58 protein-coding genes and 3 pseudogenes (2 of these 61 cut by a window edge) are annotated in these 57671 nt (G+C 40.9%); 50 read left to right on the top strand and 11 right to left on the bottom strand.

All coding sequences use genetic code 11. The features are described from left to right. The 4 genes from B7709_RS09910 to B7709_RS10360 all read left to right on the top strand — a co-directional run. Positions 1 to 453: the 3' portion of an endonuclease/exonuclease/phosphatase family protein gene (locus B7709_RS09910; protein WP_084972618.1), read on the top strand. 363 nt of this gene lie to the left of the window's left edge; only the last 453 of its 816 coding nucleotides appear in the window; the start codon falls outside the window, past its left edge; the stop codon is at positions 451 to 453. Between the two features lie 126 nt (positions 454 to 579). Further along, entirely contained in the window at positions 580 to 900 is a 321-nt protein-coding gene (locus B7709_RS09905; RefSeq protein ID WP_084972617.1) for a helix-turn-helix domain-containing protein, read from the top strand. Further along, the gene (locus tag B7709_RS09900) at positions 897 to 1670 is read left to right on the top strand and encodes an IS3 family transposase (RefSeq protein WP_463606916.1); all 774 of its coding nucleotides are present in this window, start codon (positions 897 to 899) and stop codon (positions 1668 to 1670) included. Before B7709_RS09905 ends, B7709_RS09900 begins: the two co-directional genes overlap by 4 nt. Then, positions 1627 to 1743 (top strand): IS3 family transposase, encoded by a 117-nt coding sequence (locus B7709_RS10360; RefSeq protein WP_345769902.1) that lies wholly within the window; start codon positions 1627 to 1629, stop codon positions 1741 to 1743. The genes B7709_RS09900 and B7709_RS10360 overlap by 44 nt, the downstream gene beginning before the upstream one ends. Before the next feature lie 175 nt (positions 1744 to 1918). Here B7709_RS10360 and B7709_RS09895 read toward each other — a convergent pair whose 3' ends face one another. The 4 genes from B7709_RS09895 to B7709_RS09880 form a co-directional block, all read right to left on the bottom strand. Then, entirely contained in the window at positions 1919 to 2218 is a 300-nt protein-coding gene (locus tag B7709_RS09895) for a DUF1827 family protein (RefSeq protein WP_084972616.1), read from the bottom strand. 58 nt (positions 2219 to 2276) lie between these two features. Beyond that, positions 2277 to 2729 (bottom strand): NUDIX hydrolase, encoded by a 453-nt coding sequence (locus tag B7709_RS09890; RefSeq protein WP_084972615.1) that lies wholly within the window; start codon positions 2727 to 2729, stop codon positions 2277 to 2279. 130 nt (positions 2730 to 2859) lie between these two features. Further along, positions 2860 to 5118, bottom strand: a complete 2259-nt coding sequence (locus B7709_RS09885; protein WP_084972614.1) for an ATP-dependent Clp protease ATP-binding subunit — start codon at positions 5116 to 5118, stop codon at positions 2860 to 2862. A gap of 237 nt (positions 5119 to 5355) precedes the next feature. Next, positions 5356 to 5586, bottom strand: coding sequence for a DUF1797 family protein (locus tag B7709_RS09880; RefSeq protein WP_000443577.1), 231 nt, complete (start codon positions 5584 to 5586; stop codon positions 5356 to 5358). A gap of 191 nt (positions 5587 to 5777) precedes the next feature. Here B7709_RS09880 and B7709_RS09875 point away from each other — a divergent pair, with 191 nt between their 5' ends. From B7709_RS09875 to B7709_RS09785, 18 genes are all read left to right on the top strand, one after another. Further along, entirely contained in the window at positions 5778 to 6461 is a 684-nt protein-coding gene (locus tag B7709_RS09875; protein ID WP_001011622.1) for an amino acid ABC transporter permease, read from the top strand. Then, complete coding sequence (locus tag B7709_RS09870) at positions 6461 to 7195, top strand: amino acid ABC transporter ATP-binding protein (RefSeq protein ID WP_000140925.1); 735 nt, start codon at positions 6461 to 6463, stop codon at positions 7193 to 7195. Before B7709_RS09875 ends, B7709_RS09870 begins: the two co-directional genes overlap by 1 nt. 33 nt (positions 7196 to 7228) lie before the next feature. Further along, a complete protein-coding gene (locus tag B7709_RS09865; protein ID WP_084972613.1) occupies positions 7229 to 7549 on the top strand; it encodes a TfoX/Sxy family protein in 321 nt (106 codons plus the stop codon). Positions 7550 to 7697: 148 nt separating this feature from the next. Continuing rightward, positions 7698 to 8555, top strand: coding sequence for a bifunctional methylenetetrahydrofolate dehydrogenase/methenyltetrahydrofolate cyclohydrolase (locus B7709_RS09860; protein ID WP_000057225.1), 858 nt, complete (start codon positions 7698 to 7700; stop codon positions 8553 to 8555). A 4-nt stretch (positions 8556 to 8559) separates the two neighbouring features. Next, on the top strand, positions 8560 to 9333 hold the full coding sequence (locus B7709_RS09855) for an HAD hydrolase family protein (protein ID WP_084972612.1): 774 nt from the start codon (positions 8560 to 8562) through the stop codon (positions 9331 to 9333). A gap of 56 nt (positions 9334 to 9389) precedes the next feature. After that, positions 9390 to 10241, top strand: a complete 852-nt coding sequence (locus B7709_RS09850) for an NAD(P)H-hydrate dehydratase (RefSeq protein ID WP_002875132.1) — start codon at positions 9390 to 9392, stop codon at positions 10239 to 10241. Between the two features lie 199 nt (positions 10242 to 10440). Then, a complete protein-coding gene (locus B7709_RS09845) occupies positions 10441 to 12930 on the top strand; it encodes a bifunctional DnaQ family exonuclease/ATP-dependent helicase (RefSeq protein WP_002875130.1) in 2490 nt (829 codons plus the stop codon). Between the two features lie 5 nt (positions 12931 to 12935). Beyond that, positions 12936 to 14159 (top strand): FtsW/RodA/SpoVE family cell cycle protein, encoded by a 1224-nt coding sequence (locus tag B7709_RS09840; protein ID WP_084972611.1) that lies wholly within the window; start codon positions 12936 to 12938, stop codon positions 14157 to 14159. 10 nt (positions 14160 to 14169) lie between these two features. Then, a complete protein-coding gene (locus tag B7709_RS09835; RefSeq protein WP_084972610.1) occupies positions 14170 to 14718 on the top strand; it encodes a DJ-1 family glyoxalase III in 549 nt (182 codons plus the stop codon). A gap of 90 nt (positions 14719 to 14808) precedes the next feature. Then, complete coding sequence (locus B7709_RS09830) at positions 14809 to 15372, top strand: HAD-IA family hydrolase (protein ID WP_345769901.1); 564 nt, start codon at positions 14809 to 14811, stop codon at positions 15370 to 15372. 14 nt (positions 15373 to 15386) lie between these two features. After that, positions 15387 to 17333, top strand: a complete 1947-nt coding sequence (gene gyrB / locus B7709_RS09825) for a DNA topoisomerase (ATP-hydrolyzing) subunit B (RefSeq protein WP_000134070.1) — start codon at positions 15387 to 15389, stop codon at positions 17331 to 17333. A gap of 79 nt (positions 17334 to 17412) precedes the next feature. Continuing rightward, positions 17413 to 19140 carry a septation ring formation regulator EzrA gene (ezrA, locus tag B7709_RS09820; RefSeq protein WP_084972608.1) on the top strand — a complete coding sequence of 576 codons (1728 nt, stop codon included), beginning with the start codon at positions 17413 to 17415 and terminating at the stop codon, positions 19138 to 19140. Positions 19141 to 19245: 105 nt separating this feature from the next. Further along, a complete protein-coding gene (gene pgdA / locus B7709_RS09815) occupies positions 19246 to 20637 on the top strand; it encodes a peptidoglycan-N-acetylglucosamine deacetylase PgdA (RefSeq protein ID WP_084972607.1) in 1392 nt (463 codons plus the stop codon). A gap of 79 nt (positions 20638 to 20716) precedes the next feature. Beyond that, positions 20717 to 21559 (top strand): aldo/keto reductase, encoded by an 843-nt coding sequence (locus B7709_RS09810; protein ID WP_084972606.1) that lies wholly within the window; start codon positions 20717 to 20719, stop codon positions 21557 to 21559. A gap of 268 nt (positions 21560 to 21827) precedes the next feature. After that, on the top strand, positions 21828 to 22199 hold the full coding sequence (locus B7709_RS09805) for a GFA family protein (RefSeq protein WP_084972605.1): 372 nt from the start codon (positions 21828 to 21830) through the stop codon (positions 22197 to 22199). Between the two features lie 210 nt (positions 22200 to 22409). After that, positions 22410 to 23327, top strand: coding sequence for a glycine--tRNA ligase subunit alpha (gene glyQ / locus B7709_RS09800; protein WP_000038733.1), 918 nt, complete (start codon positions 22410 to 22412; stop codon positions 23325 to 23327). 211 nt (positions 23328 to 23538) lie between these two features. After that, positions 23539 to 25575 (top strand): glycine--tRNA ligase subunit beta, encoded by a 2037-nt coding sequence (gene glyS / locus B7709_RS09790; RefSeq protein ID WP_084972603.1) that lies wholly within the window; start codon positions 23539 to 23541, stop codon positions 25573 to 25575. Positions 25576 to 25616: 41 nt separating this feature from the next. Continuing rightward, on the top strand, positions 25617 to 25874 hold the full coding sequence (locus B7709_RS09785) for a DUF896 family protein (protein WP_000371291.1): 258 nt from the start codon (positions 25617 to 25619) through the stop codon (positions 25872 to 25874). A gap of 86 nt (positions 25875 to 25960) precedes the next feature. On the opposite strand, the gene B7709_RS09780 is transcribed toward B7709_RS09785, so the two are convergent. From B7709_RS09780 to B7709_RS09770, 3 genes are read right to left on the bottom strand one after another with little or no spacing between them, the layout of a single operon-like run. Then, positions 25961 to 27205: an NAD(P)H-dependent oxidoreductase gene (locus tag B7709_RS09780; protein WP_000673665.1), complete on the bottom strand. Its 1245-nt coding sequence runs from the start codon at positions 27203 to 27205 to the stop codon at positions 25961 to 25963. A gap of 17 nt (positions 27206 to 27222) precedes the next feature. Further along, positions 27223 to 27828, bottom strand: a complete 606-nt coding sequence (locus tag B7709_RS09775) for an NADPH-dependent FMN reductase (RefSeq protein WP_000915933.1) — start codon at positions 27826 to 27828, stop codon at positions 27223 to 27225. A gap of 18 nt (positions 27829 to 27846) precedes the next feature. Further along, the gene (locus tag B7709_RS09770; RefSeq protein ID WP_084972602.1) at positions 27847 to 28776 is read right to left on the bottom strand and encodes an FAD:protein FMN transferase; all 930 of its coding nucleotides are present in this window, start codon (positions 28774 to 28776) and stop codon (positions 27847 to 27849) included. Between the two features lie 310 nt (positions 28777 to 29086). On the opposite strand from B7709_RS09770, the gene nox reads away from it, so the two are divergent. The 5 genes and pseudogenes from nox (at position 29087) to B7709_RS09740 (ending at position 34569) form a co-directional block, all read left to right on the top strand. Beyond that, positions 29087 to 30466 (top strand): H2O-forming NADH oxidase, encoded by a 1380-nt coding sequence (gene nox, locus B7709_RS09765; RefSeq protein WP_061453802.1) that lies wholly within the window; start codon positions 29087 to 29089, stop codon positions 30464 to 30466. Positions 30467 to 30615: 149 nt separating this feature from the next. Then, the gene (gene pdxS / locus B7709_RS09760; RefSeq protein ID WP_000138514.1) at positions 30616 to 31491 is read left to right on the top strand and encodes a pyridoxal 5'-phosphate synthase lyase subunit PdxS; all 876 of its coding nucleotides are present in this window, start codon (positions 30616 to 30618) and stop codon (positions 31489 to 31491) included. Next, positions 31492 to 32076: a pyridoxal 5'-phosphate synthase glutaminase subunit PdxT gene (gene pdxT, locus B7709_RS09755; RefSeq protein ID WP_084972601.1), complete on the top strand. Its 585-nt coding sequence runs from the start codon at positions 31492 to 31494 to the stop codon at positions 32074 to 32076. 428 nt (positions 32077 to 32504) lie between these two features. After that, positions 32505 to 33235: pseudogene (locus B7709_RS10290) on the top strand (ABC transporter ATP-binding protein). Between the two features lie 17 nt (positions 33236 to 33252). Continuing rightward, on the top strand, positions 33253 to 34569 hold the full coding sequence (locus B7709_RS09740; protein ID WP_084972598.1) for a beta-carotene 15,15'-monooxygenase: 1317 nt from the start codon (positions 33253 to 33255) through the stop codon (positions 34567 to 34569). A 98-nt stretch (positions 34570 to 34667) separates the two neighbouring features. Here the strand turns inward: B7709_RS09740 and trhA are convergent, their stop codons facing one another. Continuing rightward, positions 34668 to 35315, bottom strand: a complete 648-nt coding sequence (trhA, locus tag B7709_RS09735) for a PAQR family membrane homeostasis protein TrhA (RefSeq protein WP_001097972.1) — start codon at positions 35313 to 35315, stop codon at positions 34668 to 34670. Beyond that, positions 35312 to 35758: a DUF1836 domain-containing protein gene (locus B7709_RS09730; protein ID WP_084972597.1), complete on the bottom strand. Its 447-nt coding sequence runs from the start codon at positions 35756 to 35758 to the stop codon at positions 35312 to 35314. The genes trhA and B7709_RS09730 overlap by 4 nt, the downstream gene beginning before the upstream one ends. A 134-nt stretch (positions 35759 to 35892) precedes the next feature. On the opposite strand from B7709_RS09730, the gene B7709_RS09725 reads away from it, so the two are divergent. The 7 genes from B7709_RS09725 (at position 35893) to trxB (ending at position 40247) form a co-directional block, all read left to right on the top strand. Further along, on the top strand, positions 35893 to 36387 hold the full coding sequence (locus B7709_RS09725; protein ID WP_084972596.1) for a GNAT family N-acetyltransferase: 495 nt from the start codon (positions 35893 to 35895) through the stop codon (positions 36385 to 36387). Beyond that, positions 36384 to 36899, top strand: coding sequence for a methylated-DNA--[protein]-cysteine S-methyltransferase (locus B7709_RS09720; protein ID WP_084972595.1), 516 nt, complete (start codon positions 36384 to 36386; stop codon positions 36897 to 36899). Before B7709_RS09725 ends, B7709_RS09720 begins: the two co-directional genes overlap by 4 nt. A gap of 12 nt (positions 36900 to 36911) precedes the next feature. Then, the gene (locus tag B7709_RS09715) at positions 36912 to 37268 is read left to right on the top strand and encodes an arsenate reductase family protein (RefSeq protein WP_084972594.1); all 357 of its coding nucleotides are present in this window, start codon (positions 36912 to 36914) and stop codon (positions 37266 to 37268) included. 156 nt (positions 37269 to 37424) lie between these two features. Further along, positions 37425 to 38225, top strand: coding sequence for an amino acid ABC transporter permease (locus B7709_RS09710; RefSeq protein ID WP_084972593.1), 801 nt, complete (start codon positions 37425 to 37427; stop codon positions 38223 to 38225). Continuing rightward, on the top strand, positions 38225 to 38968 hold the full coding sequence (locus B7709_RS09705) for an amino acid ABC transporter ATP-binding protein (protein ID WP_084972592.1): 744 nt from the start codon (positions 38225 to 38227) through the stop codon (positions 38966 to 38968). Before B7709_RS09710 ends, B7709_RS09705 begins: the two co-directional genes overlap by 1 nt. Positions 38969 to 39045: 77 nt before the next feature. After that, a complete protein-coding gene (locus tag B7709_RS09700; RefSeq protein ID WP_000926603.1) occupies positions 39046 to 39270 on the top strand; it encodes a DUF4059 family protein in 225 nt (74 codons plus the stop codon). A gap of 65 nt (positions 39271 to 39335) precedes the next feature. Then, positions 39336 to 40247, top strand: coding sequence for a thioredoxin-disulfide reductase (gene trxB / locus B7709_RS09695; protein WP_084972591.1), 912 nt, complete (start codon positions 39336 to 39338; stop codon positions 40245 to 40247). 38 nt (positions 40248 to 40285) lie between these two features. Here trxB and rlmB read toward each other — a convergent pair whose 3' ends face one another. Beyond that, positions 40286 to 41014, bottom strand: coding sequence for a 23S rRNA (guanosine(2251)-2'-O)-methyltransferase RlmB (gene rlmB / locus B7709_RS09690; RefSeq protein WP_084972590.1), 729 nt, complete (start codon positions 41012 to 41014; stop codon positions 40286 to 40288). 162 nt (positions 41015 to 41176) lie between these two features. Here rlmB and tnpA point away from each other — a divergent pair. Together tnpA and B7709_RS10400 are read left to right on the top strand one after the other, a co-directional pair. Then, a pseudogene (gene tnpA, locus B7709_RS09685) lies at positions 41177 to 41425 on the top strand (IS200/IS605 family transposase); the annotation flags it as partial. A gap of 214 nt (positions 41426 to 41639) precedes the next feature. After that, positions 41640 to 41795: pseudogene (locus tag B7709_RS10400) on the top strand (IS30 family transposase); the annotation flags it as partial. 51 nt (positions 41796 to 41846) lie between these two features. Here B7709_RS10400 and B7709_RS09675 read toward each other — a convergent pair. Next, the gene (locus tag B7709_RS09675) at positions 41847 to 43301 is read right to left on the bottom strand and encodes an alpha-amylase (RefSeq protein WP_084972589.1); all 1455 of its coding nucleotides are present in this window, start codon (positions 43299 to 43301) and stop codon (positions 41847 to 41849) included. Positions 43302 to 43572: 271 nt separating this feature from the next. Here B7709_RS09675 and B7709_RS09670 point away from each other — a divergent pair, with 271 nt between their 5' ends. From B7709_RS09670 to B7709_RS09605, 14 genes are all read left to right on the top strand, one after another. Further along, positions 43573 to 44736: a class I SAM-dependent rRNA methyltransferase gene (locus B7709_RS09670; protein WP_162279179.1), complete on the top strand. Its 1164-nt coding sequence runs from the start codon at positions 43573 to 43575 to the stop codon at positions 44734 to 44736. Then, positions 44733 to 45410 carry a type I 3-dehydroquinate dehydratase gene (gene aroD, locus B7709_RS09665; protein ID WP_084972588.1) on the top strand — a complete coding sequence of 226 codons (678 nt, stop codon included), beginning with the start codon at positions 44733 to 44735 and terminating at the stop codon, positions 45408 to 45410. Before B7709_RS09670 ends, aroD begins: the two co-directional genes overlap by 4 nt. After that, complete coding sequence (locus B7709_RS09660) at positions 45400 to 46254, top strand: shikimate dehydrogenase (RefSeq protein WP_084972587.1); 855 nt, start codon at positions 45400 to 45402, stop codon at positions 46252 to 46254. The genes aroD and B7709_RS09660 overlap by 11 nt, the downstream gene beginning before the upstream one ends. A gap of 18 nt (positions 46255 to 46272) precedes the next feature. Further along, positions 46273 to 47340 (top strand): 3-dehydroquinate synthase, encoded by a 1068-nt coding sequence (aroB, locus tag B7709_RS09655; protein ID WP_084972586.1) that lies wholly within the window; start codon positions 46273 to 46275, stop codon positions 47338 to 47340. A 9-nt stretch (positions 47341 to 47349) separates the two neighbouring features. Further along, positions 47350 to 48516, top strand: a complete 1167-nt coding sequence (gene aroC / locus B7709_RS09650; RefSeq protein ID WP_084972585.1) for a chorismate synthase — start codon at positions 47350 to 47352, stop codon at positions 48514 to 48516. A 9-nt stretch (positions 48517 to 48525) separates the two neighbouring features. Next, on the top strand, positions 48526 to 49629 hold the full coding sequence (locus B7709_RS09645; RefSeq protein WP_084972584.1) for a prephenate dehydrogenase: 1104 nt from the start codon (positions 48526 to 48528) through the stop codon (positions 49627 to 49629). 10 nt (positions 49630 to 49639) lie between these two features. Continuing rightward, positions 49640 to 49978, top strand: coding sequence for a YlbF/YmcA family competence regulator (locus tag B7709_RS09640; protein WP_084972583.1), 339 nt, complete (start codon positions 49640 to 49642; stop codon positions 49976 to 49978). An 89-nt stretch (positions 49979 to 50067) separates the two neighbouring features. After that, complete coding sequence (gene aroA, locus B7709_RS09635) at positions 50068 to 51351, top strand: 3-phosphoshikimate 1-carboxyvinyltransferase (protein WP_084972582.1); 1284 nt, start codon at positions 50068 to 50070, stop codon at positions 51349 to 51351. Continuing rightward, positions 51344 to 51820, top strand: a complete 477-nt coding sequence (locus B7709_RS09630; protein WP_084972581.1) for a shikimate kinase — start codon at positions 51344 to 51346, stop codon at positions 51818 to 51820. Before aroA ends, B7709_RS09630 begins: the two co-directional genes overlap by 8 nt. Then, positions 51817 to 52665 carry a prephenate dehydratase gene (gene pheA / locus B7709_RS09625; RefSeq protein WP_084972580.1) on the top strand — a complete coding sequence of 283 codons (849 nt, stop codon included), beginning with the start codon at positions 51817 to 51819 and terminating at the stop codon, positions 52663 to 52665. Before B7709_RS09630 ends, pheA begins: the two co-directional genes overlap by 4 nt. Beyond that, positions 52662 to 53936: an LCP family protein gene (locus B7709_RS09620; RefSeq protein ID WP_084972579.1), complete on the top strand. Its 1275-nt coding sequence runs from the start codon at positions 52662 to 52664 to the stop codon at positions 53934 to 53936. The genes pheA and B7709_RS09620 overlap by 4 nt, the downstream gene beginning before the upstream one ends. Positions 53937 to 54083: 147 nt before the next feature. After that, complete coding sequence (locus B7709_RS09615; protein ID WP_084972578.1) at positions 54084 to 54920, top strand: LicD family protein; 837 nt, start codon at positions 54084 to 54086, stop codon at positions 54918 to 54920. Continuing rightward, positions 54917 to 55888: a glycosyltransferase family 2 protein gene (locus tag B7709_RS09610; RefSeq protein WP_084972577.1), complete on the top strand. Its 972-nt coding sequence runs from the start codon at positions 54917 to 54919 to the stop codon at positions 55886 to 55888. Before B7709_RS09615 ends, B7709_RS09610 begins: the two co-directional genes overlap by 4 nt. A gap of 21 nt (positions 55889 to 55909) precedes the next feature. Beyond that, a protein-coding gene (locus tag B7709_RS09605; protein WP_084972576.1) for a LicD family protein crosses the window boundary here: on the top strand, positions 55910 to 57671 show its 5' portion. 398 nt of this gene lie beyond the right edge of the window; the window shows 1762 of its 2160 coding nt (coding positions 1-1762); it begins with the start codon at positions 55910 to 55912; its stop codon lies off the right edge, out of view.

Below are 57671 nucleotides of genomic sequence, written 5' to 3'. Positions count from 1 at the left end.
GATCCAACAGACTACCATACTCGCCGTGTTGCCTTGGCTGAGACAGAGGTTGAAGGAAAGGAGCTTGCTCTTGCAAGCGTCCATCTCTCTTGGTGGGATAAAGGTTTTCAGGAAGAATGGGCACGATTTGAGGCTGTACTGAAAGATTTGAACAAACCTTTGATTTTAGCTGGTGATTTCAATAACCCAGCTGGTCAGGAAGGTTATCAAGCAATCTTAGCTAGCCCATTGGGATTACAAGACGCATTTGAAGTTGCGAAAGAAAGAAGTGGCAGCTATACCGTTCCACCAGAAATTGATGGTTGGAAAGGCAATACCGAGCCACTACGAATCGACTACATCTTTACGACCAAAGAGTTAGAAGTAGAAAGCTTGCATGTGGTTTTTGATGGGCAGAATAGTCCACAAGTCAGCGATCACTATGGTTTGAATACGATTTTAAACTGGAAGTAAATATTTAAATAATCTAAGACAAAGCTTCCGATCTTTTGAAAAAGGATAGGAAATATGAACAGAACCGCTTATAATGGACAGTATAAAAAGTACACTATACTGTTCTTATAAGGAGGTTCTTTTCTTATGGTCAAAAAAGGAAGTCAATTCACTACATACCATCCAGATTTTAAACTCCAAGTAGTAGAAGATTACTTAAGTGGAAAAAGTGGCAGTCTGACATTAATTGCACGAAAATATGGCTTAAAATCCAAAAGCCAGATAGAGATCTGGGTTAAAAAGTATCGCAATAATCCCGATCTTCTGAAACAAGATTTACGAGGGAAATCATCTACCCGTCGTCCAAAGTCTGTCAAACTAGAAGATATGACACTAGAGGAACAAAATGAATATATTCGGATGGAGAATGATATTTTAAAAACTTTAAGGGCACTCCTCCAGAAGTGAGGAGTGCCCAGTATCGAGTGGTTCACCAATTAAAAGATCGTTATTCAGTAGAGGCCCTGTGTGCTTATTTTGAATTTCCTCGTTCATCCTATTATCTATGGCTAAAAAATGGCAAGCCAGATTATAAAGCGTTTGATTGGAATTTAGCTGAACACATTACAGAATCTTTCAAAGAGCAGCCTGAGGGTTATCGCTATCATTGGCGTCAACTCCAACGCCGAAAAAATATCTATTATAATATGAAAATCATTCATCGCTATATGAGAATCTTAGGGCTCAAATCCCCCATTCGCAAGAAAAAATATGACTCTTGTACACAAGGCGAGATAAACGAAAAGGCAAGACATGTCTACTACAACGTGCTTGCCCGCAGGTTTGAAGCATCTCGTCCCAATCAAAAACTCGTGACAGACGCTAGTTATGTCTATTACAAAAATGGACGGATGTTTCTAAGTGTCATAAAAGACCTATATTACAACTCTATTCTAGCTTATCAGCTTTCCGATTTCAATGATAATCGTCTTGTTTTTGATCATTTAAATTTGGTCTTTAATGAAACATGGGATACGATCCAATCTTGTATCCTCCATTCAGATCAAGGCTTCCAATATACAAACGTCCAATACTTAAGAAAATTAGATGCCTATGACGTAACAATCTCTCACTCAGAAAAGGGGAACTATTATGACAATGCTTGCTGTGAGAATTTCTTCTCCCATCTAAAGAGTGAGTCACTTAGCCTTCATAAACCAGAAACTAGAGTGGTATAATTTCGATAGACCACAAGAAAAATTAAAAGGTATGACCCTTGTGGAATTCAGGGAGTCATACCTCCATCAATAATGTACTTTTTTACTGTCCAGTTTGACTGGGGTTTGACAATACACTCCTTTTTCTAAGATTATTAACCATGAAAGGGTTTTTGGCTGAATTGAACAATACATTTTACCAAGGTGAAGATCCATGCAAAAAGCAACAACTAATTTTTTTAGCTGTTGCTTTTTTGAGTTTTTGGATTTTATTTTGTAGGAATAGAAATTTCAATCAATTTATCTGAATAAAGCGTCTTGATATTAGCTTCATCGATAGTATCTTTATCGATTTTGCGTTTCATGAAGAAATCTTGGATGGTTTCGATTTCTGGTTCACGAATAGCGCGGTGTTTGTTGGAAATGAGGATTTCATAGTGAAGCGGAGCTTGTGTGAAAACCACATCTGTATTTCCGGCCGAATAGACCTCGACAAGAGTTGCGTCAGTACTTTCTAATTGGCTTTTAACAAGTTGCGAGTGTGAATTAGTCGTGTTGATAAGCTTCATAACAGTTCCTCCGATTTTCTAACTCTATTATAGCACTTTTTGGATAAAATCGTGTATTTTAGTCAATTCCATGCTGGATTTTCCAAGCTTCAATCCCCCATTTGTGGCTACCGCGTTTGAGTTTTTCTATTGCCTCGTCAATAGGAAACCAAGCAATATGATTAAAGTCTTCTAAAGGTTTTTGTACTTCTTGGAAAGAAATCGCTTCGTAGAGATAAGCTGGATTGTAGTAGTAAGTATCACGGTGGCGAGAGTAGAAATACTCATCAGCTTGTCCGTAATAGGTCCCGATTTCAGCTGTAAAGCCAAGTTCTTCGATTAGTTCTCTCTTCAGTGCTTCTTGATGGTTTTCTCCTGCTTCAATCTCTCCACCAGGCAGGAACCAAGCACCATTGGGAGCTTGAACTAGGACAATTTGTTTTTTTTCTGCATCCGGAATAACTGCGTATACACCATAGCGGGGCTGGTAGGTCACATTCTCTTTTTTATCGCCAAAAGTTGGGTTTGCCATTGCATTTTCCTCATTCTCTAGTATCTTTATTATTATCATAATGGACGAGGGGCTAGCTGTCAAGGTTTTGCATTTATTTTAGTAAAAAAGGTGCAGAAAATGATAGACTTTCTGCACTTGTTATATAGATTTATTCTTCTATTTCAGAAGCAATCTCTTCTGTTTTCTCAGTTTTTTTGGCAGATTTGATTTGAATATTGCCATTGCTTGTCATGACTGCCTTGAGGGTTTTCTCACTTGGATTTTCAAGGTAAAAGTCAGTAATGGCATCCTCGATATGGTCTTGAATGGTGCGGCGGAGTGGGCGCGCCCCCATTTTGGGATCATATCCCAAGTCAACCAACTTTTCTTTGACCTTGTCAGTCACATCGAGGTGGATATTGTTGCTAGAGAGGCGTTTGTTGACATCCGCTAGCATGAGTTCGACGATTTGGAGAAGGTTGTCCTTGCTGAGAGGTTTAAATTCGATGATGCCGTCAAAACGGTTCATAAACTCAGGACTAAAGAAGTTACCGAGTTCACCGAGAACAGAATTAGTACGTCCTTCACGAGCAGCTCCAAAACCAACACTGGCTTCGGCCTTACCCGTACCAGCATTTGAGGTCATGATAATGATAGCATCCTTAAAGCTAACTGTTCGTCCTTGCCCATCTGTCAAACGACCATCGTCCAAGACTTGAAGGAACATGTGCATCACATCTGGATGGGCTTTTTCAACTTCATCGAGAAGGATGAGTGAGTAAGGATTGCGACGAACTTTTTCTGTTAATTGACCAGCTTCATCATAGCCGACATAACCTGGAGGGGCTCCGACTAATTTAGCCACACTGTGTTTTTCCATGTATTCACTCATATCAAAGCGAATCATGCTATCAGCAGAACCAAAAAGTTCAATGGCTAGTTGTTTGGAAAGTTCTGTCTTACCGACACCAGTTGGTCCGACAAAGAGGAAACTTCCGATAGGGCGGTTGGGAGTGCCAAGTCCAACACGGTTTCGACGGATAGCCTTGGCAATCTTATCGACAGCTTCATCTTGACCAATGACATGAGCTTTGAGGTCGTCTGCTAGATGGATAAGCTGAGACTGTTCTTTTTCTTTGAGTTCTCCAACAGGAATATTGGTTTTCTGCTCAATGATATGCTCAATGGTTTTCTCGCTAATGATAGGAGTATCCTGATCGGTCACCTTATTTTTCTGCATTTCCTTGTACTTGGCAATCTGATCGCGGAAATAAGCAGCTTTTTCAAAGTCTTCCTCTCGTGTAGCCTGAGCCTTGAGACTCTCAGCTTCAATTAAACGCTGGTCAATCACTTTAGGATCAACAAAGTTCAGTGTCAGATTCATCTTAGAACCAGCTTCATCCAATAAGTCAATAGCCTTGTCAGGTAAGAAGCGGTCTTGGATGTAGCGGTTGGAAAGATTTGCAGCAGCTTCTATAGCCGCATCAGTATACTTGACGTGATGGTAGTCTTCGTATTTCTTTTGAACCCCTTTGAGGATGATAATGGTTTCTTCAACAGTTGGTTCATCTACCTTGACGGGCTGCATACGACGCTCTAGGGCAGCATCTTTTTCAATGATGCGGTATTCATTGAGAGTAGTGGCTCCGACCATTTGCAATTCACCACGGGCAAGGGCTGGTTTGAGGATATTTCCTGCATCCATATTGCCATCGCCAGCAGATCCTGCACCAACAATTTCATGGATTTCATCGATAAAGAGGATGATGTCCTCACGTTTGCGGATTTCTTCCATGAGTTTTTGCATACGTTCTTCAAATTGGCCTCGAATCCCTGTTCCTTGGACTAGACTGACCACATCCAGACGGATGACCTGCTTGCCTTGAAGTTTATGGGGAACATCGCCATCGACAATCTTCTGAGCTAGACCTTCCACAACGGCTGTTTTACCAACACCCGGTTCTCCGATGAGGACAGGATTGTTCTTGGTTCGACGGTTGAGGATTTCGATAACGCGGATAATCTCCTCATCTCGACCGATAACAGGGTCAATATCTCCCCGACGAGCAATCTCAGTAATATTGATACCATATTCCTCTAGGAGTCCTTTTTCTTGGCTAGGAGGTGTTTGAAGCGGGCCTCGGTTTTGAGGTCCATAACCACCATTTCCTCCATATCCCCCACCAGATTGAGTTGGAGGGACGTTATTAGAAGAAGGTTTGAAATTGTTCAAATCATTGAAAAAGTCGCCGAAAGGATCAAAGTCATGATTATTTAAGTCAGTCATTCCTTTAAAGAGGGTATTATTTGGATCTGTTTTGATAATTTTATAGCAATTTTGACAGAGATCAATTTGCTTTTGCTGTCCATTGATATTGGTATACAGATGAATTGTTGAGTCGTTTATTTTACAGTTTTGACAGAGCATACATCTACCTCATTTCATTCTTATTCTTGGTCTAAGAAAAAGGTCAAGAATAGTCAAAGTTTTATACTCTCATTATAGCATGATTAAGGTGTAAAGCAAGTAAAAAGATTGGGAAGTGGTCGTTTTTAAAAGAGGGATTCATGGAGAATCCAGCGACATTGAAGGTAAGAAAAAATCCCATTTGTGGTGACAAAAAGGATTCTCATTTATCGGGCCTTACTGCCCGTTGTTTTTATATTAGTAAAGGAGTTCGTAGATCTCCATTGCAATCAAATCAATGCTATCAAAGGTATAAGTTTCACGAGCTTCTACATCGCGAAGGGTGAAGAGTGATCCATTTTCTTCGTCGTGGCTGTATGCAACTTCTGCGACAACAACACCTTCACGTTCAAAATTACGTTTTAGATTTCCACCATCTTTTGTCATTGCTTCTAGGCGGTTAATGATTCTAACCAAATGTGATTCCATTTTGATTCTCCTCCATTTCTTATCGTTTCTATTTTACCATAAACAAGAGGTAGTTGACTAGAAAAAAACTGTGATTTCTCTCTATTTCTCCATTCTATCAAGTTAATTGTTAAAATTAGGGAAAAAGGATTGAATTTTAATTCAATTCATGTTATAATCATACAATCTAATACATAGAAAGTTGATTGAATATGAATTTTTCTTTTTTACCAAAGTATTTACCATATTTTAACTATGGTGCTCTGATTACCGTATTGATTTCCATCCTTGTTGTCTGCTTAGGGACCATTATAGGTGTGTTACTGGCCTTTGCCCAACGTTCACGCTTTAAACCGCTCGTTTGGTTTGCAAATGTGTATGTTTGGATCTTCCGTGGTACTCCAATGATGGTTCAAATAATGATTGCCTTTGCCCTTATGCATATCAATGCTCCGACTATCCAAGTGGGAATTTTGGGAGTTGATCTTTCTCGTTTGATTCCTGGCATTCTGATTATTTCTATGAACAGTGGAGCTTACGTTTCAGAAACTGTTCGTGCGGGGATCAATGCGGTTCCTAAAGGGCAGTTAGAGGCAGCTTATTCCTTAGGTATTCGCCCCAAAAATGCTATGCGTTATGTTATTTTGCCACAGGCAATTAAGAATATTCTGCCAGCATTGGGAAATGAATTTATCACCATTATCAAGGATAGTTCCCTCTTGTCAGCGATTGGGGTTATGGAGTTGTGGAATGGTGCGACGACAGTAGCAACAACAACTTATTTACCGTTGACTCCTCTTTTATTTGCAGCCTTTTACTATTTGATTATGACCTCTGTTTTGACAGTGGCGTTGAAAGCATTTGAAAAACATATTGGACAAGGAGATAAGAAATAATGACAGAAACCTTGATTAAAATTGAAGAACTACATAAATCTTTTGGGAAAAATGAAGTTTTAAAAGGCATCAATCTTGAGATTAAACGTGGAGAAGTTGTGGTCATTATCGGTCCGTCAGGCAGCGGGAAATCAACTCTCCTTCGTTCGATGAATCTCCTTGAAGAAGCAAGTAAAGGTAAGGTTATCTTTGAAGGAGTTGATATCACTGATAAGAAAAATGACCTTTTTGCCATGCGTGAAAAGATGGGTATGGTATTCCAACAATTCAACCTCTTTCCTAATATGACAGTGATGGAAAATATCACTTTATCACCAATTAAAACCAAAGGTGAAAGCAAGGAAGTTGCGGAGAAAAGAGCACAGGAACTGTTAGAAAAAGTTGGCTTGCCAGATAAGGCGACGGCTTATCCTCAGAGTTTATCAGGTGGTCAGCAACAACGGATTGCCATTGCACGTGGACTGGCTATGGAACCAGATGTTTTGCTTTTTGATGAGCCGACTTCAGCCCTAGATCCTGAGATGGTTGGAGAAGTTCTAGCTGTTATGCAAGACCTTGCCAAGTCAGGGATGACTATGGTGATTGTGACTCATGAAATGGGCTTTGCGCGTGAGGTAGCAGACCGTGTCATCTTTATGGCGGATGGAGTTGTTGTCGAAGATGGGACACCAGAGGAGATTTTCGATCAAACAAAAGAACAACGAACCAAGGAATTTTTGAGTAAGGTTTTGTAATACCTCATTTTTAGAAGAAATGGAGTAGGCATCATGGCTTCCAGTAAAGAATATTTAGATTTTATTCTCGAACAGCTATCAGAGCTAGAGGAGATGAGTTATCGTCCAATGATGGGAGAGTATATCCTTTATTATCGTGGAAAGATTATTGGAGGAATCTACGATAATCGTCTGTTACTGAAGCCTGTGAAGCTGGTCTTGGATCAACTGGGACAGACTAGGCTTGAACGTCCTTATGAAGGAGCTAAGGAGATGATTTTGATAGAAGACATTGAAGATAAATCATTTCTAATCAGATTAATCAAGGAGATGTATGAAGTCTTACCGGCTCCAAAAGTCAAAAAGAAAGCATGACAGATTTACCTAGTATAAATAGGCATAAAAGCTCGACAAGGGCTTTTTCTTATAGTTTCAGACTATAAGGTCCATTAGGCAAGAAGTGTTAGGATGGCGAGTTATTTTTTGATATAATAGAGGATATTTGATAGAAAAGAGAAGAGATATGGCACAGATTATCGATGGGAAGGCTCTTGCGGCTAAGTTACAAGGACAGTTGGCTGAGAAGACGGCTAAACTAAAAGAAGAAACAGGTCTAGTTCCAGGATTGGTAGTGATTTTGGTGGGGGACAATCCTGCCAGCCAAGTCTACGTTCGCAACAAGGAACGGTCAGCTCTCGCTGCTGGCTTCCGTAGTGAAGTAGTGCGAGTTCCAGAGACCATTACCCAAGCGGAATTGTTAGACTTGATTGCCAAATACAATCAAGATCCAGCTTGGCATGGGATTTTGGTTCAATTACCTTTGCCAAAACATATTGACGAAGAGGCAGTTTTATTAGCTATTGACCCCGAAAAAGACGTGGATGGTTTCCATCCCCTAAACATGGGTCGCCTCTGGTCTGGTCATCCAGTTATGATTCCTTCAACACCTGCAGGAATTATGGAGATGTTTCATGAATATGGGATTGATCTAGAAGGTAAAAATGCGGTTGTTATCGGTCGTTCAAATATCGTTGGAAAACCCATGGCTCAGCTTCTTCTAGCCAAGAATGCGACTGTGACTTTGACCCACTCACGCACCCATCATCTTGCCAAGGTTGCTGCTAAGGCGGATATCCTTGTCGTAGCTATTGGTCGCGCCAAGTTTGTGACTGCTGACTTCGTCAAACCAGGTGCAGTTGTCATTGACGTTGGGATGAACCGAGATGAAAATGGCAAGCTTTGTGGAGATGTTGATTATGATGCCGTTGCACCACTTGCTAGTCACATCACACCTGTACCGGGCGGAGTTGGACCTATGACTATTACCATGCTAATGGAGCAAACCTATCAGGCAGCGCTTCGAACACTAAACAAGGACTAGGAAGATGAAATTCGTATTTGACCTGGATGGAACGCTATCTTTTGACTACATGACCATTGATGAGGAGATTAAGCAGGTTCTTTTAAAGGCTGAAGATTATGGGCATGAGCTTGTATTTGCATCAGCTCGCTCTTATCGGGATTGTTTGGGCTTGTTAGGTCCCGAGCTCAGTCAGCGTTTGGTTATAGGTTTGAATGGTGGCGTAGCCTATTATCTGGGGAAAGCTATCTATGAAAGAAATCTCGATGCTGGAGTTTATCAGGCGCTAGTGGATTATTGCCAGACCTATAATCTCCCTTTCTTTGTAGATGATTGCTTTGACTATAGTGGTCAGATTGTAGAGAAGATTCCATTTTTCTCCAGTGTGGATCCCCTAAAGGTAGCTCGTCATCAGAAACTCGAGGACTTGGGTACTCCGATTAAGGTAGTCGTTTATATGGGTGACCATGAGGATTTGCTTGATGATCTGCTTGGTCAGCTAGAAAGACTAGGACAGGCTCATCTGTCTTATCATGAGCATGAAAAGTGCCTTTATGTTAATCCCTTGGATACTCATAAGGCGACAACTGTTGAAAAGTTATGTGGGGAGAACTTCATCGCTTTTGGAAATGACCAAAACGATATTGAACTGTTTAAGACATCTCTTTATTCAGTTCAGATAGGCGATTTTGCTGGCCTTACTCCATATGCAGATGAAACGGTAGAGCAAAAAGGAGAACCTTCTCCAGCAGTGGCAGCTAAAATCTTACAGACCTTTGCGGAATTTAAGGGAAAATAGTGTAGAAGGAGGTCTGAACCTCCTTTTATAGTATAATGAATAGAGAGGAAAAAAGGATGAAAGTGATTGATCAAGCCTTACTAGAAAAAGTCATTATTGAACGTTCTCGTACCAGTCATAAAGGAGACTATGGCCGTCTGCTTTTGCTGGGAGGGACCTATCCTTATGGTGGAGCCATCATCATGGCTGCCTTGGCAACTGTAAAAAGTGGTGCAGGATTGGTGACCGTTGGAACAGATAGGGAAAATATCCTTGCTCTACACAGTCATTTACCTGAGGCTATGGCCTTCTCTCTTCAAGACCAGGAATTGTTAAAAGAGCAGTTGGAAAAGGCAGAAGTTGTCTTGTTAGGTCCGGGTTTGCGAGAGGATGCATTTGGAGAAGAACTCGTAAAAAGGGTCTTTGACAGCCTTAGAAAAGACCAGATTTTGATTGCAGATGGCGGCGCTTTGGGCATCTTAGCAAACGGCCAGTTACCATTTCCTTCTAGTCAGCTCATCCTAACTCCCCACCAAAAGGAATGGGAAAGACTGTCTGGTATAGTTCTTGACCATCAAAATACAGAGACGACTACTAGGGCTCTTTCTGATTTTCCTCAAGGAACGATTTTAGTTGAGAAAGGTCCGGCAACTCGTATCTGGCAAGTCGGTCAGCCTGAATATTATCAGTTACAGGTTGGAGGCCCCTATCAAGCAACTGGTGGAATGGGAGATACTCTGGCTGGGATGATTGCAGGTTTTGCAGGTCAGTTTCATCAAGTCAGTCTCTATGAGAGCGTGGTGGTAGCGACCTATCTTCATTCAGCTATTGCGCAAGAACTAGCTCAAGAAAACTATTTTGTCCTGCCAACAGAAATTAGTAAAGCTCTTCCGAAAACAATGAAAAAAATATCTCAAAAAGGCAGCTAATATCTTGGTTGTCTTTTTATGTTGATGTAGCTTTGTTGATAAAGTTTTCAAATACCTCAGAACCAGCGACCAACTGCTGAACTTGTGTGAAATTCTCTCTTTTAAGGTCTTGATTTTTAGTCAAACTCGCAAGGAAAGCGAGATTGTTATCAAAGTTGAGGGGTGTCAAATCATGCTTTTTTTGATATAATTTTTAATGATGAATGCAAGAAATGATCGGTATGTGGTCGTTGATTTAGAGGCGACCAGCACCGGAAGCAAGGCAAAAATTATTCAAGTAGGCATTGTGGTGATTGAGAATGGTGAAATCATCGATCAGTATGCGACTGATGTCAATCCTCATGAACCCTTGGACTCTCATATCAAAGAATTAACAGGTCTGACCGATCAACGTTTGGCTGTGGCACCAGAATTTTCTCAGGTGGCTGGAAAAATTTTTGAATTGGTTAAGGACGGTATTTTTGTTGCGCACAATGTACAGTTTGATGCCAACCTTCTTGCAGAATTTCTCTTTTTTGAAGGATATGAATTGCGCACACCGCGGGTGGATACAGTTGAGCTTGCCCAGGTTCTGTATCCTCAGTTTGAAAAGTATAACTTAGGTATCCTTTGTCAAGAGTTGGGAATTGAGCTGGAACATGCCCACACTGCCCTGTCAGATGCTCAGGCAACAGCTGAACTCTTGCTTTACATGCGTCAAAAACTTTTTGAGCTACCTAAAGGGCTCTTAGAAAGCTTGTTAGACCTTGCAGACAACCTTCTCTATGAAAGTTATCTGTTGATTGAGGAGGTTTACCAGCAACAATCTCTCTTATCTTCGCCAGACTTGATGGAGCTTCATGGGCTTTTCCTCAGAAAGGAAAGCAAAGCCTTAGTCCCACGAAAGTTATCCAAAGACTTTGCTAAAAACATTTCTTTATTGGGGCTGGAGGAGCGACCGCAACAGATGGAATTTGCGGAGAAGATTGAGCAATTATTGGAAGAACACCAGACTTCCTTTATCCAAGCCCAAACGGGACTGGGCAAGACTTATGGTTATCTCCTCCCAGCTTTGAACTTGGAGAGTCAAGTAGGTATCCTAGTGAGTGTTCCGACCAAAATTCTTCAAAATCAAATCATGCAAGAAGAAGGTCAGCGCTTAAAAGAGGTTTTCCATCTGGAGATTCATAGTCTCAAGGGTCCTCAAAACTATTTAAAACTGGATGCCTTTCACAGAGTTCTCCATCGATCAGAGTCCAATCGCCTTTTCACACGCTTTAAAATGCAGTTGCTTATCTGGCTAACAGAGTCAGAGACAGGTGACTTGGACGAAATCGGGCAGCTTTATCGCTACCAGCACTTTCTGCCAGAACTAGTCCACGATGGCAAGCTTTCAAAGAAAAGTTTATTTGCCACAGAGGATTTTTGGAAACGAGGGCAGGAAAAGGCCAAGACCAGTCGCGTTCTCTTGACTAATCATGCCTATCTGGTCACTCGTTTGGAAGACAATCCAGAGTTTGTCGATAACCGTTTGCTGATCTTGGATGAAGCTCAAAAAATGCTGCTAGCTCTCGAAAATCTAGCCCAGCAGGCTTATCGCCTTGAGGAACTTGTAACTCAAATTGAAAAGTCCTTGGAGACAGAGGAAGATTTGGTTCAGAAACGCTTGCTGGAGAGTATAGGTTTTGAATGTCGTTACTTGATGGAGCACTATCAGTCAGGTCTGAAGAATGGAAAGTGGTTGGATTCTCTTGAAGAGTTGCGCCAACATTTTTCGGAGTTAACTCTCCCAGAGTATCGAGAAATTGCAAACTTTTTCACCTCGGATCGTGAATTTTGGCTTGCTACAGCAGAGAAATCGAGCAAGGATGTCTTGATTTGTTCAAGTAAAAAAGGCCGCTTTATACTAGCAGACTTATTGCCAGAAGATTGTAGACTCCTAGGAGTATCGGCCACTCTTGAAATCAGTAATCGGGTTTCCTTAGCAGATTTGTTGGGATTTCCAGATGCTCCGCTTGTTAAGCTTGATGTAGCAAAGCAGGAGCAACAAGAAGTCTTTCTAGTCGATGATTTTCCTCTTGTGACAGAAGTTTCACCTGTTGACTATGCTAGTGAAGTGGCTTCTGTCACTCGAAGCTTACAGGCCTTTCAAGAACCCATACTGGTCTTGTTTACCTCAAAAGAGATGTTGCTGGCTGTTTCAGACCTGCTCGACCAACCGCATCTAGCTCAGTATAAAAATGGGGAACCAAGCCAACTGAAAAAACGTTTTGAAAAAGGTGAACGCCAGATCTTACTCGGAACAGGTAGTTTCTGGGAAGGAGTTGATTTTTCAACCCATCCTTGCGTGATCCAAGTGATTCCGAGATTGCCTTTCCAAAACCCCCAAGAACCGTTAACCAAAAAATTAAACCAAGAACTGCGTCAAGAAGGGAAAAATCCTTTCTATGATTATCAGTTGCCGATGGCGATTATTCGGCTAAAACAAGCTCTGGGCCGTACTGTTAGAAGATCTGACCAAGGTTCGGTTGCTGTTATCTTAGACAGTCGTGTCGTTAGCAAGCGTTACGGCAAACAAATCGCCCAGGCCTTGTCAAAAGAAAGGGCTGTTCAGGTTCTTTCTAGAGAACAGCTAGAGCCTGCTGTAGCTGATTTTCTCCAATCTCGTCGCAATAGAATGAAAGAAAAATCCAAGAAAGAGAAAAGGTAAAAAATATGAAACGTTCCTTCGACTCTCGAGTCGATTATAGCCTCCTCCTACCAGTGTTTTGTTTACTGGTGATTGGAGTAGTGGCCATTTATATAGCAGTTAGTCATGACTATCCAAATAATGTATTACCAATTCTAGGTCAGCAAATCGCTTGGATTTCCTTGGGCCTTGTCATTGGTTTTGTGGTCATGTTCTTTAATACCGAGTTTTTATGGAAGGTGACTCCCTATCTTTATGGTCTAGGGCTAGCTTTGATGATCCTACCTCTTGTTTTCTACAATCCAAATCTTGTAGCGTCAACAGGTGCCAAGAACTGGGTATCGATTGGTGGAACGACACTCTTTCAGCCATCGGAGTTCATGAAGATTTCCTATATCTTGATGTTGGCTCGAGCCATTGTACAATTCACTCAAAAACACAAGGAATGGCGACGAACTATTCCCTTGGATTTCCTATTGATTGGTTGGATGATTGCCTTTACCATACCAGTCTTGATCCTCTTAGCCCTACAAAGTGACTTGGGGACTGCCTTGGTCTTTGTAGCTATTTTTTCCGGTATGGTTCTCCTTTCAGGTGTTTCGTGGAAGATTATCATTCCTGTTTTTGCGACAGGAGTGACTGCAGTTGTAGGCTTCATGGCCATCTTTATAAGCAAGGATGGACGTGCCTTCTTGCATCAGATTGGGATGCCAACCTACCAGATCAACCGCATCTTGGCTTGGCTCAATCCCTTTGACTTTGCACAAACAACAACATATCAACAGGCGCAGGGACAAATTGCGATTGGAAGTGGTGGCTTGTTTGGACAAGGTTTCAATGTGTCCAATCTCCTCATTCCAGTACGTGAGAGTGATATGATTTTCACCGTAATTGCAGAAGACTTTGGCTTTATTGGTTCAGTCTTTGTGGTTGCTTTATACTTGCTTCTCATCTACCGTATGTTGAAGATTACGCTCAGGTCAAATAACCAGTTCTACACCTACATTTCGACTGGTTTTATCATGATGTTGCTCTTCCATATCTTTGAAAATATCGGTGCCGTGACAGGCTTACTTCCTTTGACAGGTATTCCTCTGCCATTTATTTCTCAAGGGGGCTCCGCAATTATTAGTAACCTCATCGGTGTTGGTCTCCTCTTGTCTATGAGTTACCAGACCAATCTAGCAGAAGAGAAAAGTGGAAAAGTTCCATTCAAACGAAAGAAAGTCGTCCTAAAACAAATCAAATAAGGAGGCCACTATGGCAAAAGTTGCAGTTATCTTAGCAAATGGCTTTGAAGAAATCGAAGCCTTGACAGTAATCGATGTCTTGCGTCGAGCAAACATTTCCTGTGATATGGTAGGATTTGAGGAGCAGGTGACGGGATCACATGACATTCGGGTAACAGCCGACCGTGTCTTTGATGGTGATTTATCCGACTATGATTTAGTAGTTCTTCCAGGTGGTATGCCTGGATCAGCAAATCTACGGGATAATCAAGCCCTCATTTCTGAGATTCAAGCCTTTAACCAAGAGGGAAAGAAGATTTCGGCTATCTGCGCAGCCCCAATTGCCCTCCACCAAGCAGGTGTTTTAAAAGACAAGCGCTTTACCTGTTATGACGGTGTTCAGGAGCAAATTACTGACGGGATTTACAAAAAGGAAACAGTTGTTGTGGATGGCAATCTAATAACCAGCCGAGGACCGTCAACTGCACTTGCCTTTGCCTATGAATTGGTGGAGCAGTTGGGAGGAGATGCTGAAAGTTTACGAGTCGGCATGCTCTATCGGGATGTCTTTGAAAATTAACAGTAAAACGAGAGGTAAACTCTCGTTTTTTACTTGGAAAAATCTAGGAAATCATCGCTTTTTTCATAAAAAAATGGTATAATGAAGGGTATGAAATATCACGACTACATATGGGATTTAGGTGGTACCCTATTGGATAATTACGAGACTTCTACAGCAGCCTTTGTAGAAACCTTAGCCCAATATGGAATTGAGCAAGAACACGACCGTGTTTACGAAGCCTTGAAGGTTTCGACAGCTTTTGCCATTGAGAAGTTTGCCCCAGATATAGAGGATTTTTTAGAGAACTACAAAGAAAATGAAGCACGTGAGCTAAAGCATCCAGTTTTGTTTGAGGGAATTCCAGAGTTACTCAAAGATATCTCTGACAAGGGTGGTCGCCATTTCTTGGTTTCTCATCGAAACGACCAAGTTCTGGAACTTCTTTCTAAGACCCAGATAGCGAACAACTTCACAGAAGTAGTGACTGCCAGTTCCGGTTTTAAACGAAAACCAGATCCTGAGTCCATGATTTATTTACGTGATAAATATCATATCTCATCAGGTTTGGCCATTGGAGATAGAAAGATTGATGTCGAAGCAGGTAAAGCTGCAGGCCTAGATACCTATCTTTTTGACAATGTTGCAACATTGAGACGAGCAATAGACATGTAAGAAAAAGGGAAAAAATGACAGAAGAAATCAAAAATCAACAGGCACAGGATTATGATGCCAGTCAAATTCAAGTTTTGGAGGGGCTTGAAGCCGTTCGTATGCGCCCAGGTATGTATATTGGGTCGACTTCAAAAGAAGGTCTTCACCATCTAGTCTGGGAAATTGTTGATAACTCTATTGACGAAGCCTTGGCTGGATTTGCCAGTCATATCCAAGTTTTTATAGAGCCAGATAATTCCATCACGGTTGTGGATGACGGTCGTGGAATTCCTGTTGACATTCAGGAAAAGACGGGACGTCCTGCTGTTGAGACAGTCTTTACGGTTCTTCACGCTGGAGGAAAATTTGGCGGTGGCGGATATAAGGTATCAGGTGGTCTTCACGGTGTGGGTTCATCAGTAGTAAACGCTCTTTCAACGCAACTAGACGTTCATGTTCACAAAAACGGTAAGATTCATTACCAAGAATACCGTCGTGGTCATGTTGTTGCTGATCTTGAGGTCGTTGGAGATACGGATAAAACTGGAACAACAGTTCACTTCACGCCGGATCCAGAGATTTTTACTGAAACAACGACCTTTGATTTTGACAAATTAAACAAACGTATTCAAGAATTAGCCTTTTTGAACCGAGGACTTCGGATCTCCATCACAGATAAGCGTGAAGGTCTCGAACAAACCAAACATTATCACTATGAAGGTGGGATTGCTAGCTACGTTGAATATATCAATGAGAACAAGGATGTTATCTTTGATACGCCAATCTACACAGATGGTGAGATGGATGATATCACAGTTGAAGTAGCCATGCAGTACACAACTGGTTACCACGAAAACGTCATGAGTTTCGCCAATAATATTCATACCCATGAAGGTGGAACACATGAGCAAGGTTTCCGTACGGCTCTGACGCGTGTTATCAACGATTATGCCCGTAAGAATAAACTGCTAAAAGACAATGAAGACAACCTCACTGGGGAAGATGTCCGTGAAGGTTTGACTGCTGTTATCTCTGTCAAGCATCCAAATCCGCAGTTTGAAGGACAAACCAAGACTAAGTTGGGAAATAGCGAAGTGGTTAAGATTACTAATCGTCTCTTTAGCGATGCCTTCTCTGATTTTCTCATGGAGAATCCACAGATTGCCAAGCGCATCGTGGAAAAAGGGATTTTGGCTGCCAAGGCTCGTGTAGCTGCCAAACGTGCGCGTGAAGTCACTCGCAAGAAATCTGGCTTGGAAATTTCCAATTTACCAGGAAAACTAGCAGACTGTTCTTCAAACAATCCTGCTGAAACAGAACTCTTCATCGTTGAGGGAGACTCAGCTGGTGGATCAGCTAAATCTGGTCGAAATCGTGAATTCCAAGCTATCCTGCCAATTCGTGGTAAGATCTTGAACGTTGAAAAAGCTAGCATGGATAAAATTCTTGCTAACGAAGAAATTCGAAGCCTTTTCACAGCTATGGGAACAGGTTTTGGAGCAGAATTTGATGTCACTAAGGCTCGTTACCAAAAGCTCGTTTTGATGACCGATGCTGATGTCGATGGAGCCCACATTCGGACCCTTCTTTTGACCCTGATTTACCGCTACATGAAACCAATTCTAGAAGCTGGATATGTCTATATTGCCCAACCGCCAATCTACGGAGTAAAAGTTGGAAGTGAGATTAAAGAATACATCCAGCCAGGTGCGGATCAAGAAATTAAACTCCAAGAAGCCTTAGCACGTCATAGTGAAGGGCGCTCAAAACCAACCATCCAACGTTATAAAGGTCTGGGAGAAATGGACGACCACCAACTGTGGGAAACCACTATGGATCCAGAACATCGCTTGATGGCACGTGTTTCAGTAGATGATGCAGCAGAAGCCGATAAAATCTTTGATATGTTAATGGGTGATCGAGTTGAACCTCGCCGTGAATTTATCGAAGAAAATGCTGTTTACAGTACGCTTGACGTCTAAAAATGTGGGAAATAGTTCCCATGACATAAAAAATATGATATAATCAATACGATTGTTTCTAGTATAAAAGGAGTTTGATATGTCTAATGGACAACTAATTTATCTAATGGTTGCGATTGCAGTCATTTTGATTCTAGCATATGGAGTAGCTGTTTTTCTCCGAAAACGAAATGAGGGTAGATTAGTAGCCCTCGAAGAAAAAAAAGAAGAACTCTACAACCTTCCAGTAAATGACGAGGTTGAAGCGGTTAAAAACATGCATTTGATTGGTCAAAGCCAAGTAACCTTCCGTGAGTGGAACCAAAAATGGGTTGATTTATCGCTTAACTCATTTGCTGATATTGAAAACCACCTTTTCGAGGCTGAAAACTATAACAATTCTTTCCGTTTCTTCAAAGCAGCACATAAGATCGATCAAATTGAAAGCCAGATTGATTTGATTGAAGAAGATATTGCGGCGATTCGCAATGCCCTGTCAGAGCTTGAAAAACAGGAGTCTAGAAATAGTGGACGTGTTTCACATGCCTTGGATTTATTTGAAAGTCTACAACATACAGTAGCAGAAAATTCAGAACAGTATGGTGAGGCGCTTCCTGAAATTGAGAAGCAATTGGAAAAAATTCAATCGGAATTTTCTCAGTTTGTAACTTTAAATTCATCAGGAGATCCAGTTGAAGCTGCGAGTATCTTAGATGAGACAGAAAATCATATTCTTGCATTGACACATATGGTTGAGCGTGTTCCAAGCCTTGTGACAACCTTATCAACGGAACTTCCAGAGCAATTGGAAGATCTTGAAGAAGGTTACCGTAAGTTATTGGGGCTTAATTATCATTTTATCGAAACAGATATTGAAGCTCGTTTCCAACTTTTGCGTGAATCCCTAAAGAAAAATCAGGAAAATATCAAACACTTGGAATTGGATAATGCAGAGTATGAAAACACGCAAATCCAAGAAGAAATCAATGCTCTCTATGCTATCTTCTCACGTGAAGTAGCGTCTCAAAAAGTAGTGGAAGGTTTACTCGAAACGCTACCGATCTACCTCAATCATTTGAAAGATAATAACCAAGTTCTTGCTCAAGATATAGAGCGTCTTAATAAAACTTATCTTCTCCCAGAGAGCTATGGAAATCATGTTCGCCGTCTTTATGCTGAATTGTCAGAGTTTGATACGCTAATCACAGAAGTGATCGAAGAGCAAGCAGAGCCAAAGGAAGCATACTCTATCTTAGAGGAGCAGTTACAAGATCTTCAAAATAATTTAAAAGATATTGAAGATGAACAAATCTCTGTTAGTGAGCATTTAGCACAAATTGAGAAAGATGATATGAATGCTCGTCAAAAGGCTAATGTCTATGTTAATCGTTTACATACTATCAAACGATACATGGAAAAGAGAAACTTACCAGGTATTCCTCAAAGCTTCTTGAAACTTTTCTTTGCGACAAGTAACAACGTAGAAGATTTGATGGCTGAATTGGAACAGGCAAAAGTTAATATTGAATCTGTCAATCGCATTCTTGAGATTGCTACAAATGATATGGAGGCTCTGGAAACAGAAACCTACAATATCGTTCAATATGCAACCTTGACAGAACAACTTTTACAATACTCAAACCGTTACCGTTCATTTGATGAACGTATCCAAGAGGCTTTCAACGAAGCGCTTGAAATTTTTGAAAGAGACTTTGACTACCAAACTTCATTTGAGAAAATTTCTCAAGCCTTGGAAGTTGCAGAACCAGGAGTCACAAATCGATTCGTCGCTTCTTATGAAAAAACACGTGAAGCAATCCGCTTCTAAGATTCAAAAAGCTTAGATTATCTAGGCTTTTTTGTTATCGTTTTTTAAAGAGTAGAATACCTGTTTATCATTGAAATTATGGTCTGGATTTGATATGATAAGAATATGAGAAAAAATAGAGCGAAACGTGTCCATCACGATAAAAAGAAAAGTACTTTACTTGTTTTAGTAGGTATTTTAAGTCTTGCTATGATCTGCCTAGGTGGCGTGATTGGTCACAAGATTCTACAGAAACAATCCTATGAACAAAAAATTGAAACCTTAAAAAATGAAAAAGATCAACAGTTTAACGCAGGCAGTCAGAAAGACCATTTCCGAAAAGGTCAAGCTGAAGTGATTGTCTATTATCCTCTTCAAGGAGAGGAAGTCATTGCGCCTGTTAGGGAAAAAATCAACCAGGATATTAAAGAAAAGCTGGAAGATAAAGAAGATTTGGTCTTTTATTATACGGAGCAATTGGATCCTGTTTTAAAGGGAGTTCTTGCTCGTAATATTACTAAGCAAGTTTATGATTTGTCTGCAGCTAAGGTTGAAGAAAAAGAAAAGACTTCTTTGGGGAAAGTTTACTTGACAGAAGATGGTAAACTTTTTACTCTTAGTCAACTTTTCAAAGATGCTAGCAAAGCTAAGGAACTCCTGCTGAGTCAAATCAAATCAACTCTAGAAGATAAGAAACTTGACCAGACAAAAATTGATCAGGTTCTAAAAAACTTTACAGACCAAGATCTGGCATCATGGAGCTTTGATTATAAAGATAGTCAAATCATCCTTTATCCTGCCAATCCAGGAGAGACTCTGGAGGAAATTGCTCTGCCAATATCCAGTTTCTTTGATGTATTGGAGTCTTCTTATCTATTAGAAAAGGATGCTGAGCTCTACCAAGCTTACTTTGTACAAAAAAATAAAAAAGTTGTAGCCTTGACTTTTGATGATGGTCCAAATCCATCTACAACTACACAAGCTTTGGATACCTTGGCTAAGTACGGTGTAAAGGCAACCTTCTTTGTACTTGGCAAAAACATCGCAGGAAATGAGGATCTTCTGAAACGAATGAAATCAGAAGGACATGTTGTGGGAAACCATAGCTGGGATCATCCCGTTCTTTCCAAATTGTCTCTGGAAGATGCTAAAAAACAAATCACGGATACAGAAGATGCCTTGACCAAGGTTTTAGGATCGAGTTCTAAACTCATGCGTCCGCCTTATGGTGCCATTACTGATAATATCCGTAACAGTCTGGACTTGAGCTTTATCATGTGGAATGTGGATAGTTTGGACTGGAAGAGTAAGAATGAAACAGCTATTTTAACAGAGATCCAGCATCAGGTTCGTAATGGATCGATTGTTCTTATGCATGATATTCATGGCGCTACAGTTAATGCTCTTCCAAAGATTATAGAATATCTAAAAGAGCAAGGTTATACATTTGTGACTGTTCCGGAATTGCTGAATTCTCGATTGAAAGCTCACGAAATGTATTATGACCGTGATCAATAACTATCAAAATCTAAAGAGACATGCCTCTGTTAATCTGGCTTTGTTTCTTTAGATTTTCTTCACATGGAAAGGAAAAACGATGAAATCTTATACCCTTAATAACGGAGTTTCAATTCCAGTTTTAGGATTTGGAACCTGGAAAGCTGAAAATGGAGAAGTAGCCTATCAAGCTGTTTTAGAAGCTTTGAAGGCTGGTTACCGTCATATCGATACTGCAGCTATCTACAAAAATGAGGAGAGTGTTGGTCGCGCTATTCGAGATAGCGGTATTACACGCCAAGAAATCTTTGTAACAACCAAACTCTGGAACACCAATCACAGCTATGAAGAAGCTCGCCAAGCTTTTGAGCAATCAATGGAAAAACTAGACTTGGACTATCTAGATTTGTACCTTATCCATTGGCCAAATCCAAAACCACTAAGAGAAAATGACGCATGGGAAACTCGCAATGCTGAAGTCTGGAGAGCGATGGAGGACCTTTACCAAGAAGGCAAAATCCGTGCTATCGGAGTTAGTAATTTCCTTCCCAAGCATTTGGATGCTTTGCTAGAAACAGCAAGAATCATTCCAGCGGTCAATCAGGTGCGCTTGGCACCAGGAGTTTATCAAGAGGAAGTGGTTGACTACTGTAGAGAGAAAGGCATTCTCCTAGAGGCCTGGGGACCTTTTGGACAAGGAGAGTTGTTTGACAAGAAAGAAGTCCAAGAAATTGCTGCTAAGTATGGGAAATCAGTGGCTCAAATCGCCTTGGCTTGGAGTTTGGCAGAAGGATTCTTACCTCTACCTAAGTCCGTGACTGCCTCTCGTATCCAGAGCAATCTTGACTGTTTTGGGATTGAACTCAGCAAAGAAGAGCGAGAAATCTTAAAGACTATCTCGGTGACTTCTGGTGCACCACGTGTGGATGAGATGGATTTTTAGAAAGTAAGAAAAAGAATTGTAAATTTCTTGCCTTTCTGATATAATATTCAACAGGAAAGAAAGTTTTATGGCGTTCTTCAAGCGAGCTTGGGATAGTGGGAGCCAAGTAGGACAAGGTAAGAAACTGGCACTTTCTGTCGTATTTTTAAAAACAATGAAGTAATAAATTAGGGTGGAACCGCGTTTCTGACGCCCCTAGTCGTAAGGCTTGGGTGTTGAAATTCGGTTTTTTTGAGTTTCGTCAAATACCCAAGAGGAAAGGAACATAATGATTAAAGGATCTTGTTTATGTAAAGCAGTCACCTACACTCTAGATGAAGAATTATCGGAAATAGTTTTTTGCCATTGCTCATTCTGTCGGAAAACAACTGCGTCGGCCTACACAGTTAATGCCAAAGTTAGCAGCAAAAACCTGGCATTGTATGGAAAAGAGAATTTGGTTACCTATAGTTCATCTCCAGGGAAACAACGTTATTATTGCCAGAACTGTCATAGTCAAATTTTCACTACTCAAGAAAATATACCAGAAGTTTGCGCTTTGAAATTAGGAACAATAGATGAATGCAATCAGAATTTACAAACTGTTCCCAAACGTCATATTTTTCAGGACCCAGCTTTTTCTTGGTTGCTTGATAAATAAACCTAAGAAGATAATATAAATTAAAGGAGTAAACAATGTCTAAAAAATTGACTTTCCACTACGTCAGTGGCAGAAACCTCCTTACAGTCGGACTGCCCTACGCTCAGCACTAGGGTGCTGAGCTAGACGCAGTACTAACTCGTCTTGCCTCGTATAATCGACGAGGCAGACTCGTGTCGCAAGAAATCATTTTTTATTAAGGAGTATTCAATGTCTAAGAAATTAACATTTCAAGAAATTATTTTGACTTTGCAACAATTTTGGAATGACCAAGGTTGTATGCTCATGCAGGCTTATGACAATGAAAAAGGTGCGGGAACCATGAGTCCGTACACTTTCCTTCGTGCTATTGGACCTGAGCCATGGAATGCGGCTTATGTAGAGCCATCACGTCGTCCTGCTGACGGTCGCTATGGGGAAAATCCTAACCGTCTTTACCAACACCACCAATTCCAAGTAGTGATGAAGCCTTCTCCATCAAACATTCAAGAACTTTACCTTGAGTCTTTGGAAAAATTGGGCATCAATCCTTTGGAACACGATATTCGTTTCGTTGAGGACAACTGGGAAAATCCATCAACTGGTTCAGCTGGTCTTGGATGGGAAGTTTGGCTTGATGGGATGGAAATCACTCAGTTTACTTATTTCCAACAGGTCGGTGGATTGGCAACTGGCCCTGTAACTGCGGAAGTTACTTATGGTTTGGAACGCTTGGCTTCCTACATCCAAGAAGTAGACTCTGTTTACGATATTGAATGGGCTGATGGTGTAAAATACGGAGAAATCTTCATCCAGCCTGAGTACGAGCATTCAAAATATTCATTTGAAATTTCGGACCAAGAAATGTTGCTGGAAAACTTTGATAAGTTTGAAAAAGAAGCTGGTCGTGCTTTGGAAGAGGGCTTGGTTCACCCTGCTTATGACTATGTTCTCAAATGTTCACACACCTTTAACCTGCTTGACGCGCGTGGTGCCGTATCTGTAACAGAGCGCGCGGGCTATATCGCTCGTATCCGTAACCTAGCCCGTGTCGTAGCCAAAACTTTTGTTGCAGAACGCAAACGCCTAGGCTACCCACTTTTGGATGAAGCAACACGGGCTAAACTCCTAGCAGAAGACGCTGAGTAAAGAGAGTGACAAATTACGAAAATGGGCGAACAGAGTGAGCCCTTAGCCAGTTGCCGCAGTGATGAAGGTATCCTTAGTGAAGCTAAGGATACTAGGCAAAATTGGAGACTTTCGACTCCAATTTTAGCAATGAAACAACGAAGTTGGTTGCTTGCGTGCCAATCACATAAGGCAAACTGGAAAATAAAAAGATACTTTTCGGAGAAAAAATATGACAAAAAACTTATTAGTAGAACTCGGTCTTGAAGAGTTACCAGCCTACGTAGTAACTCCAAGTGAAAAACAACTAGGTGAAAAAATGGCAGCCTTCCTCAAAGAGAATCGCCTGTCTTTTGAAGCCATTCAAACTTTCTCAACACCACGCCGTTTGGCTGTTCGTGTGACTGGTCTTGCAGACAAACAGTCTGATTTAACAGAAGATTTCAAGGGACCAGCAAAGAAAATTGCCTTGGATGGTGATGGAAACTTCACCAAAGCAGCTCAAGGATTTGTCCGTGGGAAAGGCTTGACAGTTGAAGATATTGAATTCCGTGAAATCAAGGGTGAAGAATATGTCTATGTTACCAAGGAAGAAGTGGGCCAACCAGTTGAGAACATTGTTCCAGGTGTAGTAGACGTCTTGAAGTCATTGACTTTCCCTGTCAGCATGCACTGGGCAAACAACAGCTTTGAATACATCCGCCCTGTACACACTTTGACTGTACTTTTGGACGAGCAAGAGTTTGATTTGGACTTCCTTGATATCAAGGGGGCACGTGTAAGCCGTGGTCATCGTTTCTTAGGACAAGAAACCAAGATTCAGTCAGCAGTGAGCTACGAAGAAGACCTTCGTGAACAGTTTGTAATCGCAGATCCACGTGAACGTGAGCAAATGATTGTTGACCAAATCAAAGCAATCGAGGCAAAACATGGTGTACGTATCGAAATTGATGCGGACTTGCTTAATGAAGTCTTGAACTTGGTTGAATACCCAACTGCCTTCATGGGAAGTTTTGACGCCAAATACCTTGACGTTCCAGAAGAAGTTTTGGTGACTTCGATGAAGGAACACCAACGTTATTTTGTTGTTCGTGATCAAGATGGAAAACTCTTGCCAAACTTCATTTCTGTTCGTAACGGAAACGCAGAGCATTTGGAAAATGTTATCAAAGGAAATGAAAAAGTTTTGGTTGCCCGCTTGGAAGACGGAGAATTCTTCTGGCGTGAAGACCAAAAATTGGTTATTGCAGATCTTGTCGAAAAATTAAACAATGTCACCTTCCACGAAAAGATTGGTTCCCTTCGTGAACACATGATTCGTACGGGGCAGATTGCCATTCTCTTGGCAGAAAAAGCTGGTTTGTCAGTGGATGAAACGGTTGATCTAGCCCGTGCAGCAGCCATTTACAAGTTTGACTTGTTGACAGGTATGGTTGGTGAGTTTGATGAACTCCAAGGAATTATGGGTGAGAAATATGCCCTTCTTGCTGGAGAAACTCCAGAAGTTGCGGCTGCTATTCGTGAACACTATATGCCTACATCAGCCGAAGGAGAACTTCCAGAGAGCAAGGTCGGAGCCATTCTAGCCATTGCAGACAAATTGGATACGATTTTGAGTTTCTTCTCAGTAGGCTTGATTCCATCAGGTTCTAATGACCCTTATGCCCTTCGTCGCGCGACGCAAGGTGTGGTTCGTATCTTGGATGCCTTTGGCTGGCACATTGCTATGGATGAGTTGATTGACAGCCTTTACAGTTTAAAATTTGACAGCTTGACTTATGAAAATAAAGCAGAGGTTATGGACTTTATCAAGGCTCGTGTTGATAAGATGATGGGTTCTACTCCAAAAGACATTAAGGAAGCAGTTCTCGCAGGTTCGAATTTTGTCGTAGCGGATATGTTGGAAGCAGCAAGTGCTCTCGTAGAAGCAAGCAAGAAAGAAGATTTCAAATCGTCTGTCGAATCTCTCTCACGTGCCTTTAACTTGGCTGAGAAGGCAGAAGGTTCTGACATGATTGATCCGGCCCTCTTTGAGAATGAAGAAGAAAAAGCTTTGGCAGAGGCAGTAGAATCACTCGTTTTGTCAGGGACTGCAAGTCAGCAATTAGAACAACTCTTTACGCTTAGTCCAGTTATTGATGCTTTCTTTGAAAATACCATGGTAATGGCTGAAGATCAGACTGTCCGTCAAAATCGTTTGGCCATCTTGTCACAACTAACCAAGAAAGCAGCTAAGCTCGCTCGTTTTAACCAAATCAATACTAAATAAACTCAGTCAAACGGACTGTATCTTATCACAAAGGAGAAAAAATGGATCCGAAAAAAATCGCTCGTATCAACGAGCTTGCCAAAAAGAAAAAAACAGAAGGCTTGACTTCTGCTGAAAAAGTGGAACAAGCTAAACTTCGCGAGGAATACATCGAAGGCTATCGTCGTTCTGTTCGTCACCACATTGAAGGAATTAAAATCGTGGACGAAGAAGGCAACGACGTTACACCAGAAAAACTACGTCAAGTACAACGTGAAAAAGGTTTGCATGGCCGTAGTTTAGATGATCCAAATTCATAAAATTCAAGGGTTTTGTAGATCATCTACAAAACCCTTTTTTGGTAATAATAAAAAAAGAAGGAGCCACTAGGCTCCTTTTTGGTTTTTTAGTTACTTGCACCAGAAGTAGCGTCTGCGCCACCACCGTGGCCTCCAGCGTCACCTGAATCAGAAGCGCCAGAAGTAGCATCAGCATCTCCATGTCCTCCAGCAGCAGGAGCAAATGGTCCGCTACCACCTACCAAACGTTGACCAGTTTCTTTTAGGTACCAGTCAAGCCATGGTTGGAAGTTAAAGACGATTTCATTGATACCAGCGTATGATCCGTCAGGATAGTACATAGCTTGGTAGTTGTGAGTGTTGATAACACCTGCAGGAGATCCTGGAACAATCGTACGGACGTATTCTTGGTTTCCGTTGCGAAGTGTTCCGATAACCCACTCTACATTCTTCATGCGTGCTGGTGGAAGAGAACCATGCACAGTTGACATACGGTTACCTGATTGAGGTGGTACACGTTTAGCAAACATGGTGTCTGGATCTTGGTGAGCGTTATTGTAGTAGAGGAATTGGTTGTTGTCATCAGCATATGTCAATTCAAATGGCATAGCTTTCAAGAACATATCGATTTGGTTAACTGTCAAGATACCGTGGTCCAATTTGACATAGGTATCACCAGAAACAGCGCCAGTGATTGCAGCAACTTTTTCTACCCATTCTGGATCGTCAGGATCAACTTCTGTGATGGTTGTAGCGATTGGTTTTCCACAATCCAAGTCTTCTGGTTCGATTGGTTTTGGTTTTTTCAATTTCGAAACGACTCCTACGTATTTTACAAAGTTATCTAAGCAAGTCTCAAGGAATTTAACAGTTCCTTCGTTGGTGATATTTCCGTCGTTATCAAAAGCTTCCTTAGCTTTACCAAGAAGAAATTCGTTACCTGGAAGCGTGTAGGCATTGACACCTGGAGCGTCAAGGATCTTACGAAGGTGAACTTGGGCACGTGAAGTTCCTTGGTCGTAGTATGATGCTCCCACAATCATAACAGGTTTGTTTTCAAATGGATGAACTTCGTATGAAAGCCATTCAAGTACAGATTTGAGTGAAGCTGAGATAGTGTGGTTGTGCTCAGGAGTAGCGATAATAACACCATCAGCACGCGTAATCTTGTTATATAAGAAACGCAATTGGAAACTTTCGTCCCATTTTTCGTCTTGGTTAAACATTGGAACTTCGTCGATTTCAAGAACTTCTAATTCAAATTTGAATTTAAAATTGCGACGGATAAATTCCAAGAGTTTGCGGTTATATGATTGATCGTAGTTTGATCCAACAAGTCCAACAAATTTCATTCTTTCGGTCTCCTATCTTACAAATTTTCCCAGTCAAATTCTTCAGCATCTTTGCGAAGCAATTCTTGTGCATTGCGCAATTTTTCAGTAATCTTCACGAAGATACGGAAGTCATCAAAGATGGCATCCAATTTCTTGATGACGTCAAGGTCAACCAAGTCCCCACTTGGGTTAAATGCTTGAAGAGAGTGTGAAAGCAAGAATTCATCTGGAAGAACATTTGCCTTAATTTCAGGAGCGTTCAAGATTTGACGAAGTTGCAATTGGGCACGAGAGGAACCAAGAGTGCCGTATGAAGCACCAGTGATCATGATTGGTTTGTTCAAAAGTGGGTAGATACCATAAGATAGCCAAGCAAGAGCGCTCATCAAAACTGCTGGGATAGAGTGGTCGTACTCAGGAGTACCGATAATCACACCATCAGACGCTTCAATTTTAGCTGCAATCTCAAGAATTTCAGCTGGAAGTTGCTTATCTGCTGGTTTGTTGAAAACAGGGATGTCCTTGATTTCAACGAGTTCAATTTCAGCTTTATCCGCAAAGTGTTTTTGCATGTATTGGAGCAATTGGCGGTTTGTAGAACGTTTAGAGTTCGTTCCAACAATGGCAATAAGTTTTAGCATGAGATTTCCTTTCTCTTTTTACATAATACAATTTTGAAGGCCTGAAGAACAAGCAAGGCGTCCCTCTTTGTCAATGAGGATGGCTTCAATACCATCTATACTTTCGACTTGCCAGAGGATAGAAGCGCTTCGTTCTCCGAAAAGGCGTGTTGTCCATATCTCACCATCAACGGATTTATCAGAGACAATCGTTAGGCTAGCAAGATCGGTTTCGACAGGAAAGCCTGTCTCACTATCAAAGATATGGTGATAGTCTTTTCCATCTACTGTCAGGTGTCGTTCATAGATACCTGAAGTTACAACGGATTTGTTAGAAGCAGGAATGGTTAGGAGATGATTGCCACGAGGATTTCGCGGATCTTGAATACCAATCTGCCAGGCTTTCCCATCTTTGGCTTGATTATTCCCGATAGTGAGAATATTTCCTCCGAGATTGATCAAGGCAGAAGTGACTCCGTGTGCTTTTAAATACTGGGCAACCTTATCTGCACTATACCCTTTAGCTAAACAACCTAGATCAAGTTTCATCCCTTCCTTCTCTAAAAAGACAGTAGAGCTAGCGGGATCTAACTTGATAACATGCGGGTCAACTAGAGGCAAGACAGCTTCGATTTCGTTTAGCTCTGGGAGTCGGGCATCTGCAAAGCCGATTCGCCAAGTTTGAATCAAGGGACCAATACTGATATTGAGGTGGCTAGATGGAGCTAGGCTGTGTTCTAAACCAAGTTCAATCAGTTCAAACAGGTCAGGATGGACCTTTACAGGTGCAATTCCAGCCTGGTGATTGATTTCCATCAGTTCGGATTCTTGACTGTTGGCGTTGAAGCGGTACTCGAGCTCTTTGAGCAAATCAAAGGCTCCTTGAAGCAGGCAATCGGCCTGTTCATCTACTAATGAAATGGTGATAGTTGTTCCCATTAGCCGTTCAGAACGTGAACGAAGAGGCAAGCTACCAACTCCTTTCTACTTCATAGGAAATCTTCTAAGTTATGTTAAATTCTATGATGATTTAACCCCTTACATTTTCTTTCCATGTTTCTAGCATAACATAAAGTCAGCGTTTTCACAAATAATTTTTGACAAAAAGTCAAGAAATATGCTTAAAAAATATAAAATATGGGATAGGAACTCAAAACAATTAATATAATAAGGATCTTTTTACTGAAAAAAAGAGAAATCTAAGCAAATTCCTTGTAAACGCTAACAGTAAATGTTATACTAGAAAGGTAAATCATAAATTAAAGGTAGGAATTTTTCTATGAGTAAAATCGTTGTAGTTGGTGCTAACCACGCTGGTACAGCATGTATCAATACTATGTTGGACAACTTCGGACATGAAAATGAAATCGTTGTATTTGACCAAAACTCAAATATTTCATTCCTTGGTTGTGGAATGGCGCTTTGGATCGGGGAACAAATTGATGGCCCAGAAGGTCTCTTCTACTCTGATAAAGAAAAATTGGAAGCAAAAGGTGCTAAAGTTTACATGAACTCACCAGTTCTTTCAATTGACTACGATAATAAAGTTGTGACTGCAGAAGTTGAAGGTCAAGAACACAAAGAATCTTACGACAAATTAATCTTTGCGACTGGTTCAACTCCAATCTTGCCTCCAATCGAAGGTGTTGAAATTGTTAAGGGCAACCGCGAATTCAAAGCAACACTTGAAAATGTTCAATTTGTTAAGTTGTACCAAAACGCTGAAGAAGTTATTGAGAAACTTGAAGACAAGAGCAAGCACCTTGAGCGCATTGCCGTTGTTGGTGGTGGTTACATCGGTGTAGAACTTGCTGAAGCCTTCGAGCGTCTTGGAAAAGAAGTGGTTCTAGTAGATATCGTAGACACTGTCTTAAATGGTTACTATGACAAAGACTTCACTCAAATGATGGCGAAGAACTTGGAAGATCATAACATCCGCTTGGCACTAGGTCAAACAGTAAAAGCAATCCAAGGTGATGGCAAAGTTGAACGCCTGGTAACAGACAAAGAAACATTTGATGTGGATATGGTGGTTCTTGCAGTTGGTTTCCGTCCGAACACGGCCCTTGCTGATGGTAAGATTGAACTCTTCCGCAACGGTGCCTTTCTTGTAGATAAGAAACAAGAAACATCTATTCCAGGTGTATACGCTGTTGGTGACTGTGCAACTGTTTATGACAACGCTCGTAAAGACACTAGCTACATCGCGCTTGCTTCAAATGCTGTACGCACTGGTATCGTTGGTGCTTACAACGCTTGTGGACATGAATTGGAAGGAATCGGTGTACAAGGATCAAACGGTATCTCTATCTATGGTCTTCACATGGTTTCAACTGGTTTGACTCTTGAGAAAGCAAAAGCTGCTGGTTATAACGCAACTGAAACTGGCTTTAACGATCTTCAAAAACCTGAATTTATCAAACATGACAACCACGAAGTTGCTATCAAGATTGTCTTTGACAAAGACAGCCGTGAAATTCTTGGTGCTCAAATGGTATCACGTGATTCTGCTATCAGTATGGGAATCCACATGTTCTCACTTGCTATCCAAGAACATGTGACAATTGATAAATTGGCCTTAACAGACCTATTCTTCTTGCCACACTTCAATAAACCATACAACTACATCACAATGGCTGCACTTACAGCTGAAAAATAAAAAAATGAGCTATCTGGCCTTAAGTTAAGGTCAGATAGTTTTTTAATCATTTTGTACCCATACAATTATGATTTTTTTATCTTGAGGTTCATTCTTTTCTGGCTTAAAATGGAATGGTAGCTACCAATACAAGTAAAGAGTAAAAAGAAATGACTGAAAATCGTTATGAACTAAATAAAAACTTGGCGCAGATGCTCAAGGGCGGTGTTATCATGGATGTACAAAATCCTGAACAGGCCCGTATTGCAGAGGCTGCTGGCGCGGCTGCTGTTATGGCCTTAGAGCGGATTCCAGCTGATATTCGTGCAGCTGGCGGTGTTTCCCGTATGAGTGACCCAAAGATGATTAAGGAAATCCAAGAAGCGGTGAGCATTCCAGTGATGGCCAAGGTTAGAATCGGGCATTTTGTAGAAGCTCAGATTTTAGAGGCCATTGAGATCGACTATATCGATGAAAGTGAAGTGCTTTCTCCAGCTGACGACCGTTTCCATGTGGACAAGAAAGAATTTCAAGTACCTTTTGTATGTGGGGCTAAGGACTTGGGAGAAGCCTTGCGTCGTATCGCTGAAGGTGCTTCTATGATTCGTACCAAAGGAGAACCAGGGACAGGAGATATTGTCCAAGCCGTTCGTCATATGCGCATGATGAATCAGGAAATTCGCCGCATTCAAAATCTCCGTGAGGACGAACTTTATGTTGCTGCTAAGGACTTGCAAGTCCCTATTGAATTAGTTCAGTACGTCCATGAACATGGAAAATTGCCAGTTGTAAATTTTGCAGCTGGAGGTGTTGCAACGCCAGCAGATGCGGCCTTAATGATGCAACTGGGAGCAGAAGGTGTTTTTGTTGGATCAGGTATTTTCAAGTCAGGCGACCCTGTTAAACGGGCAAGTGCCATTGTCAAAGCCGTAACCAACTACCAAAATCCTCAAATTTTGGCTCAAATCTCTGAAGACTTAGGGGAAGCCATGGTTGGTATCAATGAGAATGAAATCCAAATTCTCATGGCTGAGCGAGGAAAATAGATGAAAATCGGAATATTAGCCTTGCAAGGTGCCTTTGAAGAGCATGAAAAAGTGCTAGATAAATTAGGTGTCACAAGTGTCGAAATCAGAAATTTAGATGATTTTCAACAGCATCAGAGTGACTTGTCTGGTTTGATAATGCCTGGTGGGGAATCCACAACCATGGGCAAACTCTTGCGTGATCAGCAGATGTTGCTTCCCATCCGAGAAGCTATACTTTCTGGCCTTCCCGTTTTTGGTACTTGTGCGGGCTTGATTTTGCTAGCTAAGGAAATTATTTCTCAGGAAGAAAGTCATCTTGGAACCATGGATATAGTAGTTGAGCGCAATGCCTACGGACGCCAACTGGGAAGTTTCTATACTGAGGCAGAATGTAAAGGAGTTGGCAAGATTCCCATGACCTTTATTCGCGGTCCGATTATCAGTAGTCTTGGAGAGGGTGTGGAAATTCTAGCAACCGTAGACGACCAAATCGTTGCAGCTCAGGAAAAAAATATGCTGGTGACCTCTTTTCATCCAGAATTGACCGATGATGTTAGCTTGCACCAGTATTTTATCAAAATGTGTAAAGAAAAAAGACAGTAAAAAAGCGCAAAAAATCACTTCCTGTGCTATACTGTAATTGAAATTTTTTTAATTTTAGCGTTAGAACTGTTTCCTCAGTCCTAGCGCCTTTTCTTTTTGATAAGTCTGCTTGGTGGAGAGTAGTTTTACATATGCTACTATCTTTGTTATAGCTAACTTTAATTCTCATTTATTAAGTATACCTAAGTTTTATGTTTAAATTTTGTATAGAATAGCTGTACCTCTTAATAAAGCTATGTTTACGCTTTCGATACTATTATGGTAATAGAAAAAATTCTTAGTTCGCTAAAGACCTTTATTCGAGTTCCAGAGGAAATAGAAATTTTATCCATTAAAAATACGTTTCATAAGTTACTTACTTGATATTAATAGAATTCCAATATTGTATAATTAAATCAAAGATGACACTGGAATCAGGAGGATTTATTATGGTTAATAATGTAGCTGTTAAAGTCTCAAACCTTTCAAAAGAATTTTTGTTAGGGCAAGACAAAATTGTCTCTATTTTGAAAGATGTTTCTTTATCTGTGAATTATGGGGAATTTGTATCAATACTTGGTGTAAGTGGTTCTGGAAAGTCTACTTTGCTAAGTTGCTTATCAAGTTTATCTGAACCAACAAGTGGCGAAGTTGTTATCAATGGTGTAAATCCATACACCTTAAAAGAAGGGAAGCTTGCTAAATTTAGAAGGCAAGATATTGCAATAATTTTTCAAAACTATAATCTGGTACCCGCTCTACCTGTACTAGAAAATGTTACACTTCCTCTGAGACTCTCAGGAAAGAGTGTTGATAGCAATAAAGTAAAAAAATGTTGGATAGTTTGAATTTTAAAGCAGAACTATCATCATTAGTTGCTACCTTATCAGGTGGAGAACAGCAAAAAGTGGCTATTACTCGTGCAATAATAGCTGATAGTAAAATTATTTTTGCTGATGAGCCAACAGGAGCTCTGGACAGCGTCTCAAGAAAACTTATTTTTGAAACACTTCGTAATTTAGCGAGTCAAGGAAAATGTGTTTTTATGGTCACTCATGATATTGAGTTGGCTTCAAAAACTGACAGAGCACTCATTTTAAAAGACGGAAAAATATCTCGACAAATTATTAAACCTTCAGCTGATGAGCTCTACCAAGCACTTGAAAGTGGTAAAGATTAATTTGAGGAGGATTTATTATGCTAAAATTAATCATTTACCAATTTCAGTACTCAAAAAGACAATGGTTAGGAACAATACCATTACTATTTATATCTAGCCTGATTGTTGGAACATCTTTATTTGGTATTGCTAGTTCAATAAAGACTGCTAATATTAACGCTTCACAACTTTTTCAAATGCTAATAATTTTTGGCGGAACTACTCTATTTTTCCTTATTTCAAATAATATAAGACTGCTAATAGATATCTTTAAAAAGGATTACCAATTATGGGCTATCTTAGGCGCAAGCAGAACTCAGTTATCTTTATTAGTATCTGGACAGTTTTATTTAATGGCAGAGATTGTTAGTAGTATTGGTACAATACTTTCATTTATCATGGCAGATAGTTACTACAAATTTTTACAAAATTTATTAGGAAGAGATGAGTTACCTGATTTAGTTATTACAGCCAACATTCAATCAATTTTATTGAGTGTTTTTATAGTCCCAACAATTGTCGGGATAGGGGCTTACTTTTATTCAAGTCGAATACTTAAAATATCATCAATATTAAAACCAAAAAAGAAAAAAAGAAAAGTTACAGTAACTGGATTTGTTAACATCTCTGTTCGTTTATTCCTATGGTTACTATGTATAGGTTCTATTGTTTCAGCAGGTTTTATCAGAAACAAAGAAATAATTGAAACACAGTCAAGCATAATATTATTTTTATTAATTATTCACATCCTTATTATTCAATCACTATCTCCATCAATTCAAATGTTTCTAATAAAATTTTTAATGAGGATATTTCAAACTGAAAATTATGTAATTAATACAGGCTTTTGGAATCTACTATCCAATCCTAGCTATTTGAAAAGTATACAAACTTCAATGAGCATGGGAGTAACTCTCATTTCTGGGTTTATTCTTTACACCCAAAATATGTATTCATTCATGAATACAGCAAACGGTGTAAACGAAGCAAGAGCTTCCTTTATTGCTTATCTGTCTGCTCCAATTATTCTGATTATTACTAGTTCTATTTCTCTTACAATTTTATCTTCTAATAAAGATATTGAGGACATTAAACAGTTAAAGACACTGGGAGTGTCAAGATTACAACTTTTTAAAATACGTATAGGCGAGGCAATAATACATTCGTTGTTAATTTTATTAGTGTCAGTAATTTTCAATTTAATTATTTTAATTTTAGTTAGCCTTATTGGCCAATTTTTAGGCCGTAGTTTAGTAGATATATCAGGTTTCTGGCAATCTAGTCTTATAGTTATTTCTTTGTTAGTTATTTTTTATAGTATTACAAAGGGATTTTATTTATTTCAAGATAGATAAATTAGAATAGTTACTGATTCAAAAAGAACACACTTATTGACATTGAAACCAAAGCAATACTAAAACTAAAAGACAAGGATAAAAAACCTTGTCTTTTTTTACATGTAATAAACAATGGCGATGTACTGGAGTGCAGATGCGGCTAGGATAAAGAGATGCCAAATCATGTGGAAATAAGGTTTTTTCTTGGCATAGAATCCAGCTCCAACTGTATAACAGAGTCCACCAGTTACCATGAGACTCCAAAAGATTGGCGTTGTTTGACTGATAATGGCAGGAATGATAGCCAGAACCAACCAGCCCATAATCAGGTAAAGAGCAAGACTGAATTTCTCATTGACCTTTTTAGCAAAGATTTTATAGAGGATGCCAAAGATGGTCGTTCCCCACTGAATGGCAATAATCAGATAGCCAAACCAGTTATTCATCAAGGTCAATACGACTGGCGTATAAGAGCCTGCGATAGCCACATAAATCATAGAGTGGTCGATGATTCGCAAGACGTATTTGTGGGTCGAACCATAGGCCATCGAGTGGTAAATGGTTGACGAGAGAAACATGAGAAATAGACTGATAACAAAGATAGAAACACCAAAAGATGATAAAAATCCATGTGCTTCGTAACTATAGGTGGATGAAATGGGGAGTAAGATGAGCATGATAACTGCACCCACAGCATGGGTTACGCTATTGGCAATTTCTTCTCCAAAACTGAGTTTTTTACTGAGTTTTAAGCTGGTATTCATTGGGTTTCCTCCTCTTCTTTGCTAAGGATTAAGTCTAGAGTTTGATGATAGAGTTTGACCGTTTGGCAGCTGGTTTGGATAATTGGATTTTCTGGATCGATTCCTTGGTTCATGTAATCCACAAAAGCATCGTAGAGCTGATCTGAGCTCGCTTGAGTTTGTAGAGTATTAAGTGTCTGAGCGATTTCTTGGATCGAAAAGACAGATTTGAGAGTAGTAATGGCAATTAAACGGGCAATCTGTTTGCGTTGGTATTTCTTTTTGTCAGGCTTTGTCAGGTAACCGTGTTTGACATAGTTATTGACCATGGATGCGGTCAGGCCCTTTTCTTTTTCTGGAGAGATAGGGGCACAGACTTGATTGACATAAAGCAAAACCTGATCCAGGTAGAGGTCAATGTTTGGAATGTCTTCCCATTTTGGGTAGGAAAAGATAGAATTCATTTCCAACTCCTTTTTATCTAGTTTCGATAACTAGATTATAAAATAATAAAAAACAAAAGTCAAGTTTCAACTGCTTGTAGAAAGCCCTAAATTATGCTATGATGAGAGAAAATAGTTAGAAATGAGGGGAAAAGATGGAGATTCGTTTAGCATTTCCAAACGAAGTAGATGCGATTATGCAGGTGATGGAGGATGCCAAAAAATGTTTAGCCAAGTCAGGCAGTGACCAGTGGCAAAATGGCTATCCAAATGCCGACATCATTATTGATGATATCATCTCTGGTCAAGCCTATGTGGCCTTGGAAGAGGGAGAACTGCTAGCCTATGCTGCTGTGACCAAGAGCCCAGAGGAAGCCTATGAAGCCATTTATGAAGGAAGTTGGCAGGGGGGAGAGTCGGAATATCTGGTCTTTCACCGTATCGCTGTAGCAACAGATGTCCAAGGGCAGGGAGTTGCTCAGACTTTCCTAGAAGGCTTGATTGAAGGTTTTGATTACCTAGATTTTCGTTCAGATACGCATGCAGAAAACAAGGTCATGCAGCATATCTTTGAAAAACTTGGATTTAGTCAGGTCGGAAAAGTCCTAGTTGATGGGGAACGCTTGGCCTATCAGAAATTAAAGAAATGAAGCAGAATAAGTACGCAAAAATGCTCTACCCGTCGCCAATTGGAACCTTATCCTTAGTTGCTGACGAGCAATATCTGTATGGAATTTGGGTGCAGAACCAAACTCATTTTGAGAGAGGCGTCAATACGCATAGGATGGAAACAGTTAAGGAGCATCCTGTTCTTGACCAAGTTATTTGCTATTTAGATACCTATTTCGAAGGCAGTGTTCAGGATCTATCTGACTTACCTTTGGCTCCTATTGGAACAGATTTTGAAAAGAGAGTCTGGGCATACTTACAGGCCATTCCTTATGGTCAAACAGTGACTTACGGACAAATAGCGCAGGACCTGCAAGTAGCTTCTGCCCAAGCGATTGGTGGAGCAGTGGGGCGCAATCCTTGGTCCATCCTCGTACCCTGTCATCGTGTGTTAGGATCAGGAAATCGTCTGACAGGCTATGCATCTGGAGTCGAAAAGAAAGTCTGGCTCTTGCAACATGAAGGTGTAGCATTTCAAGAAAATAAAAAATAGAAAGAAAAGAAGATGTTAGAATTTATCGAATACCCAAAATGTTCAACTTGTAAGAAAGCAAAAAATGAATTGGATCAACTTGGACTGGAATACCAAGATGTCCACATCGTAGAAGAAACACCAAGTGAAGATGCGATTTTGAACTGGTTGGAAACTTCCGGTTTTGAAGTGAAACAATTTTTCAATACTAGCGGGATCAAATACCGAGAACTAGGCCTGAAAGATAAGGTGGGAAGCTTGTCAAAACAAGAAGCAGCCAAGCTTCTGGCTAGTGATGGCATGTTATTGAAACGTCCAATTTTGGTGGAGAATGGTGCTGTTAAACAAATCGGCTATAGAAAAACCTATGAGGACTTAGGTTTGAGATAGTTTTTATTTATCTCCTTGATAGGTAAAATATATAGCCTCCCTGTTTTAAAGTGTGATAAACTAGAAGATAGACAAAGTCTGAGTAGCCCGTAGCAAATAATTTGCTTGCGAGCAGAAGTATGATAGAATGAATCATTATCAGGAGAGGATGTTTTTATGACTGTTACAACATTTTTAGCATCAGATTGGTACCAAAATTTGATGCAACTCATTCCGGATGGCAAGCTCTTTAGTTTGCGTTCGGTCTTCGATGGAATTCCAAGGATTGTCCAACAATTGCCTACAACCTTGATGTTAACGCTTGGAGGTGCACTCTTTGGTTTGCTACTTGCCCTGATTTTTGCCATTGTAAAGATCAATCGTGTTAAAATCTTATATCCCTTGCAGGCTTTTTTCGTCAGCTTCTTAAAAGGTACCCCAATCCTAGTTCAACTTATGTTGACCTACTACGGAATTCCTTTGTTACTGAAAGCTATCAACCAGCAATGGGGCACTGGTTTCAATATCAATGCGATTCCAGCGGCACTTTTTGCGATTGTAGCCTTTGCTTTCAATGAGGCGGCTTATGCAAGTGAAACGATTCGTGCAGCCATCCTTTCTGTTAATCCAGGTGAAATTGAGGCGGCGCGTAGTTTGGGTATGACACGAGCGCAAGTTTATCGTCGTGTGATTATTCCAAATGCGGCGGTGGTAGCGACACCGACTTTGATCAACTCCCTTATCGGTTTGACCAAGGGAACTTCTCTAGCCTTTAGTGCAGGTGTTGTGGAGGTCTTTGCCCAGGCTCAGATTTTGGGTGGAGCAGATTACCGCTATTTTGAACGCTTCATCTCCGTTGCTCTCGTTTACTGGGTGGTCAATATCGGAATCGAAAGCCTCGGTCGCTTTATCGAGAAGAAAATGGCTATCTCAGCGCCGGATACAGTGTCTACAGATGTGAAAGGAGACCTTCGTTAATGATTAAGATTTCGAATTTAAGCAAATCCTTTTCAGGACAGACAGTCTTGAATCATCTGAACTTGGATATCCAAAAAGGTGAGGTAGTGGCTTTGATTGGTTCATCTGGAGCTGGGAAATCAACCTTTCTTCGTAGTTTGAACTACCTTGAAACTCCAGATAGTGGAACGATTCAGATTGACAATTTTAAAGTTGATTTTTCTCAGATTAGCCAAGAAGAGATCCTAACCCTTCGTCGCAAGTTGTCCATGGTTTTCCAACAGTTTAATTTGTTTGAACGCCGAACAGCCCTTGACAATGTCAAGGAAGGTTTGGTTGTCGTTAAAAAATTATCGGACGAGGAGGCAACAAAAATCGCTAAGGAAGAGTTGGCCAAGGTTGGTCTTTCTGACCGTGAAAATCATTATCCTCGCCATTTATCAGGTGGACAAAAGCAACGGGTTGCCCTCGCGCGTGCGCTTGCTATGAAACCAGATGTCTTGCTCTTGGACGAGCCTACTTCAGCCCTTGACCCAGAGTTGGTCGGTGAAGTAGAAAAGTCTATTGCAGACGCTGCCAAGTCTGGTCAGACCATGATCTTGGTTAGTCACGATATGTCTTTTGTAGCCCAAGTGGCAGACAAGGTTTTATTCCTAGATAAAGGGAAAATCATCGAGTCTGGCACACCGGATGAAATCATCAATTATCCGAAAGAAGAACGGACAAAAGAATTCTTCGCTAGTTACAAACGGACTTATATTTGATATAATAGAAAAAGGAAAACTCAGTTAGTTGGACTAGCTGAGTTTACTCTTTAAAAAAGATAGAAACGAGAGAGATCATGCTGCTGCAACTATTTTCTTTGTATTTCGAGAGTTTGATCTTAACGACCATTCTCGTCGTGATTTTTTTAGGGATTTGGATTGGATTGCGAGCTATGTCTGGTGTGGACAAGACAGCCAAGGCTCGTCAAGCCCATCTCTATGATATGATTATGATTGGAGTTTTGGTAGTTCCGGTGTTATCCTTTGCCGTTATGAGTTTGCTCTTGGTTTTCAAGGCATAATCCTTGCGTGACTAGCAAGAATAAGTTAGAATAAAGACAGTTACAACAAGAAAGAAGGAATCGAAATGTACGATACGATTATTATCGGTGCTGGACCTGCGGGAATGACAGCTGCCTTATATGCTGCTCGAAGCAATCTGAAAGTTGCTTTGATTGAAGGTGGTCTGCCAGGTGGGCAAATGAACAACACCTCTGATATCGAAAACTATCCTGGATATGCCAATATTAGTGGACCTGAATTGGCAGAGAAGATGTTTGAACCTCTTGAAAATCTTGGAGTAGAGCACCTTTATGGATTTGTTGAAAAGATTGAAGATCATGCCGACTATAAGAAGGTCATCACTGATGACCAAGTTTATGAAACCCGTACTGTCATCGTGGCAACTGGGTCTAAACACCGTCTTTTGGGTGTTCCTGGAGAAGAAGAACTAAATAGCCGAGGCGTTTCTTACTGTGCGGTCTGTGATGGTGCTTTCTTCCGTGACCAAGACTTGCTCGTAGTTGGTGGAGGAGATTCTGCGGTAGAAGAAGCTCTCTTCTTGACTCGCTTTGCAAAGACTGTTACTATTGTTCACCGTCGAGATGAACTTCGTGCTCAAAAAGTTTTGCAAGACCGTGCCTTTGCAAATGAGAAAGTCAACTTTATCTGGGACTCTGTAGTCAAGGAAATCAAAGGTGAAAACCGAGTAGAGTCAGTTGTATTTGAAAATGTGAAAACTGGTCAAGTGACAGAGCAAGCCTTTGGAGGTGTCTTTATCTATGTTGGACTAGACCCTGTTAGTGATTTTGTTAAGGATCTGAATATTCAAGATCAGTCAGGCTGGATTGTAACAGATAATCACATGAAGACTGCCGTTGATGGTATCTTTGCGGTTGGAGATGTTCGCCAGAAAGACCTTCGCCAAGTGACAACAGCAGTTGGTGATGGGGCTATCGCTGGGCAAGAAGCCTACAAGTTTATTACCGAACATAGTTAATCATAAAAAAGTTTCCAATCAGGTTGATTGGAAACTTTTTATAGCCGGTTTCGGAAAACTTCGTACATGAGAATGGCTGCAGCAACACTGGCATTAAGGCTTTGAACATGTCCATTCATGGGAATGGTAATCATCTCATCAACCTGCTTTTTGATGTTGCTCGAGATGCCTTTTCCTTCATTTCCAATGATGAGGGCGATTTTCCCTTTTGTATTCCATTTGTGGCAAGGAGTACCGTTCATATCCGTTCCAAAGGTCCAGAAACCTTCATCCTTGAGTTTATCTAAGGTTTGACTAAGATTGGTTACTCGGGCAATCGGTACGTGCTCAATGGCACCTGTGGCCGTTTTGGCAACGACAGGAGTAACTCCGACAGCACGGTGCTTGGGAATGATGACACCTGAAACATTGGTCGCATCAGCAGTTCTCAAGATAGAACCCAGATTATGGGGATCAGTTAACCCATCCAGAATCAATAGCAAAGGATTTTCTTCTTGCCGCGTTTTGGCAAGGATTTGATCGAGCTCGCTATAGGCAAATTCAGATACTCTAAGGACAAATCCTTGATGGACGGCACCTTCGGTCATTTCAGAGAGGGATTTTTTTGAGGTCCAAGAGATGGACACCTTTTTCTCAGCAGCCAGTTCCTTGACTTTCTCAACATTCTTCCCCCTTAAATCTTCTTGGAGGTAGAGTTTGTTTCCGGTGTTTGCAAGCAGGGCTTCAGTAACGGCATGGACGCCATAGACAATATCATTTGTTTTCATGCCTCTATTATAACACAAAACCCCGTCTTGTGAACAGTACCCCAAAAGTTAGACAAATCAACCACCCGCTATGTAGGCGCGCGTCGAAGGTTATACCAAAAAAACTCCAAACACCATACAATAAAGGTGTTCAAGCCAATTGTAAAGCGAAAGGAGAAAACCATGGCACAGAAGTCTCATAGTTTATCACACACAAAGTGGCACTGTAAGTATCACATTGTGTTCACCCCTAAGCATAGACGAAAAGTAATCTATAATTAATATCGGAGTAGTTTAGGCGAAATATTTCATCGCTTGTGTAATTATAAAGGTGTTGAAATTATCGAAGGACACTTGATGCCATACTATATACATATGTTAGTAAGTATTCCACCAAGGATAAGTGTTTCTAGTTCCATGGGTTATTTAAAAGTTTGAATATACAATATTCAGTGCACAATAAAAATTCATAAGATTTTCTAATAAAATAGAATTGAACGAACTAGTTACTAAAGGAAATCTTATGAGCTCCTATCATTTTACCATAGATGAGCGTGAAAGTATCCTCATTTACCATATACAAGGCCTAAATGCTAAGCTGCTCCATCGTCACCCTTTCAGCATTAGTCGGGAATGGAAGCGACATCTAAGAGAATATTTTCCAAAAGGAAGTGATATAACATTGGTTGATGAACAAACCATTTAGCTGTGGGAGAACAAACTTAATAATAGGTCACGAAAATATCTTAACTGGAAAACACCTTATGAAGTTTTCTATGAAGAAAATGTGTACTTAATTTGATAATTCAAGATATTTTAAAAAACCAAATCCTAGTGGACTTGGCTTAGTTTTTTAGATTTTATTGGCAGCCCAGACACTTACCGAAGTAGCTGAGACAGGGAATTGTCCATAACCTTCCTCATCAATTGTAACTTGACCTTGGTGGTTTCCAAGTAAATCTACAAAGGTCTGGTTAGCCCATTCTTGGCCGACAAACATGGACTTGATGTTTTCTTGGTCATTTGAGATAAGGACTGCGATTGGGGATTGGTTTTCAGCACCTGAACGAACCCATCCGATACAGTTAGCATCGTCAAAGTAGTCTGTTTGCTCTCCATAAGCTCGGTCTTTGCGGATGGCGAGGAGTCGGTCAAGGACTTCTTTGAAATCTTCTTGGGCGTATTTTCCTGAAATACCATAGTAGTCTCCGTAAAATACACATGGAAGACCATCTTGGCGTAATAAAATGAGCGCATAGGCTGCTGGTTTAAACCATTCTTCGACGGTTGATTCGAGTGCCTGTCCTCTTTGAGTATCATGGTTATCAACGAAAGTGACAGCCTTATCAGGCTTGAGTTCAGCCAAGCTATCAGTAAAGATAGTACGAAGGTCGTAGCTTGCACCAGCTTGGCTGGCTTCAAAGAGGTTTTGGTGGAGACGAACATCGACAAGGTCAAAGCGTTCTTCCGTTTTCTCGAGATAGTCTAGGTTGGCTTCCTTGTCTGGATTCCAAAATTCCCCGAAAACATAGAAATCCTCACCGTATTTCTCCTTCATATCACGGATGAAATTGCCCATAAAGAAGGAATCGATATGCTTAACGGCATCCAAGCGGAAACCTGCCACACCAGTCGTTTCAATGAACCAGTCAGCCCAGTCATAGATATTTTGGATGACTTCAGGGTGCTTAAAGTCCAGGTCAGCGTACATGAGATAGTCGTAGTTGCCGTTTTCGTTGTCGACTAATTCCTCATTTGCCCAACCTTTATTATCTCCTTGGATCAGGTAAATGCCAGACTTACGGCGTTTGGCATCGTAGTCAGTACCAGTAAAGTGGTACCAGTGCCATTCAAAGTCATTATAGGTTTTCTGACGTCCATCAAAAGTGAAGTGGGTCCATCCGTTGATAGTAAAGGGTTCACTTAGTTGAACTGTACGGTCCTCAGGATCGACTTCGATGACCTGAAAGGCTTCCATGTGATCGGCAGCGGCCTTGTGATTGAGAACCACATCGGCCATAGGTTGGATTCCCTGTGCCTTTAGGGCTTGAATGGCTTGAAGATAGTCTTCTTTGAAACCATACTTGGTACGGACAGTCCCTTTTTGATTAAATTCTCCTAGATCAAAAAGATCATAAACGCCATAGCCCACATCTTTTTCATTGGTCGCCTTGAAGGCAGGTGGCATCCAGACATGACTGATACCAAGATTTGCTAGGTGTTCAGCGTCATCTGCCAATCGCGTCCAGTGTTGTCCGTCGTGGGGCAGATACCATTCAAAGTATTGCATAAGTGTCTGATTTTGCATAGTTTTTCCTCTTACTTATCAATGATGTGTTATATTCTACCATAAAGTCCAGAACTACGCAAACGTTTGCGCATTTTTTCTATCCCCCTTTCTAGAATTGTCTATTTTTAGAGATTGCTCCCCCTCTCTCTATTGCTGGGAAAAGGGTTTTTAGGATAAAGAATAATATGACTAAACTTTTTAACAAAAGTGACACTTAGTAAACTAAAGTATAGATGGTTAAACGGTTTCTTTTTTGAGAATTGTCACAAAATTTGCTATAATAGTAGCTATGAATAGAATTAGGGTCAGCAGACGTGTTGAAAAAAAGCTAGCTAAGGGGCTAGTTCTTTTGGAAGCAAGTGATTTAACAGATATTGATCTGACGGATCAGGCAGTAGAAGTTTTTAGTCAAGACGGGAAGTTTTTAGGGACTGCCTATCTTTCTCAGCAGAACAAAGGCATTGGCTGGTTGGTCAGCAAAGAAAAAGTTTCTTTCGATCAAGCCTTCTTTGAAACTCTGTTTCGTAAAGCTAAGGAAGCTAGAAAGTCTTATTATCAGGATGACTTGACAACTGCCTTTCGCCTCTTTAACCAAGAGGGGGATGGTTTTGGGGGTCTGACTATTGATCTCTACGGAGATTATGTGGTTTTTTCTTGGTATAACTCTTATGTTTATCAGATTCGTAAGTTGATTATAAAAGCTTTTAAGGAAGTCTTTCCTGAGGTCTTGGGGGCTTATGAGAAGATTCGTTTTAAAGGTCTAGATTACGAGTCTGCTCATGTCTATGGTGAGAAAGCGCCAGACTACTTTACTGTTCTTGAGAATGGCGTACTCTATCAGGTCTTTATGAATGATGGCTTGATGACAGGCATTTTTTTGGATCAGCACGAGGTTCGTGGTAGTTTGGTAGACGGTTTAGCCATGGGCAAATCCTTGCTCAATATGTTTTCCTATACAGCTGCCTTTTCAGTTGCTGCAGCTATGGGAGGTGCGAGTGAGACGACTTCTATCGACTTGGCCAAACGTTCGAGAGAACTGTCAGAAGCTCATTTTACGGCAAATGGACTCAGCACAGATAACCATCGTTTTATCGTCATGGATGTCTTTGAGTACTTTAAGTATGCCAAGCGAAAGGGCTTGGCATACGATGTGATTGTCCTGGATCCGCCGAGCTTTGCTCGCAATAAAAAACAAACATTTTCTGTGGCTAAGGACTATTACAAGTTGATTTCCCAGAGTCTAGAGATTTTAAATCCGGGAGGCATTATCATTGCTAGTACGAATGCTGCCAATGTTTCCCGTCAGAAATTTACAGAACAAATTGATAAAGGTTTTGCAGGAAGAAGGTATCAAGTCTTGAACCAATATGGACTTCCAGAAGACTTTGCCTATAATAAAAAAGATGAAAGCAGTAATTACCTCAAGGTGATTGGTATGAAGGTTAGTAGATGAAATTAATCGTTTCAGTGATGCCAAGAAGTTTAGAAGAAGCGCAAGAGCTGGATGCCACACGGTATGAAGATGCCGATATCATTGAGTGGCGTGCGGACTTTCTTGCCAAGGACGCTATTTTACAGGTAGCACCCGCTATCTTTGAGAAATTCGCAGGACGTGAACTTGTCTTTACTCTTCGGACTCGCGCAGAGGGAGGAGAAATTGAGCTGTCTTCCGAAGAGTATGTTCAAATCATCAAGGAAGTTACCCAGCTCTATCAACCAGATTACGTTGATTTTGAGTATTTCAGCTACAAGGACGTTTTTGAGGAGATGTTGGATTTTCCAAATCTTGTATTGAGTTACCATAATTTCCAGGAAACACCTGAAAACATGATGGAGATCCTGTCTGAGTTGACCAGTCTCTCTCCAAAAGTGGTTAAGGTATCTGTCATGGCCCATACGGAGCAAGATGTTTTAGACTTGATGAACTACACACGAGGATTTAAAACACTCAACCCTGAGCAAGACTACGTGACCATTTCCATGGGGAAAATGGGCAAGGTATCTCGTATCACTTCAGATGTGACGGGTTCAAGTTGGTCATTTGCGAGTCTTGATGAAGCGAGTGCTCCAGGTCAGATTTCTCTATCAAACATGAAAAAAATCAGGGAGATCTTGGATGAAGCTTGATGGCTACACACGTATGGCGGCTGTCGTTGCAAATCCCATTAAACACTCTATCTCACCTTTCATCCACAATAGTGCCTTTGAGGCGACAGCTACCAATGGTGTTTATGTGGCTTGGGAAATTGAAGCGAGTGATCTGGCAGAAACAGTCACTAATATTCGCCGTTACCAGATGTTTGGGATTAATCTCTCCATGCCCTACAAGGAGCAAGTGATTCCTTATCTGGATGAGTTGAGTGATGAGGTTCGTTTGATTGGGGCAGTTAATACAGTTGTTAATCAAGACGGAACGTTAATTGGATATAATACAGATGGCAAGGGATTCTTTAAGAGCTTGCCTTCTTTTACAATCTCGGATAAGAAAATGACTATTCTGGGAGCAGGTGGTGCGGCCAAGTCCATTTTGGCACAGGCTATTTTAGATGGCGTCAGTCAGATTTCAGTCTTTGTTCGTTCAGTTTCCATGGAAAAAACAAGACCTTACCTGACCAAGTTACAGGAGCAGACAGGCTTTAAAGTGGACTTGTATGCTTTAGAGGATATTTCTGAACTGCAAGAAAAGATTGCCAAGTCGGATCTACTTGTCAATGCGACTAGTGTGGGAATGGACGGTCAGTCGTCCCCAGTTCCAGAAAGCATCAATTTGCCAGAAACTCTCTTGGTGGCAGATATCATTTACCAACCATTTGAAACACCATTTTTGAAATGGGCTAAAAGTCAGGGCAATCCAGCTGTCAATGGTCTGGGAATGTTGCTCTATCAAGCTGCTGAAGCTTTTCAACTGTGGACAGGAAAAGAAATGCCGACAGACGAGATTTGGCAGTCCTTAACAGAAAAATATAAATAGTGAAAAGGAGATCCTACTATGAAAATCATAATCGATATTCCACATCATCCTTATGATATTCAGATTGAAAAAGGTTGTCTATCGCAAGCAGGTCAATGGTTGCGAGAGCTTTGGCAACTGCAAAAAGTGATTATCGTAACAGACAACCATGTGGCCTCACTCTACGCGGAGAAGGTCAAGCTCAGCCTGGAGGATGCTGGTTTTCAGGTAGCTGTTTTTGACTTTTTAGAAGGTGAAGAAAGAAAGAATTTAACTACTGTTCAGAAAGTCTATGAATTTTTAGTCAAGCAAGGTCTGACTCGTAGCGATGGGATTGTGGCCCTTGGTGGTGGTGTCGTTGGAGACCTGGCAGGCTTTGTGGCCTCTACCTATATGCGGGGCATTCACTTTGTTCAGATTCCGACTAGTTTGACAGCCCAGGTTGATTCTTCTATCGGTGGTAAAACAGGTGTTAATACTCCTTTTGCTAAGAATATGGTAGGAACTTTTGCCCAACCTGATGGGGTTCTGATTGATCCGCTTGTCCTAGAAACGCTCGGAAAAAGAGAGCTGATTGAGGGGATGGGCGAGGTCATCAAGTATGGCTTGATTGAGGATGTGGAACTATGGGCTCTCTTGACGGAGTTAGATGGTTCTGTTGAAAGCATTTTAGAACATGCAGAGTCTTTGATTGAACATTCTTGCCAAGTTAAGCGCAAGATGGTAGTTGAGGATGAGTTGGACAAGGGTGTCCGCCTTTACCTCAATTTTGGCCACACTATTGGGCATGCTATAGAAGCGACTGCCGGTTATGGAAAAGTCATGCATGGGGAGGCTGTCGCCATGGGCATGGTGCAGATTTCCAAGGTTGCTGAGGGGAAAGGCCTCATGCCAGAAGGAATAACTCAGTCTATTACAGCTATGTGTCAGAAATTTGGTTTGCCTGTTGACTATGAAAACTGGGATGTTGATAAACTTTATCAAGCTTTGACTCATGATAAGAAAGCGCGTGGGAACACCTTGAAATTGGTCTTGGTACCAGAGCTTGGTTCAGCGACCATTCACCCAGTTTCTCTGGAAGAGATGAAAGACTACTTGGTAAAATAAGGAGAACGTATGAGATATTTAACTGCAGGAGAATCACACGGCCCCCGTCTGACAGCTATCATCGAGGGAATTCCAGCTGGACTTCCTTTGACAGCTGAGGATATTAATGAGGACCTTAAACGCCGTCAGGGTGGCTACGGTCGTGGTGGTCGTATGAAGATTGAGAGCGACCAGGTTGTCTTTACATCGGGCGTTCGCCATGGAAAGACGACTGGGGCTCCCATTACTATGGATGTCGTCAATAAGGACCACCAAAAATGGTTGGATATCATGTCTGCGGAGGACATTGAAGACCGCCTTAAAAGCAAACGGAAAATCACTCATCCTCGGCCAGGTCATGCCGATTTGGTTGGGGGTATCAAGTACCGTTTTGATGATTTGCGAAATTCCTTGGAGCGTTCATCTGCCCGTGAAACCACCATGCGAGTGGCAGTTGGAGCAGTAGCTAAACGCCTCTTGGCTGAACTGGAGATAGAAATTGCCAACCATGTCGTGGTCTTTGGTGGTAAGGAAATCGATGTTCCTGAAAATCTGACGGTCGCTGAGATTAAGGAAAGAGCTGCCCAGTCAGAAGTTTCTATTGTCAACCAAGAACGAGAACAGGAAATCAAGGATTATATTGACCAAATCAAGCGTGATGGTGATACCATTGGTGGAGTTGTGGAAACAGTCGTCGGAGGCGTTCCAGTTGGTCTTGGTTCCTATGTTCAATGGGACCGAAAATTGGATGCTAGACTGGCCCAAGCTGTTGTTTCTATCAATGCCTTTAAAGGGGTAGAATTTGGTCTTGGGTTTGAGGCTGGTTACCGTAAAGGCAGCCAAGTCATGGACGAAATTCTCTGGTCTAAAGAAGACGGCTATACTCGCCGTACCAATAATCTAGGTGGTTTTGAAGGTGGCATGACCAATGGGCAAACCATCGTTGTTCGAGGTGTCATGAAACCCATCCCCACCCTTTATAAACCTCTGATGAGTGTAGATATCGAGACTCACGAACCTTATAAGGCAACTGTGGAGAGAAGTGATCCGACCGCTCTTCCAGCAGCAGGTGTTGTCATGGAAGCCGTTGTAGCAACGGTTCTAGCACAAGAAATCCTTGAGAAATTCTCATCAGACAACCTAGAGGAATTAAAAGAAGCGGTAGCCAAACACCGTGACTATACAAAGAACTATTAAGGAGTTCCTATGGCAAAAACAGTCTATATAGCAGGTCTTGGATTGATTGGAGCCTCTATGGCCCTAGGTATCAAGCGTGATCATCCTGATTATGAAATTCTAGGTTATAATCGCAGTCAGGCTTCTAGAGATATTGCCTTGGAAGAAGGTATGATTGACCGTGCGACGGATGATTTTACCAGTTTTGCTCCTCTGGCAGATATCATCATCTTGACCTTGCCAATCAAACAGACCATTGCTTTTATTCAGGAGTTGGCAGGTTTGAACTTGAAAGAAGGCGTCATTATCTCGGATGCTGGCTCGACCAAGTCAGACATAGTGGATGCAGCGGAGAAGTATTTGGCTGGTAAGTCTGTTCGTTTTGTCGGGGCCCATCCTATGGCTGGTAGCCACAAGACAGGAGCTGCCTCTGCCGATGTCAATCTCTTTGAAAATGCCTACTATATCTTTACTCCATCGAGTTTGACCACTCCAGAAACTCTTTCAGAAATGAAGGACCTACTGTCTGGTCTTCATGCTCGTTTTATCGAGATTGATCCCAAGGAGCACGATCGAGTAACTTCACAGATTAGCCATTTTCCTCATATTCTGGCTTCTAGTCTCATGGAGCAAACAGCAATCTATGCTCAAGAACATGAGATGACAAGGCGCTTTGCGGCGGGTGGTTTTCGAGATATGACCCGTATTGCAGAGAGTGAACCAGGTATGTGGACTTCTATTCTCTTATCCAATCGTGAGACTATCCTAGAGCGGATTGAGGATTTCAAGGAACGCTTAGATGAGATTGGTCAGGCTATTAGCAAGGGGGAAGAAGAGCAGATTTGGAACTTTTTCAACCAAGCGCGTGAGCAACGTCAGGCTATGAAAATCCATAAACGCGGAGGAGTGGACAGTTCTTATGACTTATATGTTGATGTTCCCGATGAAGAAGATGTTATCTTGCGAATCTTGGAATTGCTACGAGGAACTTCCTTGGTCAATATCCACATCAACGAAGAAAACCGTGAGGATGTTCACGGAATTCTACAAATTTCATTTAAAAATGCTCAGGATCTGGAACGAGCTGAGCGCTTAATTACAGAAAATACGGACTACACAGTCGTCATCAAATAAGGAGAAAATCATGTCAAATATTTACGATAGTGCAAATGAACTCAGTCGCGGGTTACGCGAATTGCCAGAATACAAGGCGGTTAAGTCAGCCAAAGATGCTATCCAAGCTGATGAACAAGCTAGCAAGATTTTTGCAGACTACCTCGCCTTCCAGCAAGAAATCCAAGTCATGGCGCAAACTGGACAGATGCCAGATGCCTCTTTCCAAGAAAAGATGCAGTCCTTCAGCAAGCAGATCCAAGAGAACACTCTTTTGTCAGATTTCTTTGCCAAACAGCAACAATTATCGATTTACCTTTCGGACATTGAAAAAATTGTCTTTGAACCTGTTTCAGAATTGTTGAAATAGTATTTTATCTGTATAAAAGCCAGAAATTTCAGGAATTTCTGGCTTTTTTGTGATAAAATAAGAAAAGTATTGCAAGTATGAGGTCCGCTATGAAACTAAAAACAAACATTCGCCACTTACATGGCAGTATCCGAGTTCCAGGTGACAAGTCTATCAGCCATCGTTCGATTATCTTTGGAAGTTTAGCTGAAGGTAAGACCAAGGTTTATGATATTTTGCGTGGCGAGGATGTGCTCTCAACCATGCAGGTTTTTCGTGATCTTGGTGTTAACATTGAGGATAAAGATGGGGTTATTACCATTCAAGGTGTTGGAATGGATGGCTTAAAAGCTCCGCAAAATGCCCTTGATATGGGGAATTCTGGCACCTCGATTCGCCTGATTTCAGGTGTACTTGCTGGTGCAGACTTCGAAGTAGAGATGTTTGGAGATGATAGTCTTTCTAAACGCCCTATGGATCGCGTGACGATTCCATTGAAAAAAATGGGCGTTAGCATTTCGGGGCAAACTGAGCGAGACCTGCCTCCCCTTCACTTGAAAGGTACTAAAAAACTAACACCAATTCACTATGAGTTGCCAATCGCCTCTGCCCAAGTCAAGTCTGCCTTGATATTTGCTGCCTTGCAGGCTCAGGGTCAGTCAGTTATTATCGAGAAAGAATGCACTCGTAACCATACAGAAGATATGCTACAGCAATTTGGTGGCCATTTAAGTGTGAATGGTAAAAGAATCACTGTCTCAGGACCACAAAAACTGACCGGACAAAAGGTTATCGTTCCAGGAGATATTTCCAGTGCAGCCTTTTGGTTGGTTGCTGGTTTGATTGTGCCAGATTCTCGTGTGGTGCTTCAGAATGTGGGTATTAACGAAACTCGCACTGGAATTATAGATGTCATTCGCGCCATGGGTGGAAAACTAGAAATAACTGAAATTGATCTAATCGCTAAATCAGCAACCCTAACTGTCGAGTCTTCTGACTTGAAAGGAACAGAGATTGGTGGAGCCTTGATTCCACGCTTGATTGATGAATTGCCCATTATTGCCCTTCTCGCGACACAAGCGCATGGTGTAACGGTCATTAAGGATGCTGAAGAACTCAAGGTCAAGGAAACCGACCGCATTCAGGTGGTGGCAGATGCTTTAAATAGCATGGGGGCTGAAATCACACCTACTACAGATGGAATGGTTATCAAAGGGAAATCATCTTTTCATGGTGCTAGAGTCAACACCTTTGGTGACCATCGTATTGGAATGATGACTGCTATTGCTGCCCTCTTGGTTGCAGATGGAGAGGTGGAACTTGACCGTGCCGAAGCCATCAATACCAGCTATCCAAGCTTCTTTGATGATTTGGAGACCTTGATTCATGGTTAAGGTATTACTCGGATTTATGGGAGCTGGCAAATCGACTATCGCAAGAGGCTTAGATCCAGACTACCTAGATATGGATGCCTTGATCGAGGAACGCTTAGGAATGTCCATTGCGGATTTTTTCGCTGAAAATGGAGAAGAAGCCTTTCGTCAGGTGGAGTCAGAAGTTTTAGCGGACTTACTAAAAACGGACCGAGTTGTGTCAACTGGTGGAGGAGTAGTCGTTTATCAGAGAAACCGTGACTTGCTCAAGCAAAATCCTGATAACATCTATCTGAAAGCAGACTTTGAAACTCTTTACCAACGTATTTCAGCTGATAAGGACAATCAACGGCCACTTTTTCTCAACAACAGCAAGGAAGAGTTGCGAGGGATTTTTCAAGAAAGACAGGCTTGGTATGAGGAAGTAGCCAGTCGTGTTCTAGATGTGACCAAGCTAAGTCCAGAGGAAATTATAGAGGAGCTGAGATGAAAATTGCTTATCTAGGTCCTAAGGGATCTTTTTCGCACCACGTTGTGCAAACTGCTTTTCCTAATGAGGAATTACAAGCCTTTGCCAATATTACAGATGTTATCAAGGCCTATGAACAGGGCTTGGTGGACTATTCGGTGGTGCCAGTTGAAAACTCCATTGAGGGAAGTGTGCATGAAAGCTTGGACTATCTTTTTCATCAGGCGGACATTCAGGCTGTTGCAGAAATAGTACAACCCATTCATCAGCAACTGATGACAGTTCCTGGTCAGTTAAAAATTGAGAAAATCTTTTCCCACCCTCAAGCCCTGGCTCAAGGAAAGAAATTCATAGATGAGCATTACCCAGAAGCCCAGCTTGAAGTGACGGCAAGCACAGCCTATGCAGCCCGCTTCATCGCTGAACATCCAGACCAAGCTTTTGCAGCTATTGCCCCTAGAAACTCAGCTGCCGAGTATGGTTTGGAGCTGATAGCAGAAGATATCCAAGAAATGGAAGCCAATTTCACTCGTTTTTGGGTTTTAGGGTCTGAGATTCCCACTATCCCTTTGCAATCACAAACTGAAAAAATGAGTTTGGCCTTAACCTTACCAGACAACCTTCCTGGTGCCCTCTACAAGGCTCTTTCAACCTTTGCATGGCGAGGTATTGACTTAACCAAGATAGAAAGTCGTCCTTTGAAAACAGCCTTGGGAGAATATTTTTTCATTATTGATGTGAATTATAGTGCCAAAGAGCTGGTTCATTTTGCCAGACAAGAACTCGAAACAATTGGGATCCAGTACAAGATACTGGGAACCTACCCTATTTTCACCATTAGAGATTTAGGAAAGGAGAGCCTATGAGCAAAGAAAGCCCTTTAAGTCATCATGAGCAGTTACGTTATGACTACCTTTTTAAGAATATTCATTACCTAAATGACAGAGAAAAGAGAGAATTTGACTATCTGAAAAGAAAAATGGACGGCGAATTACCCTCTAATGAAAGGGAAAAAAATCTAGGGAAGGACATTGGAATTCCACAATATTCCAATCAAAGTCGCTCGAATAGACATCAGAAATTTTCCTCTCTTCCAGAAGTAAAAAAGAAGAAACCAATAAGATTTTTTAAACGAGTTCTAATTTGGCTTTTACTGTTGATAACCTGTGTGGCTGCGGGCATGATTATTATGTTCCTTCGAGGTTTCCAGTCGGCAACTACTAGCAATAATCCAGCTGACGCCAAGGCAGCTCAAGTAGAGGTCTTTAATGGTCAGGATACCAAAGATGGTGTGAACATCCTAGTCATGGGAACAGATGGCCGTATCGGTCAAAATAGTGCAGAGACCCGTACTGACACGATCATGGTACTAAACGTTAGCGGATCAGATAAGAAGATCAAGCTAGTCAGCTTCATGCGTGACAACCTAGTCTATATTGATGGCTACAGCCAGATTGTGAATGGAAAGAAGCAGAGGGATAACAAACTCAACGTAGCCTATGAACTTGGGGAGCAGGAGGGACAAAAAGGAGCAGAAATGGTTCGCAAGGTTTTAAAAGATAACTTTGATTTGGACATTAAGTATTATGCTCTAGTGGATTTTCAGGCCTTTGCAACTGCCATTGATACTCTATTTCCTGATGGGGTGACCATCGATGCTCAATTCTCAACATTGAATGGTCAGCCTCTGACAGAAGTTGCAGTCGGAGATGATCTTCATGCAACAGAAACAGAGTCGCCAACTCAAACGATTCGTGCTGGCAAGCAACAAATGAATGGCTCAACCTTACTTAACTACGCCCGCTTCCGTGATGATGATGAGGGAGACTATGGCCGTACCAAACGTCAACAGCAGGTCATGTCAGCTGTTCTTGAGCAAATCAAAGACCCGACCAAACTCTTTACAGGTTCAGAGGCGCTTGGAAAGGTCTTTGGAATGACTTCAACCAATCTACCGTATAGCTTCTTATTGACCAATGGTTTGTCAGTTATCGAAGGTGCCCAGAATGGTATTGAAAGGTTGACAGTGCCAGAACTTGGCGATTGGGTAGACGCTTATGATGTCTACGGAGGACAAGGTCTACTTGTCGACCAAAACAAATACCGGACTAAACTCGCCCAAATGGGAATGAGATAAGATGTATATAAATAAAAATCAAAGCTTTATTCACTAGCAAAAAGAGTAGATGAAGCTTTGATTTTTTACGGTATCTGATGGATTTTTAAGGCTTTTTTATGGTATAATAAAACGATATAACTCGTTATTGGACAGAAGGGGAGAGACATGAGTGATTTGAAAGCGATTCAGGCTCGTAGTCTGGAAATTGCTGAATATTTCGTCGCATTTTGTAAAGAACATGGTTTGTTGTGCTATCTCTGTGGTGGAGGAGCTATTGGTGCTCTCCGTAACAAGGGTTTCATTCCTTGGGATGATGATTTAGACTTTTTCATGCCTCGCAAGGACTATGAAAAATTAGCAGAACTATGGCCTCGTTATGCAGATGAACGTTATTTCTTGTCAAAGAGTCACAAGGATTTTGTAGACCGTAACCTTTTTATTACCATTCGTGATAAGGAAACAACTTGTATCAAGCCTTATCAGCAGGATTTGGATTTACCACACGGTTTGGCCTTGGATGTTTTACCTTTAGATTATTATCCTAAAAATCCAGCTGAACGTAAGAAACAAGTTCGCTGGGCCTTGATTTATTCACTCTTTTGCGCACAAACTATTCCAGAAAAGCATGGTGCTATCATGAAATGGGGGAGTCGCATTTTACTCGGTTTGACTCCCAAAGGTCTACGTTATCGCATTTGGAAAAAAGCTGAGAAAGAAATGACCAAGTACAGTCTAGCTGAGAGCGATGGCATTACGGAATTATGCTCAGGTCCTGGCTACATGAGAAACAAGTACCCAATCGCTTCCTTTGAAGACAATCTCTTCTTGCCATTTGAAGATACTGAGATGCCCATCCCAGTCGGCTATGATGCCTATCTCAGCACTGCTTTTGGGGATTATATGACGCCACCACCAGCGGATAAGCAAGTACCGCATCATGATGCCATCATAGCAGACATGGACAAGAGTTACACAGAGTACAAGGGAGAATACGGAGCATGATGGGAGAAAAAATTAGCGTCATTGTTCCAGTCTATAATGTAGAAGCCTATCTGGAGCGATGTGTGGAGTCAATTCTTCATCAAACTTATACCAATTTTGAACTAATTCTGATCAATGATGGCTCTACCGATTCCAGTGGACAGATCTGTGATCACTTAGCCTCTCAGCATGAGAATGTCAAGGTCTATCATCTTGAAAATGCTGGAGTCTCAAATGCGAGAAATAAGGGAATCAAGCTGGCGACTGGTGCTTGGATCACCTTTATTGATAGCGATGATTTCGTTACTAAAGATTATCTAGAAATCTTGATTGGTGCAGTTGATGATGAGGAGTCCGTAGGATTTACAATCGCTCCTCTGCACCATATTAAAAATGGAATTGTGACAGATTTACCTCCTCATTCTGGAAGAAAAGAAATCTGGTTAACAGAAGAAACCATGAAGGAATTACTGATGACCACTAGGACGTCATTTTTTCCTGTCGCAAAACTGTTTAAGAGAGATTTGATAGCGGATGAAAGGTTTAATACAGATTATCACCTAGCTGAAGATGCCTTGTTCTTAACTGAATTGCTACTAAAGACAAGATGCAGTAGCGTATTTATTGACAAACCAATTTATTATTATGATCATCGTGAGGGAAGTGCGACAACATCTGTTAATCAGCATGTATTTGACACGATAGAAGTTTATAAGCACATAATCGCTAAAGTATCACAAGTCTTTCCTGATTTAAAACCTGAATTAAAAAATAGAGAACGTTGGTCATATATCACAGTTTACGATAAAATTATCTTTACTTCATCTGAAGAGTATCAAAAGGAGAAAGCTGAGCTGAGAACTTGGATTGTTCAGCATCGACGCGAAATTTGGAAGGATGCTTATTTCACTACTTTTCGCAAGATAGCAGTTCTATCACTTGTCATTTCTCCATGGCTATATAAGAAAATTGTTGGATTAAAAAACTAATATCATGAGAAGGAGTTGAAAATGAATTTTTCAAAAATGGATGAATACTTTGAAAAATCAAAACTATGGATTGCCTATCTGTTTGTTTTCATTTCGATTTTAAGTATGAGTTCACTAGTTTATAAGGTAGCAAATCCAATCTATAAGGGATTGTCAGCGATTGTTGTACTTTATATTTGCTACACACTGTTGTTTAAGTGGAAACAGATTACAGTAGATCGAAAGTTTTTGGCCTTATTTGGCTTGTTATCTGGGAGTCATCTGCTATCAGCAGTATTCAATAGCTCCGGACATTTGATTGGGAATGTGATTGAAATACTTTTTATGGTAACCTATGTTTTATTATTTACCATGTTACAATCAGGTCAACTCAAAAAATTATTTGACTGGATTGCCTATACAGTTCAAATTATTTCTTTCTCTTCCGCAATCTTTGCATTTGGTTTATTGGTAAGTAGAGTCCTTATCCTATTTAAGATTGGAGAGCAATCTTATTACTATGGTGTCATGAATGGACGTCTGTGGGGAATTGTCAATCCTAATGCTAGTGCGATTTTTTCATACATTAGCATTATTTTAGCTATGTATTTGATCCATAAAGGAAGTAAATATTCTGTATATCTTAAACTGAACAATGTGATTCAATTAGTTTACTTCGCTACTATGCAAAGTCGAGGAGCCTTATTGTCCTTGCTTCTCATGATTGGACTTTATAGTTTCTTTGTTACTAGAGGAAGTATCGTTAAACGATTCCTTACTTTTATTGTTACTGGTTTGCTGATTACCGCTACCAATATTGGATTAAGTTATGCAACTTCAATTTATATCTCATCTGAAACTGCGACTGTTTTTGACTTAAATAAAGGGCAATCCTATGCTGAGACAGATTCGTCTGTTACCAAGAAGACTGGTGAACTCCATTTAATTGAAACAACACCAAGTGGTAGGACCTATATTTGGAAAAATGCTATTAAAATGGGAAGTGCCAAACCAATTTTTGGTTATGGTGTACGGAATGTTCCAGATTACTACACAGAATATTTCAGTAAATTTGAGATTCAAAATTCCCTCATTGGTGGGAACTTCCATAACATTTTTGTGACCATATTTGTTAGTTCGGGAGTTCTAGGATTAGTATCCTTCCTTCTTATATTGGGTTATGTAATCAAGCGCTTTTTAACTTATTTGATTGTTTCTAAGAGAAATACTGATAAATTGATTATGATTCTCTTCTTCGGTATCTTGTTTGGTCAGTTGTTTGAAAGTCAGATCATGTATTCTACCAACTTTATCAATATCATCTTTTGGTTGGCAATCGGTTATGGATTAGTTGTTTGCAAACGGGATGAAGGAGTTCGGTATCAAGAAGTAACAGATGTCAGTGAAATTCAACAGATGGAACTTGGAATCATGGAGTATATTCATGAAGTTTGTCAAAAAATTGGTGTTAAGTATTTCCTAGCTTATGGAAGTCTAATTGGTGCGGTTCGCCATAAAGGTTTCATTCCTTGGGATGATGATATGGACATCTGCATGCTAAGAGAAGACTATGAGAAACTACAAGATTACCTTATCGCTAACCCTGATGAACGTTATGAGGTTATGTCTTATAAAAATAATCTCAACTATGTCTATCCCTTCATGAAAGTGCAGGATAACCATACCTACTTGCTAGAAGAAGATGTTCGCATCGATTCAAATATGGGAATCTATGTAGACATTTTCCCTGTGGATGGCTACGAGAATGATGCAAATTTCAAGAACAAGATGACGAAACTGATAA

The sequence above is a fragment of the Streptococcus oralis subsp. dentisani genome, assembly GCF_002096335.1.
Lineage (GTDB): Bacteria > Bacillota > Bacilli > Lactobacillales > Streptococcaceae > Streptococcus > Streptococcus oralis_Z.
This window is presented reverse-complemented; position numbering and strand designations above follow the sequence as displayed.

Coding starts and splice junctions, on each gene's coding strand:
- B7709_RS09805 (WP_084972605.1), top strand. CDS start 21,828: ATGATTAAAGGATCTTGTTTATGTAAAGCAGTCACCTACACTCTAGAT.
- aroC (WP_084972585.1), top strand. CDS start 47,350: ATGAGATATTTAACTGCAGGAGAATCACACGGCCCCCGTCTGACAGCT.
- B7709_RS09895 (WP_084972616.1), bottom strand. CDS start 2,218: ATGAAGCTTATCAACACGACTAATTCACACTCGCAACTTGTTAAAAGC.
- B7709_RS09670 (WP_162279179.1), top strand. CDS start 43,573: ATGAATAGAATTAGGGTCAGCAGACGTGTTGAAAAAAAGCTAGCTAAG.
- B7709_RS09835 (WP_084972610.1), top strand. CDS start 14,170: ATGGCAAAAGTTGCAGTTATCTTAGCAAATGGCTTTGAAGAAATCGAA.
- B7709_RS09640 (WP_084972583.1), top strand. CDS start 49,640: ATGTCAAATATTTACGATAGTGCAAATGAACTCAGTCGCGGGTTACGC.
- B7709_RS09840 (WP_084972611.1), top strand. CDS start 12,936: ATGAAACGTTCCTTCGACTCTCGAGTCGATTATAGCCTCCTCCTACCA.
- B7709_RS09675 (WP_084972589.1), bottom strand. CDS start 43,301: ATGCAAAATCAGACACTTATGCAATACTTTGAATGGTATCTGCCCCAC.
- B7709_RS09700 (WP_000926603.1), top strand. CDS start 39,046: ATGCTGCTGCAACTATTTTCTTTGTATTTCGAGAGTTTGATCTTAACG.
- B7709_RS09880 (WP_000443577.1), bottom strand. CDS start 5,586: ATGGAATCACATTTGGTTAGAATCATTAACCGCCTAGAAGCAATGACA.
- B7709_RS09610 (WP_084972577.1), top strand. CDS start 54,917: ATGATGGGAGAAAAAATTAGCGTCATTGTTCCAGTCTATAATGTAGAA.
- B7709_RS09875 (WP_001011622.1), top strand. CDS start 5,778: ATGAATTTTTCTTTTTTACCAAAGTATTTACCATATTTTAACTATGGT.
- nox (WP_061453802.1), top strand. CDS start 29,087: ATGAGTAAAATCGTTGTAGTTGGTGCTAACCACGCTGGTACAGCATGT.
- trhA (WP_001097972.1), bottom strand. CDS start 35,315: ATGAATACCAGCTTAAAACTCAGTAAAAAACTCAGTTTTGGAGAAGAA.
- B7709_RS09810 (WP_084972606.1), top strand. CDS start 20,717: ATGAAATCTTATACCCTTAATAACGGAGTTTCAATTCCAGTTTTAGGA.
- pdxT (WP_084972601.1), top strand. CDS start 31,492: ATGAAAATCGGAATATTAGCCTTGCAAGGTGCCTTTGAAGAGCATGAA.
- trxB (WP_084972591.1), top strand. CDS start 39,336: ATGTACGATACGATTATTATCGGTGCTGGACCTGCGGGAATGACAGCT.
- B7709_RS09850 (WP_002875132.1), top strand. CDS start 9,390: ATGAAAGTGATTGATCAAGCCTTACTAGAAAAAGTCATTATTGAACGT.
- B7709_RS09645 (WP_084972584.1), top strand. CDS start 48,526: ATGGCAAAAACAGTCTATATAGCAGGTCTTGGATTGATTGGAGCCTCT.
- B7709_RS09715 (WP_084972594.1), top strand. CDS start 36,912: ATGTTAGAATTTATCGAATACCCAAAATGTTCAACTTGTAAGAAAGCA.
- glyS (WP_084972603.1), top strand. CDS start 23,539: ATGACAAAAAACTTATTAGTAGAACTCGGTCTTGAAGAGTTACCAGCC.
- aroB (WP_084972586.1), top strand. CDS start 46,273: ATGAAAATCATAATCGATATTCCACATCATCCTTATGATATTCAGATT.
- B7709_RS09720 (WP_084972595.1), top strand. CDS start 36,384: ATGAAGCAGAATAAGTACGCAAAAATGCTCTACCCGTCGCCAATTGGA.
- glyQ (WP_000038733.1), top strand. CDS start 22,410: ATGTCTAAGAAATTAACATTTCAAGAAATTATTTTGACTTTGCAACAA.
- B7709_RS09705 (WP_084972592.1), top strand. CDS start 38,225: ATGATTAAGATTTCGAATTTAAGCAAATCCTTTTCAGGACAGACAGTC.
- B7709_RS09870 (WP_000140925.1), top strand. CDS start 6,461: ATGACAGAAACCTTGATTAAAATTGAAGAACTACATAAATCTTTTGGG.
- B7709_RS09905 (WP_084972617.1), top strand. CDS start 580: ATGGTCAAAAAAGGAAGTCAATTCACTACATACCATCCAGATTTTAAA.
- B7709_RS09740 (WP_084972598.1), top strand. CDS start 33,253: ATGCTAAAATTAATCATTTACCAATTTCAGTACTCAAAAAGACAATGG.
- pgdA (WP_084972607.1), top strand. CDS start 19,246: ATGAGAAAAAATAGAGCGAAACGTGTCCATCACGATAAAAAGAAAAGT.
- B7709_RS09860 (WP_000057225.1), top strand. CDS start 7,698: ATGGCACAGATTATCGATGGGAAGGCTCTTGCGGCTAAGTTACAAGGA.
- B7709_RS09620 (WP_084972579.1), top strand. CDS start 52,662: ATGAGCAAAGAAAGCCCTTTAAGTCATCATGAGCAGTTACGTTATGAC.
- pdxS (WP_000138514.1), top strand. CDS start 30,616: ATGACTGAAAATCGTTATGAACTAAATAAAAACTTGGCGCAGATGCTC.
- B7709_RS09730 (WP_084972597.1), bottom strand. CDS start 35,758: ATGAATTCTATCTTTTCCTACCCAAAATGGGAAGACATTCCAAACATT.
- B7709_RS09780 (WP_000673665.1), bottom strand. CDS start 27,205: ATGAAATTTGTTGGACTTGTTGGATCAAACTACGATCAATCATATAAC.
- B7709_RS09855 (WP_084972612.1), top strand. CDS start 8,560: ATGAAATTCGTATTTGACCTGGATGGAACGCTATCTTTTGACTACATG.
- B7709_RS09725 (WP_084972596.1), top strand. CDS start 35,893: ATGGAGATTCGTTTAGCATTTCCAAACGAAGTAGATGCGATTATGCAG.
- B7709_RS09785 (WP_000371291.1), top strand. CDS start 25,617: ATGGATCCGAAAAAAATCGCTCGTATCAACGAGCTTGCCAAAAAGAAA.
- B7709_RS09830 (WP_345769901.1), top strand. CDS start 14,809: ATGAAATATCACGACTACATATGGGATTTAGGTGGTACCCTATTGGAT.
- B7709_RS09710 (WP_084972593.1), top strand. CDS start 37,425: ATGACTGTTACAACATTTTTAGCATCAGATTGGTACCAAAATTTGATG.
- ezrA (WP_084972608.1), top strand. CDS start 17,413: ATGTCTAATGGACAACTAATTTATCTAATGGTTGCGATTGCAGTCATT.
- B7709_RS09660 (WP_084972587.1), top strand. CDS start 45,400: ATGAAGCTTGATGGCTACACACGTATGGCGGCTGTCGTTGCAAATCCC.
- B7709_RS09630 (WP_084972581.1), top strand. CDS start 51,344: ATGGTTAAGGTATTACTCGGATTTATGGGAGCTGGCAAATCGACTATC.
- B7709_RS09845 (WP_002875130.1), top strand. CDS start 10,441: ATGAATGCAAGAAATGATCGGTATGTGGTCGTTGATTTAGAGGCGACC.
- gyrB (WP_000134070.1), top strand. CDS start 15,387: ATGACAGAAGAAATCAAAAATCAACAGGCACAGGATTATGATGCCAGT.
- B7709_RS09865 (WP_084972613.1), top strand. CDS start 7,229: ATGGCTTCCAGTAAAGAATATTTAGATTTTATTCTCGAACAGCTATCA.
- aroD (WP_084972588.1), top strand. CDS start 44,733: ATGAAATTAATCGTTTCAGTGATGCCAAGAAGTTTAGAAGAAGCGCAA.
- rlmB (WP_084972590.1), bottom strand. CDS start 41,014: ATGAAAACAAATGATATTGTCTATGGCGTCCATGCCGTTACTGAAGCC.
- pheA (WP_084972580.1), top strand. CDS start 51,817: ATGAAAATTGCTTATCTAGGTCCTAAGGGATCTTTTTCGCACCACGTT.
- B7709_RS09775 (WP_000915933.1), bottom strand. CDS start 27,828: ATGCTAAAACTTATTGCCATTGTTGGAACGAACTCTAAACGTTCTACA.
- B7709_RS09890 (WP_084972615.1), bottom strand. CDS start 2,729: ATGGCAAACCCAACTTTTGGCGATAAAAAAGAGAATGTGACCTACCAG.
- B7709_RS09885 (WP_084972614.1), bottom strand. CDS start 5,118: ATGCTCTGTCAAAACTGTAAAATAAACGACTCAACAATTCATCTGTAT.
- aroA (WP_084972582.1), top strand. CDS start 50,068: ATGAAACTAAAAACAAACATTCGCCACTTACATGGCAGTATCCGAGTT.
- B7709_RS09615 (WP_084972578.1), top strand. CDS start 54,084: ATGAGTGATTTGAAAGCGATTCAGGCTCGTAGTCTGGAAATTGCTGAA.